The organism is Mesorhizobium sp. IMUNJ 23232 (genome assembly GCF_044326205.1).
Lineage (GTDB): Bacteria > Pseudomonadota > Alphaproteobacteria > Rhizobiales > Rhizobiaceae > Kumtagia.
Window position 1 is genome coordinate 1 of record NZ_JBIRCY010000020.1, and the last position, 56279, is coordinate 56279.

At 64.4% G+C, this 56279-nt stretch carries 56 protein-coding genes and 1 pseudogene (1 of these 57 running past the window's edge); 39 read left to right on the top strand and 18 right to left on the bottom strand.

Going from position 1 to position 56279, the window contains the following annotated elements:
* Positions 1–8 precede the first annotated feature (8 nt).
* The 5 genes from ACH196_RS16370 (at position 9) to ACH196_RS16390 (ending at position 6709) form a co-directional block, all read left to right on the top strand.
* Complete coding sequence (locus tag ACH196_RS16370; protein WP_396648091.1) at positions 9–1556, top strand: phytoene desaturase family protein; 1548 nt, start codon at positions 9–11, stop codon at positions 1554–1556.
* Positions 1556–2038 carry a MarR family winged helix-turn-helix transcriptional regulator gene (locus tag ACH196_RS16375; protein WP_396647978.1) on the top strand — a complete coding sequence of 161 codons (483 nt, stop codon included), beginning with the start codon at positions 1556–1558 and terminating at the stop codon, positions 2036–2038. The genes ACH196_RS16370 and ACH196_RS16375 overlap by 1 nt, the downstream gene beginning before the upstream one ends.
* Positions 2039–2302: 264 nt before the next feature.
* Positions 2303–4456, top strand: coding sequence for a thiamine pyrophosphate-dependent enzyme (locus ACH196_RS16380; protein WP_396647979.1), 2154 nt, complete (start codon positions 2303–2305; stop codon positions 4454–4456).
* Entirely contained in the window at positions 4449–6179 is a 1731-nt protein-coding gene (locus ACH196_RS16385; RefSeq protein WP_396647980.1) for an indolepyruvate oxidoreductase subunit beta family protein, read from the top strand. The genes ACH196_RS16380 and ACH196_RS16385 overlap by 8 nt, the downstream gene beginning before the upstream one ends.
* A gap of 182 nt (positions 6180–6361) precedes the next feature.
* Positions 6362–6709 carry an arsenate reductase gene (locus ACH196_RS16390; RefSeq protein ID WP_396647981.1) on the top strand — a complete coding sequence of 116 codons (348 nt, stop codon included), beginning with the start codon at positions 6362–6364 and terminating at the stop codon, positions 6707–6709.
* Between the two features lie 68 nt (positions 6710–6777).
* Here ACH196_RS16390 and ACH196_RS16395 read toward each other — a convergent pair whose 3' ends face one another.
* Positions 6778–7920 carry a pyridoxal-phosphate-dependent aminotransferase family protein gene (locus ACH196_RS16395; RefSeq protein WP_396647982.1) on the bottom strand — a complete coding sequence of 381 codons (1143 nt, stop codon included), beginning with the start codon at positions 7918–7920 and terminating at the stop codon, positions 6778–6780.
* Positions 7921–8247: 327 nt separating this feature from the next.
* Here ACH196_RS16395 and ACH196_RS16400 point away from each other — a divergent pair, with 327 nt between their 5' ends.
* Together ACH196_RS16400 and ACH196_RS16405 are read left to right on the top strand one after the other, a co-directional pair.
* Positions 8248–8862, top strand: coding sequence for an ankyrin repeat domain-containing protein (locus tag ACH196_RS16400; RefSeq protein WP_396647983.1), 615 nt, complete (start codon positions 8248–8250; stop codon positions 8860–8862).
* A gap of 25 nt (positions 8863–8887) precedes the next feature.
* Positions 8888–9328, top strand: coding sequence for a YHS domain-containing (seleno)protein (locus ACH196_RS16405; protein WP_396647984.1), 441 nt, complete (start codon positions 8888–8890; stop codon positions 9326–9328).
* Between the two features lie 6 nt (positions 9329–9334).
* Here the strand turns inward: ACH196_RS16405 and ACH196_RS16410 are convergent, their stop codons facing one another.
* The 3 genes from ACH196_RS16410 to ACH196_RS16420 form a co-directional block, all read right to left on the bottom strand.
* A complete protein-coding gene (locus ACH196_RS16410) occupies positions 9335–11566 on the bottom strand; it encodes an adenylate/guanylate cyclase domain-containing protein (RefSeq protein WP_396647985.1) in 2232 nt (743 codons plus the stop codon).
* 316 nt (positions 11567–11882) lie between these two features.
* Complete coding sequence (locus ACH196_RS16415) at positions 11883–13139, bottom strand: aminopeptidase (protein WP_396647986.1); 1257 nt, start codon at positions 13137–13139, stop codon at positions 11883–11885.
* A gap of 305 nt (positions 13140–13444) precedes the next feature.
* Entirely contained in the window at positions 13445–14356 is a 912-nt protein-coding gene (locus ACH196_RS16420) for a LysR substrate-binding domain-containing protein (protein WP_396647987.1), read from the bottom strand.
* Between the two features lie 99 nt (positions 14357–14455).
* Between ACH196_RS16420 and ACH196_RS16425 the strand changes: the two genes are divergently transcribed.
* From ACH196_RS16425 to sbmA, 3 genes are all read left to right on the top strand, one after another.
* Positions 14456–14662 carry a hypothetical protein gene (locus tag ACH196_RS16425; protein ID WP_396647988.1) on the top strand — a complete coding sequence of 69 codons (207 nt, stop codon included), beginning with the start codon at positions 14456–14458 and terminating at the stop codon, positions 14660–14662.
* A gap of 100 nt (positions 14663–14762) precedes the next feature.
* Positions 14763–15929 (top strand): YbfB/YjiJ family MFS transporter, encoded by a 1167-nt coding sequence (locus ACH196_RS16430; protein WP_396647989.1) that lies wholly within the window; start codon positions 14763–14765, stop codon positions 15927–15929.
* Positions 15930–16047: 118 nt separating this feature from the next.
* Positions 16048–17310 carry a peptide antibiotic transporter SbmA gene (gene sbmA, locus ACH196_RS16435; protein ID WP_396647990.1) on the top strand — a complete coding sequence of 421 codons (1263 nt, stop codon included), beginning with the start codon at positions 16048–16050 and terminating at the stop codon, positions 17308–17310.
* A gap of 8 nt (positions 17311–17318) precedes the next feature.
* On the opposite strand, the gene ACH196_RS16440 is transcribed toward sbmA, so the two are convergent.
* Complete coding sequence (locus ACH196_RS16440) at positions 17319–18329, bottom strand: polysaccharide deacetylase (protein ID WP_396647991.1); 1011 nt, start codon at positions 18327–18329, stop codon at positions 17319–17321.
* A 199-nt stretch (positions 18330–18528) separates the two neighbouring features.
* Here ACH196_RS16440 and ACH196_RS16445 point away from each other — a divergent pair, with 199 nt between their 5' ends.
* The 8 genes from ACH196_RS16445 to ACH196_RS16480 all read left to right on the top strand — a co-directional run bounded on the left by ACH196_RS16445 (position 18529) and on the right by ACH196_RS16480 (position 25144).
* Positions 18529–19194, top strand: a complete 666-nt coding sequence (locus ACH196_RS16445) for a tetratricopeptide repeat protein (RefSeq protein WP_396648092.1) — start codon at positions 18529–18531, stop codon at positions 19192–19194.
* Positions 19195–19200: 6 nt separating this feature from the next.
* Positions 19201–20634, top strand: coding sequence for a ribosome biogenesis GTPase Der (der, locus tag ACH196_RS16450; protein ID WP_396647992.1), 1434 nt, complete (start codon positions 19201–19203; stop codon positions 20632–20634).
* 414 nt (positions 20635–21048) lie between these two features.
* Entirely contained in the window at positions 21049–22242 is a 1194-nt protein-coding gene (locus ACH196_RS16455) for a cell wall hydrolase (protein ID WP_396648093.1), read from the top strand.
* Positions 22243–22474: 232 nt separating this feature from the next.
* Positions 22475–22882, top strand: coding sequence for an AtpZ/AtpI family protein (locus ACH196_RS16460; RefSeq protein ID WP_396647993.1), 408 nt, complete (start codon positions 22475–22477; stop codon positions 22880–22882).
* Between the two features lie 39 nt (positions 22883–22921).
* The gene (locus ACH196_RS16465; protein WP_396647994.1) at positions 22922–23671 is read left to right on the top strand and encodes a F0F1 ATP synthase subunit A; all 750 of its coding nucleotides are present in this window, start codon (positions 22922–22924) and stop codon (positions 23669–23671) included.
* A 73-nt stretch (positions 23672–23744) separates the two neighbouring features.
* A complete protein-coding gene (locus ACH196_RS16470; RefSeq protein ID WP_091918644.1) occupies positions 23745–23969 on the top strand; it encodes a F0F1 ATP synthase subunit C in 225 nt (74 codons plus the stop codon).
* A 60-nt stretch (positions 23970–24029) separates the two neighbouring features.
* Positions 24030–24653, top strand: coding sequence for a F0F1 ATP synthase subunit B (locus ACH196_RS16475; RefSeq protein ID WP_396647995.1), 624 nt, complete (start codon positions 24030–24032; stop codon positions 24651–24653).
* A gap of 11 nt (positions 24654–24664) precedes the next feature.
* The gene (locus tag ACH196_RS16480) at positions 24665–25144 is read left to right on the top strand and encodes a F0F1 ATP synthase subunit B (RefSeq protein WP_396647996.1); all 480 of its coding nucleotides are present in this window, start codon (positions 24665–24667) and stop codon (positions 25142–25144) included.
* A 156-nt stretch (positions 25145–25300) separates the two neighbouring features.
* Here ACH196_RS16480 and ACH196_RS16485 read toward each other — a convergent pair whose 3' ends face one another.
* From ACH196_RS16485 to ACH196_RS16495, 3 genes are all read right to left on the bottom strand, one after another.
* The gene (locus tag ACH196_RS16485) at positions 25301–25987 is read right to left on the bottom strand and encodes a ribonuclease HII (RefSeq protein WP_396647997.1); all 687 of its coding nucleotides are present in this window, start codon (positions 25985–25987) and stop codon (positions 25301–25303) included.
* A 215-nt stretch (positions 25988–26202) separates the two neighbouring features.
* Positions 26203–27357, bottom strand: coding sequence for a PA0069 family radical SAM protein (locus tag ACH196_RS16490; protein WP_396648094.1), 1155 nt, complete (start codon positions 27355–27357; stop codon positions 26203–26205).
* Positions 27358–27879: 522 nt separating this feature from the next.
* Positions 27880–28044: a hypothetical protein gene (locus tag ACH196_RS16495; RefSeq protein WP_396647998.1), complete on the bottom strand. Its 165-nt coding sequence runs from the start codon at positions 28042–28044 to the stop codon at positions 27880–27882.
* Between the two features lie 109 nt (positions 28045–28153).
* On the opposite strand from ACH196_RS16495, the gene ACH196_RS16500 reads away from it, so the two are divergent.
* Positions 28154–28666, top strand: coding sequence for a glycosyltransferase (locus ACH196_RS16500; RefSeq protein ID WP_396647999.1), 513 nt, complete (start codon positions 28154–28156; stop codon positions 28664–28666).
* Between the two features lie 13 nt (positions 28667–28679).
* On the opposite strand, the gene ACH196_RS16505 is transcribed toward ACH196_RS16500, so the two are convergent.
* Positions 28680–29471 (bottom strand): crotonase/enoyl-CoA hydratase family protein, encoded by a 792-nt coding sequence (locus ACH196_RS16505; RefSeq protein WP_396648000.1) that lies wholly within the window; start codon positions 29469–29471, stop codon positions 28680–28682.
* 85 nt (positions 29472–29556) lie between these two features.
* Here ACH196_RS16505 and ACH196_RS16510 point away from each other — a divergent pair, with 85 nt between their 5' ends.
* A complete protein-coding gene (locus ACH196_RS16510) occupies positions 29557–30138 on the top strand; it encodes a TetR/AcrR family transcriptional regulator (protein ID WP_396648001.1) in 582 nt (193 codons plus the stop codon).
* Here ACH196_RS16510 and moaB read toward each other — a convergent pair.
* The 6 genes from moaB to ACH196_RS16540 all read right to left on the bottom strand — a co-directional run bounded on the left by moaB (position 30135) and on the right by ACH196_RS16540 (position 33891).
* On the bottom strand, positions 30135–30686 hold the full coding sequence (moaB, locus tag ACH196_RS16515) for a molybdenum cofactor biosynthesis protein B (protein WP_396648002.1): 552 nt from the start codon (positions 30684–30686) through the stop codon (positions 30135–30137). The genes ACH196_RS16510 and moaB overlap by 4 nt on opposite strands.
* A 2-nt stretch (positions 30687–30688) precedes the next feature.
* Positions 30689–31588 carry a 4-(cytidine 5'-diphospho)-2-C-methyl-D-erythritol kinase gene (locus ACH196_RS16520; protein WP_396648003.1) on the bottom strand — a complete coding sequence of 300 codons (900 nt, stop codon included), beginning with the start codon at positions 31586–31588 and terminating at the stop codon, positions 30689–30691.
* Positions 31589–31597: 9 nt separating this feature from the next.
* Positions 31598–31783, bottom strand: coding sequence for a hypothetical protein (locus ACH196_RS16525; RefSeq protein ID WP_396648004.1), 186 nt, complete (start codon positions 31781–31783; stop codon positions 31598–31600).
* Positions 31784–31865: 82 nt separating this feature from the next.
* Entirely contained in the window at positions 31866–32735 is an 870-nt protein-coding gene (locus ACH196_RS16530) for a S49 family peptidase (RefSeq protein ID WP_396648005.1), read from the bottom strand.
* 75 nt (positions 32736–32810) lie between these two features.
* Positions 32811–33599 (bottom strand): methyltransferase, encoded by a 789-nt coding sequence (locus ACH196_RS16535; RefSeq protein WP_396648095.1) that lies wholly within the window; start codon positions 33597–33599, stop codon positions 32811–32813.
* Positions 33600–33666: 67 nt separating this feature from the next.
* On the bottom strand, positions 33667–33891 hold the full coding sequence (locus ACH196_RS16540; protein WP_396648006.1) for a DUF2007 domain-containing protein: 225 nt from the start codon (positions 33889–33891) through the stop codon (positions 33667–33669).
* 161 nt (positions 33892–34052) lie between these two features.
* Between ACH196_RS16540 and ACH196_RS16545 the strand changes: the two genes are divergently transcribed.
* From ACH196_RS16545 to glyS, 5 genes are all read left to right on the top strand, one after another.
* On the top strand, positions 34053–35066 hold the full coding sequence (locus tag ACH196_RS16545; RefSeq protein WP_396648007.1) for a polyprenyl synthetase family protein: 1014 nt from the start codon (positions 34053–34055) through the stop codon (positions 35064–35066).
* A 137-nt stretch (positions 35067–35203) separates the two neighbouring features.
* Entirely contained in the window at positions 35204–36982 is a 1779-nt protein-coding gene (locus ACH196_RS16550; protein WP_396648008.1) for a tetratricopeptide repeat protein, read from the top strand.
* A 170-nt stretch (positions 36983–37152) separates the two neighbouring features.
* Complete coding sequence (locus ACH196_RS16555; protein ID WP_396648009.1) at positions 37153–37587, top strand: plastocyanin/azurin family copper-binding protein; 435 nt, start codon at positions 37153–37155, stop codon at positions 37585–37587.
* Positions 37588–37680: 93 nt separating this feature from the next.
* Positions 37681–38631 (top strand): glycine--tRNA ligase subunit alpha, encoded by a 951-nt coding sequence (locus ACH196_RS16560; protein WP_396648010.1) that lies wholly within the window; start codon positions 37681–37683, stop codon positions 38629–38631.
* A gap of 40 nt (positions 38632–38671) precedes the next feature.
* Positions 38672–41224 carry a glycine--tRNA ligase subunit beta gene (glyS, locus tag ACH196_RS16565; RefSeq protein ID WP_396648011.1) on the top strand — a complete coding sequence of 851 codons (2553 nt, stop codon included), beginning with the start codon at positions 38672–38674 and terminating at the stop codon, positions 41222–41224.
* A 160-nt stretch (positions 41225–41384) separates the two neighbouring features.
* Here glyS and ACH196_RS16570 read toward each other — a convergent pair whose 3' ends face one another.
* The gene (locus ACH196_RS16570) at positions 41385–41951 is read right to left on the bottom strand and encodes a hypothetical protein (RefSeq protein WP_396648012.1); all 567 of its coding nucleotides are present in this window, start codon (positions 41949–41951) and stop codon (positions 41385–41387) included.
* Positions 41952–42103: 152 nt separating this feature from the next.
* Between ACH196_RS16570 and ACH196_RS16575 the strand changes: the two genes are divergently transcribed.
* On the top strand, positions 42104–43078 hold the full coding sequence (locus tag ACH196_RS16575; protein ID WP_396648013.1) for an L-threonylcarbamoyladenylate synthase: 975 nt from the start codon (positions 42104–42106) through the stop codon (positions 43076–43078).
* Between the two features lie 4 nt (positions 43079–43082).
* Positions 43083–44513 carry an FAD-binding oxidoreductase gene (locus ACH196_RS16580; protein ID WP_396648014.1) on the top strand — a complete coding sequence of 477 codons (1431 nt, stop codon included), beginning with the start codon at positions 43083–43085 and terminating at the stop codon, positions 44511–44513.
* A 303-nt stretch (positions 44514–44816) separates the two neighbouring features.
* Here ACH196_RS16580 and ACH196_RS16585 read toward each other — a convergent pair whose 3' ends face one another.
* Complete coding sequence (locus ACH196_RS16585) at positions 44817–45740, bottom strand: hypothetical protein (RefSeq protein ID WP_396648015.1); 924 nt, start codon at positions 45738–45740, stop codon at positions 44817–44819.
* Positions 45741–46068: 328 nt separating this feature from the next.
* Between ACH196_RS16585 and ACH196_RS16590 the strand changes: the two genes are divergently transcribed.
* The 8 genes and pseudogenes from ACH196_RS16590 to ACH196_RS16625 all read left to right on the top strand — a co-directional run bounded on the left by ACH196_RS16590 (position 46069) and on the right by ACH196_RS16625 (position 53901).
* Entirely contained in the window at positions 46069–48048 is a 1980-nt protein-coding gene (locus ACH196_RS16590; protein WP_396648016.1) for a hypothetical protein, read from the top strand.
* 229 nt (positions 48049–48277) lie between these two features.
* Positions 48278–48742, top strand: coding sequence for a MarR family winged helix-turn-helix transcriptional regulator (locus ACH196_RS16595; protein ID WP_396648017.1), 465 nt, complete (start codon positions 48278–48280; stop codon positions 48740–48742).
* Between the two features lie 90 nt (positions 48743–48832).
* The gene (locus ACH196_RS16600) at positions 48833–49285 is read left to right on the top strand and encodes a (2Fe-2S)-binding protein (protein WP_396648018.1); all 453 of its coding nucleotides are present in this window, start codon (positions 48833–48835) and stop codon (positions 49283–49285) included.
* Positions 49286–49494: 209 nt separating this feature from the next.
* Positions 49495–50886, top strand: a pseudogene (locus tag ACH196_RS16605) (molybdopterin cofactor-binding domain-containing protein); the annotation flags it as partial.
* Positions 50847–51470 (top strand): molybdopterin cofactor-binding domain-containing protein, encoded by a 624-nt coding sequence (locus ACH196_RS16610; RefSeq protein WP_396648096.1) that lies wholly within the window; start codon positions 50847–50849, stop codon positions 51468–51470. The pseudogene ACH196_RS16605 and the gene ACH196_RS16610, both read left to right, overlap by 40 nt.
* A gap of 47 nt (positions 51471–51517) precedes the next feature.
* Positions 51518–51763, top strand: coding sequence for a hypothetical protein (locus tag ACH196_RS16615; protein ID WP_396648019.1), 246 nt, complete (start codon positions 51518–51520; stop codon positions 51761–51763).
* 110 nt (positions 51764–51873) lie between these two features.
* Positions 51874–53100, top strand: a complete 1227-nt coding sequence (locus tag ACH196_RS16620) for a hypothetical protein (RefSeq protein WP_396648020.1) — start codon at positions 51874–51876, stop codon at positions 53098–53100.
* A gap of 234 nt (positions 53101–53334) precedes the next feature.
* On the top strand, positions 53335–53901 hold the full coding sequence (locus tag ACH196_RS16625; RefSeq protein WP_396648021.1) for a DUF6101 family protein: 567 nt from the start codon (positions 53335–53337) through the stop codon (positions 53899–53901).
* A gap of 9 nt (positions 53902–53910) precedes the next feature.
* Here the strand turns inward: ACH196_RS16625 and ubiA are convergent, their stop codons facing one another.
* Complete coding sequence (gene ubiA, locus ACH196_RS16630) at positions 53911–54900, bottom strand: 4-hydroxybenzoate octaprenyltransferase (RefSeq protein WP_396648022.1); 990 nt, start codon at positions 54898–54900, stop codon at positions 53911–53913.
* 153 nt (positions 54901–55053) lie between these two features.
* Between ubiA and ACH196_RS16635 the strand changes: the two genes are divergently transcribed.
* The 4 genes from ACH196_RS16635 to purD all read left to right on the top strand — a co-directional run.
* Positions 55054–55284 (top strand): hypothetical protein, encoded by a 231-nt coding sequence (locus ACH196_RS16635; RefSeq protein ID WP_396648023.1) that lies wholly within the window; start codon positions 55054–55056, stop codon positions 55282–55284.
* Positions 55285–55418: 134 nt separating this feature from the next.
* On the top strand, positions 55419–55673 hold the full coding sequence (locus ACH196_RS16640; RefSeq protein ID WP_396648024.1) for a type II toxin-antitoxin system Phd/YefM family antitoxin: 255 nt from the start codon (positions 55419–55421) through the stop codon (positions 55671–55673).
* A complete protein-coding gene (locus ACH196_RS16645) occupies positions 55670–55942 on the top strand; it encodes a Txe/YoeB family addiction module toxin (protein ID WP_396648025.1) in 273 nt (90 codons plus the stop codon). Before ACH196_RS16640 ends, ACH196_RS16645 begins: the two co-directional genes overlap by 4 nt.
* Positions 55943–56032: 90 nt before the next feature.
* Positions 56033–56279, top strand: partial view of a phosphoribosylamine--glycine ligase gene (gene purD / locus ACH196_RS16650; RefSeq protein ID WP_396648026.1) — the start only. It continues 1028 nt past the right edge of the window; 247 of the gene's 1275 nt are visible here — the first part of the coding sequence; it begins with the start codon at positions 56033–56035; its stop codon lies beyond the right edge, outside the window.

Here is a 56279-nt window from a genome sequence, read left to right on the forward strand (position 1 = left end):
ACGATGATGTGATCGGGAGCGGCATCAACGCCCTCGTCTGCGCCGCCATCCTTGGCGGCAAAGGCCGAAAAGTCTTGGTGCTGGAGCGCAACGACCGTATCGGCGGCTGCATCCGCACGGAAGAAATCACCGCGCCGGGTTTTGTCCACGACGTGATGGCGACGACCTTCGTGCTGTTCATCACCGGCCCGGCCTATGCGGCGCTTGGGCCCGACCTTGCCCGCCACGGCCTGAAATTCTGCCATACGGCGATGCCGACCGGCGTGCTGCGGCCGGATGGCAGCCACGCCGTCATCCGCACCGACCGCGCCGCCAACATCGCCGCCCTCAACGCCATCGCACCGGGCGACGGCGACCGGCACGCAAGCGATGTCGGCGGGATCGAGCGCAATGCCGGCCTGCTGTTTTCGCTGCTCGGCGGCAATCTCTGGAGCTATCCGACATTCAAGCTACTGGCGGCAGAGGCATGGCGGCGCGGCCCGCGTGGGCTGGCTGCTTTTCTGGGCGAGGCGCTGGTGCCGGCGCGCGGCTGGCTGGAAAGCGGCTACGAATCCGACCTCACCCGCGCCTTGTGGGCACCCTGGGTGCTGCATGCCGGCCTCGGCCCGGAAGACGCTTTTTCCGGCCAGATCGCCAAGGTGATCGCCTTCGCGCTGGAGGCGGCGGGAGCCTCGATCGTCAAGGGCGGCGGAAAGAACTTGCTGTCGGCCTTCGAAAAGCTCATCCGCGAGCGCGGCGGGGAAATCCGCACGGGCGCCGACGTCGATTCGATCATCCAGAGCAATGGACGCGCCAGCGGCGTGCGGCTGGCCTCGGGTCAGGAGATTTCCGCGACCAACGGCGTCATCTGCTCGGTCACGCCGACGCAGCTTTACGACCGCCTGCTCGGCGGCGCGAAACCCGCCGGCGAACCGGACGCGGTGAAGAATTTTCGCTACGGCAAGGGCAATTTCCAGATCCATTACGCGCTCAACCGCCCCCCAGCCTGGAAGGGCGAAGGGCTGGGACAGGTGGCGCTGCTGCATCTGACGCCCGGCCTCGACGGCGTGTCGAAAGCCTGCAACGAGGCGGCGCGGGGCATGCTCCCTGAAACGCCCACCATATGCGTCGGCCAGCCGCATGCGCTCGATCCGTCGCGCTGCCCGGCCGGCAAGGCGATCCTCTGGCTGCAGCTTCCCGAGGCGCCGCGCCACATCAAGGGCGATGCCGCCGGAAAGCTGGTCGTCGCCGACGGCGGCTGGACCGAACAACTGCGCGAAGCCTTCGCCGACCGCGCCGAGGCGATCCTTGCGAGCCACATCGACGGTTTCAGGGACACCATAATAGCTCGAAAGAGCTATTCTCCGGCCGATCTCGAGGCAATGAACATCAATCTGGTCGGCGGCGACCCCTATGGCGGCTCGTCGACCATCGACCAGGCGTTCCTGTGGCGGCCGTTCAAGGGCACGCGCAACCACGAGACCGACGTGAAGGGCCTCTATCACATCGGCGCCTCAACCCATCCCGGCGCGGGGCTCGGCGGCGGGTCCGGCTTCCTTCTCGGGAGCAAGCTCTGATGGAACAGAAGGTCGCAGAAAAACGCGCGCCTATCTCGACGCTCGGCCAGATCGGGCTGCAGCAGTTCGCACCCTATCTGATGAACCGCATCATGGGCCGCTACAACGCCACGCTGCGCGACGATTTCCGCCGCCAGCACCGCACCATCCCGCAGGTCCGCACGCTGGCCGTGCTGGCCGTGATGGACGGCGTCACGGTCGGCGACCTATCGGTCTATACCGTCATCGAGCAGTCGACGCTGTCGCGCACGCTGGATGCCCTGGAGGCGCACGGCCTAGTGCGGCGCGAGACCGGCGAGACGGACAGCCGCATCCGAAAAGTCTTTCTCACCGATGAAGGCCGCGCCGAGTTCGGCCGCGCTTGGCCGGCCATGTACGCCGCCTTCGAGGCGATGTTCGAGGACATCGGCGAGGACGAATATTCGGCCCTCATCGTGACGCTGCAGAAGATGCTGAAGAATATTCGGAAGCACGAGATTTGACGGTCATGAAAGCGTCTCGCTGGAACACCCCTCATCCGTCGCCTGGTCTCGTCCTTGCTTCGCAAGTCCGAGGGCGACACCTTCTCCCACAAGGGGAGAAGGTGGAGTTTCGCGCCCAGCTCACCGCCAATCGCCAACGCTTGAGATTTGCCGAGGCAAAATGCGCAGCGCTCCCCCTTCTCCCCTTGTGGGAGAAGGTGCCGAGCGCAGCGAGGCGAATGAGGGGTGTTCCAGCGGGACGCGCACATCGCGGAGTACATCCCCATGGCTGAACGGTCCTTCGCAGAGGAAGTCAAGAAACTCCGCCTCGGCGCTGGCGAGGAATTTTCCGGCGAAGGCATTTTGGCCATCACCAAGGCGCTGCTGCAATGCGGCGTGGGTTATGTCGGCGGCTACCAGGGCGCGCCGATCAGCCATCTGATGGACGTGCTGGCCGACGCCCAGGACATTCTGGGCGAACTCGGCGTGCATTTTGAAGCCTCGGCCTCGGAAGCAACCGCCACCGCCATGCTCGCCGCTTCCGTCCACTACCCGATCCGCGGCGCGGCGACCTTCAAGTCGACCGTCGGCACCAACGTCGCCTCCGACGCGCTGGCCAACCTCGCTTCCGGCGGCGTCACCGGCGGCGCGCTGATCATCTGCGGCGAGGATTATGGCGAAGGCTCTTCCATCATGCAGGAGCGCAGCCACGCCTTCGCCATGAAGAGCCAGGTCTGGCTGCTCGATCCCCGGCCCAATTTGCCGTCGATCGTCAAGGCGGTCGAGGACGGTTTCGAGCTCTCGGAAGCCTCCAATACGCCGGTGATGATGGAGGTGCGCATCCGCTGCTGCCACGTCCACGGCCAGTTCATCGCCAAGGACAACAAGCGCCCGGCCATGACCGTCACCGAGGCGCTGTCGTCGCCTCGCCGCGACACCGGCCGTATCGTGCTGCCGCCGGCCTCCTTCCTGCACGAGAAGGAGAAAGTGGAGAAGCGCTGGCCGGCCGCCGTCGATTTCATCCGACGCAACAAGATCAACGAGTTCTTCGGCGCCGAAATCGGCTCGGTCGGCATCGTCATGCAGGGCGGCATGTACAATGCCGTCATCCGCGCCCTGCAGCGCATCGGGCTCGCCGACAATTTCGGCGACACACAAATTCCGCTCTATGTGCTCAACGCGGTCTACCCGCTGGTCGACGACGAGTTCCTGGCCTTCTGTGAAGGCAAGGACGCCGTGCTCGTCGTCGAGGAGGGACAGCCCAACTATATCGAGCAAGCATTCGCCGCCATGCTGCACAAGGCGGGGCGCGACACCAAACTCGTCGGCAAGGAATATCTGCCGATGGCCGGCGAATATACCGGCCAGGTGATGCTCGACGGGCTCGGCGCCTTCCTGCGCGCCGAGGCGCCGCATATGCTGCCCGCCGCGGTGCGCGCGCCCAACAAGACCGGCAACGGCCACGAGATTCCCGACCTGTCGCGCGTCGTCCCGGGCCGCCCGCCGGGTTTTTGCACCGGCTGCCCGGAGCGCCCGATCTTCGCGGCGACCAAACTGGTCGAGAAGGAACTGGGAAAACACCACATCGCCTCCGACATCGGCTGCCATTTGTTCTCGATCATGCCGCCCTTCGAGCTTGGCGCCACCACCATGGGTTACGGCCTCGGCCCGGCTTCGGCGTCGGCCTTCAATTCGCCGGACGCGAAAAAGCGTTCCATCTCCTTCGTCGGCGACGGCGGTTTCTGGCACAACGGGCTTACGTCCTCGATCGGCAACGCGGTGTTCAACCGCAATGACGGCGTCATCGTCGTCGTCGACAATTTTTACTCGGCCGCCACGGGCGGCCAGGACATCCTGTCCTCGCGCGCCAGCAACCGGTCGAAGTCGACAAAACATCCGATCACACAAGCCGTGAAGGGCATGGGCGTGAAGTGGGTGCGCCACATCGATCGCACATACGACGTGTCGAAAATGCGCGCGACCCTGAAGGAGGCGCTGACCACCGAGGAGAAGGGCCCAAAAGTCATCGTCGCGTCGTCCGAATGCATGCTGAACCGCCAGCGCCGCGAGCGGCCGCTGCTCGACAAGGCGATCAAGGGCGGCGAGACGGTGGTGAAGCCGAAATTCGGCGTCGACGAGGACATCTGCACCGGCGACCATGCATGCATGCGGCTCTCCGGCTGCCCGTCGCTGTCGGTGAAATCGCTGGACGATCCGCTGCGCGACGATCCGGTCGCCCATATCGACCAGAGCTGTGTCGGCTGCGGAAATTGCGGCGAGGTGGCGGACGCCGCCGTGCTCTGCCCCTCCTTCTACCGCGCCGACACCGTCCACAATCCGGGCGGCTGGGAGCGTTTCCTTGACCGTTTCCGCCGCAAGGCGATCGGCGTGCTGCAGCGGTTCCGCGAGTCCCGGCGGCTGACCTTCGCCGATGCCTGAGCCAGCCATCATCCTTCCCGAAGGCGCGCATGTCCCGGCAGACGGCGAGATCATAAAACTCGCCATGCTGGCGGTCGGCGGCCAGGGCGGCGGCGTGCTCGCCGACTGGATCGTCGATGCCGCCGAACGCAGCGGCTATCTCGCCCAGTCGACCTCGGTCGCGGGTGTGGCCCAGCGCACCGGCGCGACGATCTATTACATCGAGATGTGCCGTGACACCGGCCGCCGCCCGGTCTTCGCGCTGTCGCCGGCGCAGGGCGACGTCGACATCCTGGTCGCCGCCGAACTGATGGAGGCGGGCCGCGCCATCATGCGCGGCTTCGTCACGCCCGACCGCACCACGCTGATCGCCTCCTCGCACCGCATCGCCGCCGTGTCGGAAAAGATCGAGCCCGGCGACGGCCGCGCCTCCTCTCCAAAAGTGCTGGCTGCCGCCGAGGCTGCATCCAAACGCTTCGTCACCTTCGACATGGAGAGGATCGCCGTCCAGGCCGGCTCGGTCATCTCCGCCAGCCTGCTCGGCGCGCTGGCCGGTTGCGGTGCCCTGCCGTTCCCGCGCGAAAGCTACGAGGCGGCGATCGGCGCCGGCGGGCGCGGCGTGAAGCAAAGCCTCGCCGCGTTTGCGGGTGCTTATGAGCGGGCAGGGGGGACGAATCGATCCGAGGCCGCATCTGCAGAAAAGTCGCCCCCACCCCTAACCCCTCCCCACAAGGGGGAGGGGGATTTGCCGGCCGCTCTGTCGAGCGAGGCCGTTGACGGTGGGAGCGCGGCATCGCCGCCGGATTCCCCTCCCCCTTGTGGGGAGGGGTCAGGGGTGGGGGTAACTGCCGGCTCTGCCGGCAGTCCGCAGAACGGCAGCGCCGAGGCCTCCCGACACACGGTCTCCGGCCCCGCCTCGCAGCTTGCCGGCTGGCAGTCGCTAACCGCACGCATCTCAGCCCTTCCCGAACCCGTCCGCGACATGGCCGCGCGCGGCCTGAAGAAGGTGGTCGACTACCAGGATCTCGCTTATGGCGGCGAATATCTCGACCGGCTCGCCCGCGCCGTCGCGCTGGACGCCCCCGCTCACAACTACACGCTGTCGGTCGCCGCGGCAAAGCACCTCGCCAATGCCATGTGCTACGACGACATGATCCGTGTCGCCGACCTGAAGACCCGCTCGACCCGCGCCGCGCGCGTGCGCCGCGAGGTCGGCGTCAGGGACGAAAACGTGCTGCGCGTCACCGAATATTTCCATCCGCGTATCGAGGAATTCTGCGGCACCATGCCGGCCGGGCTCGGCCGCTATATCGAGGCGCGGCCAAGACTCGCCGCCTGGCTGGACCGCCGCATCAACCGCGGCCGCCATGTGCGCACCGACGGCATGGCCGGCTTCGCCACGCTGTGGATCATCGGCGGCCTGCGCCGCTGGCGCCGAAAACTGCTCCGCCACGCCGTCGAAACTGAACACCTCGATCACTGGTACGCACTCGCCCTCGATCATGTCGCGACCGACTACGCGCTCGCGGTTGAAATCTTAGAATGCCGGCGGCTGATCAAGGGTTATTCCGACACCCACGCCCGCGCCCAGTCGAAGTTCGACCGCGTGCTGTCCGGGCTCGATCTTGTTAAAGGCCGCGCCGACGCCGCCGACTGGATCCGTCGCCTGCGCGAGGCGGCGTTGAAGGACGAGAAGGGCGATTTGCTCGACGGCGCGCTGAAGACGGTGGCGTCGTTGGACTGATTCTTCGCCCCCGCGGAGCGGGCGAGGGGTGGCGAGCCCCTGAGCATGCGAACGGGCGAGACCGAGAGGGGCTTTGCGCTCAGCGCCGCCGCACTTCTTCGGGACAATCGTCCTCCGTGCGCATTTGCGCTTGAAACCCCAGCAGGCGGCGGTAGACCGGGAGCCAACATGGAGGCTTGCCCTTGCCCATCACCATCTACGGCATCAAGACCTGCGACACAATGAAGAAGGCCTGGACCTGGCTTGACGGTCACGGCCAGAAATACCGCTTCCACGACTATCGGGCCGAGGGGCTTGACGAGAAGACCTTGCGCGGCTGGGTGAAAAAGCTCGACTGGGAAAAGCTGCTCAACAAGGCGAGCACCACGTTTCGCGAACTGCCGGACGCAGACAAGGCCGGCCTCGACGAGGCCAGGGCGGTCACCCTGATGCTGAGGCATCCGACCATGATCAAGCGGCCGGTGCTCGACATCGACGGGAAACTCACCGTCGGCTTCAAGCCGGACATCTATGAGCAGGCGGTCGAATAAGGAATCCCGGCGAAGGCCACGAAGCCTTCGCCTTCAAACGCCAGTGAATCCTACGGAAATCGCCGGCTTCAGCCCTTCACCGCCGCGATCGCCTCCGCCAGCCGTTCGACGTTGTCGGCCTGGCAGGTCTCGCCCATCAGGCCGATGCGCCAGATCTTTCCGGCCAGCGGCCCCAGCCCGCCGCCGATCTCTATGCCGAACTCGTCGAGCAGCAGCCGCCGCGCCGGCGCGTCGTCGATGCCTTGCGGTATCCACACCGTGTTGAGCTGCGGCAGCCTGTATGGCTTGTCGACGACGAAGGCAAAACCCAGTTCCTCCAGCCGTTCGGCCAGAAGCTCATGGTTGGCTTCGTGCCGCGCCCAGGCCGCCTCCAGTCCTTCCGACAAAAGCCGCCGCAGGCTCTCGTGCAGGCCGAACAGCGCGTTCACCGGGGCGGTGTGGTGGTAGGAGCGGGCGCCTTCTCCGTCCCAGTAGCCGAGGATCAGGCTGAGATCGAGGAACCAACTCTGCACCGACGTCTTGCGCGCTTTAACCGCTGACACGGCCCGGTCCGAGAAGGTGATGGGCGCCAGGCCAGGCGGCGCCGACAGGCATTTCTGCGTGCCGGAATAAACGACGTCGGCACCCCATTCGTCCACCGAAACCGGAATGCCGCCAAGCCCGGTCACCGTGTCGACCACGCTCATCATACCCGCTTCGCGCGCCAGCCGGCAGAGTGTCGCCGCATCCGAACGCGCGCCGGTCGAGGTTTCGGCATGCACGAACGCCAAAAGTTTCGCGTGCGGCGCCTCGGCCAGCGCCGAGCGTACGTCGTGCGGGTCGGCGGGTCGGCCCCATTCGCCGGCGACGAGCTTCACCTCGGCGCCGGCCCGCCGGGCGATCTCCGCCATGCGCCCGCCGAACACCCCGTTCTGAGCGATGATGGCCGTGTCGCCGGGCTCCAGCAGCGTCACCAGCGCCATCTCCATGGCGAGCGAGGCTGGCGCCGAAAGCGGGAATGTCACGCGGTTGTGGGTGCGGAACACTGCCTTCAGCTGATCCTTGATGCTTTCCATCAGTTCGCCGAAGGCCGGATCGAGATGGCCGATGGTGGCTTGAGCCTGCGCGGCCAGCACGTCGGCCGCGACATTGGACGGCCCCGGACCCATCAGCAGCCGGGCGGGAGGCGCGAACGCGACGGTCGAAAACGCATTTCTCGAAAACGCATTCATGGTTCTGTCCTCCCGCGAGCGCGCCGCCGACGCTGTTCGGTGAGGACATATGGGCCGAAGGATTCCGCTAAGTAAAATTTAAAGATTTTAGCAAGCTGCTAAATTGGATTTATCTGGACATCGCTGGCAGACGCAGAACGCAAGCGCTGTTCGCGTCCTGCATTGGTCGGAGCGCGGCAGGCTCGCCAAGGCCTAATGCGACGGAAGTGCTTGGTTATGACCCTTGCATCACGGGCGCAGCCGTAAACGGAATCCCAGCTCCCCAGGCGCCGGACTCGACCGGAAACGGCACGCATGCTAGCATTGTCCAGCCAAACGGGGAGCGACATGCTCGCTAGACCACTGTCTGCAGTGGCATTTTGGCTCGGATTGACGGCTGCAGCCGCGACTGCCGGGCCGCTTCACGACGCGGCGCGCATCGGAGATGTGGCTGCACTCGAGGCCCTGCTCGACAGCGGTGCTGCTATCGACGAAAAAAGCCCAGCCGGTGAGACGGCACTGGTCGCAGCCTGCTTGGCCAACCGGCCTGAAGCTGTTGCCTTGCTGATCAAACGCGGCGCCGATGTCGTGGCAAGGAACAGCCGCGGCATGACGGCGCTGCATGGCGCATCCTATGCGGGCTGCACGGACTGTGTGCGGCAGTTGCTGGTGGCCGGAGCTTCGCCCAACGACGCCGAGAACCGCTTCAAGGTGACGCCGTTCATCGTCGCCGCCGAAGAAAACCATCCGGACATTCTGGCGATGCTGCTGGCGGCCGGTGCGGATCCGGAAGCAACCGAACGCCACGGTTACACCGCCATGACCCGCGCCGGATTCAAGGCGCGCAAGGAGACGCTTGCCTTCCTGTTGAAACGGGGCGGCCAATGCCAGCCGGCGAAGCTGACGGGTCTCTGGGGCGGGGAGTGCCTGAAGCTGGCGGCCGAAACCGCACGCGTGCCTTAGATCTGCAAACGAAAGGATGAGCGACATGAAACATCTCGGATTGACTTGTCTCTGCATCGCTGCCGCCTGGACCGTGCCGGCTGCGGCCGGCGAGGTCAACACCGGCTACTTCGGCAGTGTCGCCATCGAGGGCTACGACCCTGTCGCCTATTTCACCGAAAAACGGGCGGTGAAGGGCTCGGAGAAGTTTCAATCGGAATGGCTCGGGGCCACCTGGCAATTTTCCAGCGACAAAAACCGCAAGCTGTTCGATGCCAGCCCGATAGACTACGCACCGCAGTATGGCGGCTTGTGCAGCGAGGGCGTCGCCTACAACGAGGTGACCGTCAACATCGAACCCGAGGTCTGGCAGATCATCGACGGCAAGCTCTATCTTTCCGCCGGTGCGGGCTTCGAGGACCTCGCCGCCAATCGGCCCAAAGCCGAGGCCAACTGGCCGACGGTGCATGCCGAGCTGGTGAAGTAGAAAGCGCTATTTGACCGAGAAAAAGCGGAGCGTGTCGGGCAGGACCAGAGCGTAGTCCAGGCCGCCGCTCTTGTCGGCATAGACCGCGCCGCATTGCCAGTGACCGCGGAAGCTCGCCTCGAATTGCAGGCAGAGCTGGTCGTTCTCGATTCGCGCCAGCCCTGTTAGAAACGTGTTGGCGCCGCGATAGGCGGCCCGGAAGTCCTTGGTGACCTGCAGAAAGAACGGCACGGCGTCGGCGCGTTTGAACGTGGTGATCCCCTGCCAGCCACGCCCAACGATGAGAGTGGCCAAGGCCTCGCCGCGAAGGCGAGCTTGCTCGTTCCCCCGATAGCCGAGCGGCCATTCGGGAATGCCGGCCTCAGCGAGCAAGGTGAGGTGGCGGGCGAGATCGGATGGATTGCGGAACAAGCCGGTATAGAGATTGCGATAGGCGGCGAGGTTGGCGAACGGAAAATCGGTCAGGAAGGCCGCGAGCTTTCGCGCCTCGTCGGTTCGGCCGAGTGCAGCATAGCAGGCGGCCAGATATTCCCGCGTGTTTTCCGCGGCCGGCCAGGCGGCCACCACGGTTTCGAGTTCGGTCCGCGCTTGCTCGTATTTCCCGGTTAGCGTGTGCACCATCCCCGTAAGCTGGAGAAAGCCGGGTGGCGGTTTCGGATTCAAGCGCATGGCCTGGGCAATGGCGGTCGCCGCTTCGTCCGGTTCGCCGGAATAGGCCAGCACCAGGGCGAGGTTTGCCTTGGCCTCGGCATCGCCAGGATTGAGTGCAGCCGCGCGTCGCACCGAAGCAATGGCGTCGTCGTGGCGGCCTTCGGCTAACTGAAAGACGGCGAGGGCCGCGAAGGCGCGGGCATTGTCGGGATCGAGTTCCAGCGCCCTGCCGGCGGCCTCGTAGGCGCGCTTCCTTGCCACCGTCGCGGTTAGAACCAGGTCCGCCACGTTCAGCCAGACCTGGGCCGAAGTCCGCGCATAGCCGGCATAGGCATCGGCGAAGGAGGGATCGAGCGCGATCGCCTTGTCATAGGCGGCAAGGGCCCGCGCTTGCGTTGTGGCATCGACGACATAGTAGCTTTGCGCTTCGGCGCGCAGGAACCAATCGTAGGCCTCCAGGTTGCTGGTCGGAATGCGCGTCAGCCCGGCCGCTTCCGCCGACGTGAGCTGCACCGCAAGCGCTCCCACGATCTCCTTGATCACCTCATCCTGCACGGCGAAGATGTCCTCGAGACGCCGATCGAACTGCTTGGCCCAGATTTGCCGGGCGGTGTCGGCTTCCACCAGGTTGGCGCTGATGCGCAAGCGGTCCTGGGACTTTCGCACGCTGCCTTCGAGAACGTAGCGGACGCCAAGCTCGCGGGCGACCGTCTGTGGGCTGACAGTCTTCCCTTTGTAGGGCAGGACCGAGCCGCGGGCGATGACGAACAAGCCCGACAGGCCGGTGAGCTGGGTGATGAGCCCGTCGCTCAAGCCGTCGGCGAAGTAGTCCTGCTCGGAATCGCCGCTGGCATTGGCAAAGGGCAGGACCGCGATCGAATGCTTGCCGGCGCCGGCCGGATCGGTGGTGGCATCCGGCCGCGGCGCGTCGGTCGGCCAGAAGGCTACAGCGGCCAACCCGACGACGGCGAGCAGTGCCGCGGCGATCGCCGCTAGGGCGAGCTTCGCTCTGCGGGCTGGGGCGGCCAGAGTTTCAGCAGTCTCACCATCGTGCGCCACCCGGAAGGCGCGCACCGGCCGCGCGATGTTCTTGACCTCGATTTCACCCATATCGACGAACTTGACGGGCAAGCGATCGCGCACCTCGTTGCGCACCGAGCGATGCACGCAGATGCCGCCGGGTTCCGCCAGCGTCTGCAGGCGCGCGGCCACGTTGACGCCATCGCCGAACACATCGCCACGATCGGCGATGACATCGCCCAGGTGCACGCCAATGCGGAAAGCGAGCTTGCGCGCGCCGGGGCTGGCGGCTGCGCGCGCCGCCATGTCGGCTTGAATGTCGAGCGCGCAGCGCATCGCCTCCACCACGCTGGGGAATTCGGCGAGGAAGCCATCGCCCATGCGCTTGAAGATGCGGCCCTGGTGCTGCGCCGTCTGGGGAGTCAGAACCTCCTCGTCCACGGCCCTGAGATCGCGCAGGGTTCCTTCCTCGTCCTCTCCCATCAGCCGCGAATAACCGGCGATGTCGGCGGCCAGGATCGCGGCGAGCCGCCGTTCCAGTTTGCCTTCGCCCGTTGCGATGGACATTCGAGAGTTTCCGCCGATTTCGCTACTCTTGCGGCGAGCGCTGCGTCATTCCGGCGAAAATTACCATGACAAGCCCATTCAAAGCCATCTCCATCCCAGCAGTCTCGAATGAGTTCCGTTGGTGGCGCGACCTCCAGAGAGGTCGACGGCAATGTCGGCTGTCAGGCAGTGGAACAGTTCATCTCCACGCGAACGTGGCACAAAGCGGACCAAAATGTGTAAAAAATACAGCACCTCGGCCAAGGCACAGCGACATGCCTTGGTCTGGTTATCCTGCGACGAAGTACTCTCTCTCTCTCTCTCTCTCTCTCTCTCTCTACGCCCATTCCCCTTTGCGCATTACCGGCACCCTCGACCCGTCGGCGCGCACACCGTCTATGTCGATCTCATCCGACCCGATCATCCAGTCGATATGGATAAAACTCTTGTTGCCGCCCTGCGCCGCGATCTGTTCCGGCGTGATTGTGTCGCCGCCCAGAAAACATTTCGAATAGCACTGGCCGAGCGCGATGTGGCTGGCGGCGTTTTCGTCGAACAGCGTGTTGTAGAACAGGAGCCCGCTTTTCGAGATCGGCGAGGAATGCGGCACCAGCGCCACTTCGCCCAGCCTGCGCGCTCCCTCGTCGGTGTCCAGCACCTTGTTCAGCACTTCCTCGCCGCGCGTCGCCCTGGCCTCGACGATTTTTCCCTTTTCGAACCGCACCTCGATGTTGTCGATCAGCGTGCCCTGATGCGACAGTGGTTTCGTGCTGCGCACATACCCTTCGACGCGCTGTGCATGCGGCGTGGTGAACACTTCTTCCGTCGGGATGTTCGGGTTGCAGGTGATGCCGTTCTTGGCGGTTGAGGCGCCACCGTGCCATTCGTGGCCGTCGGCCAGGCCCACCGTCAGGTCCGTGCCCGGGCCGGTATAGTGCAAGGCGCTGAAACGCTCGCCGTTCAGCCATTTGCTCCGCTTGGCGAGCGCGGCATTATGCTCGCGCCACGCCGCGACCGGATCGTCGCGGTCGACGCGTGAGGCGGCGAAGATCGCGTCGGCCAGTTTCGCTACCGCGATATCCTCGCTGTCGCCGGCAAACATCAGCTTCGCCCAGGAAGCGGTCGGATAGGAGATGATGTTCCAGTTGATGTCGAAGCCCGCGATCTTTTCCAGCGCCGGCTGGTAGGCGATCGAGTTGGCCTTGTTAGCACGCGCCACTTTGGCCGGGTCCTCGCCGGACAGCAGCATGGGATTGTCGCCGACGATGGCCAGCCGTGCGGCATTGCTGTCGAAGGCTTTTGCAATACCCTCGTAGAGCCAGCCCGGCGCTCGGTCGAAACTTTCGTCCGGCCCATTGCGGTAGCGGGCGAGCGTGATCTCCTCGTCCGAAAAGATCGGTGTTACCAGTCCCGCGCCCGCCTTGTAGGCATGCGCCACGATCTTTCGCACCAGCGGCAGCGCGGCGACGGGTGCCGTCATCACCAGGTCCTGCCCAGGCTGTAGCCTGAGCCCGACCTTCACCGCCACCTCGGCCAGCCGGTCGAGTTTTGTCGGATCGATCGAGGCGGAAAGTGTGCCGGGGTGGGAGGTCATGGACGATACCTTCTTTGAGATTTGACTGGTGGCATAGATAGGCCGGTCGACTCCATCGCGCCACTTCAAAGCGGCGATGTTGTGTCGCCGTCTTGGCGTCCGAGCGGAGCTTGACATCCGGTCCGGTCCGTGAGGCTTGCGCGGATGACTTCGTCAGGCTGTGGCGTCGAAAAGCGCCCAGATGTCCGGTCTGTCAGGAGTCCATGTCCGGCTTGTCACGCGAATTGGCGCCGTTCACGGCGCCAAGCCGTTGATAACGCTTATCATTCGAGACATGACATACGCCGCGACGTAGTGCGCTGCCATCACTGTGCGCAGACCAGCGGCCCGAACTGCTGGATGGTTTGACCGATCTCGCCGCGTATCCACGCCTTGAATTGATTGATTTTTTTCGGCTCACGCTCGGCAGCCGAAGTCACCATCCAGTAGCCAAGGCCGCTTGTCGCCCGGACCCCGAATGGCGCCACCAGCCTTCCATCGGCCATGGCGTCGGCGGCAAGCAACTGCCACGCCAGCGTCACGCCATGGCCGGCGATCGCCGAATCGAGGCAAAGCATCGGATCTGTGAAGCGAGCGCCCTGCTGCATCCGCACGGGTTCGATGCCAGCCGCGCTAAACCACTGATTCCATGAAAACATCGAACTCTCGTCGATGATCTCCCAGGTCTTCGCCAGGTCCGCCGGCGTCTTCAGTGTCTCGGCGATCGACGGCGCGCAGACCGGAAAAATCTCCTGTGCGATCAGCAATTCGGCGCGCACCTTCGGCCATGTCCCGTCGCCCATCCGGATCGCGATATCGATATCCGAATGGTCCAGATCGGCCAGTTTGGTCGAGGCGTCGATACGCAGGAAGACCTCGGGATAGAGCGTGAAGTGTTTGGAAAGTCTCGGCAAAAGCCATTTTGACGCAAACGCAGGCGCAACCGAGACGGCCAGCACGCAGACTTTCGCACGCTCGGCCATGGCGACCGCGCCCTCGAGTTCACGGAACCCTGAAGATAGTCGCGCGGTGAAATCCCGGCCGAATCCGGTTGCCTGGAGACCCGAAGACGTCCGGTCGAAGACCACCTGACCGATCTGCGCCTCGGTCCGCCCGACCTGCTGACTGACGGCGCTCGGCGACACGCCGAGTTCTTCCGCCGCCTTCTGCAGCGAGCCGAGGCGCGCCACCGCCTCCACCGCGCGCAAGCCGTTGAGATGCACCGAATTGAGTTTCATCGGTTTAGGTTTTCTAATCTTGGGCCAATGGCTTTCTTGATTGAAAGGACCATGGATCGGCTCAAAATACCAGCCTGCAACACGCATTGGAGAACAAAGATGAAGTTTATCTCAATCCTTAAAACCCTCGGGCGGGAAGTGTTCGAGCCGGCCGACGCCCCTTCCGAAAACCAGACCTGGTGGCGCGATCCGCTTTCGCACCCGGCGCTCGCGGCCATGTCGCCGCGCGAACTCGCCGACCTGCCGTTCAACCGATGCTACCGGCTGCCGACGGAGCCGTTCAAGGGGCTCGCCCGCCTGCATTGACGTGCCCGCGAGCCAGCGGCCTGAAACCCACTGAAAGTTCGAAGGGCTGGACCAATCGAAGCGGATTGTGTTGCAATGCAACAAATCTAAGGTTGGGGCGATGCTCGCCTCTTCCGCTTCTCCACTCCGTTACGCTCTTGGCGGCATGGCCGCCTTGGCGGTCGCCATGGGCATCGGCCGCTTTGTCTACACGCCGATTCTGCCAGGGATGATGGAGCAACTCGGCCTGTCCGCCACTCAGTCCGGGCTGGTCGCCTCGGCCAATTATCTCGGTTATCTCGTTGGCGCCATCGCCACAGCCGGAGCCTGGGCGCAAGGCCGCGAGCGGCTGCTCGCCTTGTGCTGGCTTGCGGCCAGCGCGGCGCTCTGCGCCCTCATGGCGGCAACCGACAGCTTTCCGCTGTTCCTTGCCATCCGGTTCCTTGGCGGCGTGGCCAGTGCATTCGTCCTGGTTTTCGCGTCGAGCATCGTCTTCAGCCAGCTATCCGCGACCGGCCGCGGCGATCTCCAGGCGGTGCATTTCGGCGGCGTCGGCATGGGCATCGCCGCATCGTCGGCGATGATGGCCGTGCTGATCTCGACGGATGCCGGCTGGCGCGCCGGCTGGATCGGGGCGGCGATACTCTCGGTCCTCGGTTTCGCGATTGCAATGCGCCTGATCGATCGCGGCCCGATCGTGACGGGCGCGTCGGCTGCCGAGCCATCCCTGCCACGCGACAGGCCGTTGGTCCTGATGATCCTCGCCTACGGCCTGTTCGGCTTCGGCTACATCATCACCGCAACCTTCCTGATCGCCATAGTCCGCGCCGGCGGATCGAGCCGGCTGTTCGAGACCATGGTGTGGCTGGCAACCGGTCTTGCCGCCCTGCCGTCCGTATTCCTGTGGAACGTAGTGGCGCGGCGCGGCGGCGTGGTCGTGGCGTTCGGAATCGGCTGTGCGGTCGAGGCGGTGGGCGTAGCGGCGAGCGTTTCGCTCGGCGGACAATTCGGTCCGCTGCTTGGCGGCGTTCTGCTCGGCGGAACTTTTGTCGGCCTGACGGCGCTCGGCCTCCAGGCCGGTCGGCAGCTTGCGCCGCACTCGCCGCGCCTGGTCATGGCGCTGATGACCGCGGCCTTCGGTACCGGCCAGATTCTTGGGCCTATCGCCGCTGGCTTTGCCGCGGAATGGACGGGCGACTTCGTTGTCGCGTCCGTCGGCGCTGCGCTCGTGCTGATCGTGGCCGGCGCGGTGGCGCTGATCTCCCGCGCCGCGCCAAAATCGCCATGATTTGACGGTTCCTGCCCGGCGACGGCAGGCAGCGCGCATTTCCTTTAGCGGCGAAGTGTGACTTCATGCCGGTGTGATCCAACCGCGCATTCGCGCCTCCGGCAAGGAAATTGCTGACGTGTTCGTATCCTTCTTCCCTAAGCCGAAGCTCTTCTTCATCTCGGCCGCCGTATGGAGCCTGGTTGGGATTCTGTTCTGGTTCTTTGGAGGGGCGCAGCTCGGCGCTGCCTTCGGTCTGCCTCCGGCGCCCGCCGATGCGCCTCCAATTTTGGGCGTCCCGGTGTTTTGGTCAGGCCCCTTCATCTGGTTCTACATCTATTTCGCGGTATTCCTGGCAGCTTTTTATCTGTTCTGGCGGCTCTTTGCACCGCACCCATGGCAGAACTGGTCGATTCTTGGGTCAGCGATGATCCTTTTCTCGACTTATATTTCAGTTGAACTCTACGTCGCGCTGAACAACTGGCGCAGGCCGTTCTTTGACCTATTCCAGAAAGCGCTGACGCCGCCCGCCTCGGTGTCGGCGGACGAACTCTATAGCCTGTTTTGGATTTATGCCTGGATTGGAATGGCGAACATCATGTTGTTCGTGCTGACGCGCTTTTATGTGAGCCATTACATTTTCCGTTGGCGCACCGCCATGAACGACTACTACATGGCGAACTGGTCGCGGCTTCGCCATATCGAAGGCGCGTCGCAGCGCGTTCAGGAAGACACCATGCGCTTCTCCACGACCATGGAAGGCCTAGGCGTGGCGTTCGCTGATTCCATCCTGACCCTGATCGCGTTCTTGCCCCTGCTGGCGCAATTGTCGACCTACATCACCGAACTTCCGTTCTTCGGGCCGGTTCCTTACTCCCTCGTGGTTGCCGCGGTTGTCTGGTCGCTGTTTGGCACGGTGCTATTGGCTGTGGTCGGCATCAAGCTACCGGGTCTGGAATTCAGGAACCAGCGTGTCGAGGCCGCCTACCGAAAGGAGCTTGTCTACGGCGAGGATCACGAAGATCGTGCCCAGCCGCCGACAGTCACCGAGCTTTTCGCTAATGTGCGCAAGAACTACTTCAGGCTGTATTTTCACTACGCCTATTTCAACGTGTTCCGTTCAGGTTTCGGTCAGGCGGACGCGATCTTCGCAAGTCTTATCCTGATCCCGACCATTGCCGCGGGAAAAATAACGCTTGGCATCTGGCAGCAAATCGCTACCGCCTTCAGTCAGGTCAGTTCTTCGTTCCAGTATCTGGTCAACTCATGGCCGACGATTGTCGAGTTGCTGTCGATCTACAAGCGCCTTCGCGCTTTCGAGGCGACACTGGATGGGCAGCCGCTGCCAGACATCGACCGGCGCTATGTCGAACGCCAGGAGCTTGCCTCGGACCACGCCTGAGCTGGGGCCTACCCGCCAACGTCGCCGACGACCGTCCGGTCTGGCTGCTCGCGCCGCGCAACATAATCGGCATAGCTGATGCAATCAACGTCGGCACGCGTGCAGACGTCGCGAGCAAAGCGCTCCAGCGCGCGCCAGTAGGCGCCGTCATTCATGAGCGTGAAATGGAAACCGAACTGCAGCGGCGTGCGGCCGCCGGAATATTGGCTGTCAAAGGCTGCGTGAAAGGCCGAGAGCGCGCGCTCCTCGAAGGCGCCATCCCTGTCGGCACGCTCAAAACCGCCGGAGTGGCGGACGAACAGATTGTAGTCCATCGCGATGACTTTTCGCCCAGCCGGCCCCTCCGGAATCTGCGGCAGGGCAAACTGCATCAGCCCGTGGCGCTCTAGGGGCTCGGCCGGGCCGCGCGAGACGCCGCTGGCACCGTAGCGGTAGCCCGCTTGGGCGAGCGCCTCATCAAGGTGCTTGCCGGTGGACAGATACGGTGCGCGAAAACCCGAAATCTCGTGCTCGGCAAAATGCCGCCAGCCGCGCGGCTCGCCGTCCAGGCCGTTGATGCGCCAGGCGTCGCGGAGGATGGTCGAGGCCGACAGAAGCTCGCGGCGCCAGTCGGCCTCGGTCCATTTTCCGCCATCGAAATGGCCGCAGGCATGGCTCGCTATCTCATGGCCCTCCGAGCGCGCCAGCCATATCTGCTGGAGCCGCGCCTTCACGTCTTCCTTAGAGGGTGCGAAGCCGACATTCGAGCGTCCGGCCTTCTCGCCCGGCGCCTGATAGATTCCCTTGGTCTCCGGCGACAGCAGGAAGACGCAGGAGAGGAAATAGGTGAAGCGCGCACCGGTCGTTGCCGCGAGCGCGCGGCTCCTCTGCCACAATTCGACGGGATTGGAGTTGTCGAAGGAGATGATCACCACCTGGTGCGGCTTCGCCGGGATCTTTTCGGCCGACGCCTCGCCGGCTACAGGCAGGAACGCCAGGCAGGCCAGGGCGGAAACGGCGCGACGCATCAACGCGGACATGGGCACTCTTGGGCTGCGGAATGGAGGTCGGGGCAGCGCTATGACATGATTGTGGCGCGGATTGGAACACGAAGGCGTCATTGCGCCGGCTACCGATGGTCGCGAACGGCCGATTCTAGGCGGTGCCCCTTCCATGCCGGCGAATTTCCGCTACAAGGCGGGCTCAACGGCCCCGCGGGGCGAAAACGGCTTTCAGGCGATGTCGGACGACAGCTTTATCCGCGAAGTGAACCAGGAATACCGCCAGGCGCAGGCGCGCGCCTTGTGGGACCGCTATGGCCCGATCGGGCTGGCGATCGCTGTGGCGGTCGTGCTCGGTACGGCTGCCTGGGTCGGCTATGACTACTGGCAGACCTCGAAGGCGAACACTTCGGGCGATGCCTTCTCGCAGGCGCTTGCGCTGGCCAATGGCGGCAAGCAGGACGAAGCGCTGGCCGCTCTCGATAGACTGGAGGCCGACGGCTACGGCGCCTACCCGCTGCTCGCACGTTTGCGCGCAGCGACTGTGCTCGCCGACAAGGGCGACTTCTCCGGCGCTGTCACGGAATTCGACGCGGTCGCGGCCGACACCTCGATCCCGCAGGCCATCCGCGACATGGCGCGGCTGCGCGCCGGCTATGTCCTCGTCGACAACGGCAGCTACCAGGATGTCTCGTCGCGTGTCGAAGTGCTGGCCGATGAAACCAACCCGCTGCGCCATTCCGCCCGCGAGGCGCTGGGCCTTTCGGCGTGGAAGGAAGGCAAGGCCAAGGATGCGCTCGCCTTCTTCGACCAGATCAACGGCGACGAGACTGCGCCGCGCAACACCCGCGACCGCGCTTCGCTGATGGCGGAACTGATCCGCGGCTCCGGCGCGGCCTCCTGATTTGCGATGAGGCTCAAGGTTGCCATCATCGGCCGGCCGAATGTCGGCAAGTCGACGCTGTTCAACCGCCTTGCCGGCAAGAAACTGGCGCTGGTTGACGACACGCCAGGCGTAACCCGCGACAGGCGCATCCATCCGGCGAAGCTCTACGATCTGTCCTTCGAGGTGATTGACACCGCCGGCTTCGAGACAGCCGCGCCGGAAACCCTGCAGGGCCGTATGCGCCTGCAGACGGAGATAGCCATCCGCGAGGCCGATCTCGTCATTTTCATGATCGATGCGCGTGCCGGCCTGCTGCCGGACGACAAGGCTTTTGCCGATATCGTGCGCCGCGCCGGCAAGCCGGTGGTGCTGGCCGCCAACAAGTCGGAATCGCGCGCTTCGGAGGGCGGCCTGCTGGAGGCATGGGAAGCGGGACTTGGCGAGCCGATCGCGATTTCGGCCGAACACGGCCAAGGCATGCCCGACCTGCGCGACGCCATCGTCGAGGCTTTGGGCGAGGAGCGCTGCTTCCCGGAGGACCCGGAGGAGGAAGATCTCCCCGCCGACAGCGACGTGCTGATCGGCGAGGACATTTCCGAGGCGGATGCCGAGAGCGAACCCGCCTACGACGACACGAAGCCGCTCAGGATCGCCGTGGTCGGCCGCCCCAATGCGGGAAAATCCACGCTGATCAACGCGCTCATCGGCGAGGAGCGGCTGCTGACCGGCCCGGAGGCCGGCATCACCCGCGATTCGATCTCGGTCGACTGGGACTGGCGCGGCCGGCTGGTAAAGCTGTTCGACACTGCCGGCATGCGCCGCAAGGCGAAGGTGCAGGAGAAGCTGGAAAAGCTCTCGGTTTCGGATGGCTTGCGCGCCCTGAAATTCGCCGAAGTCGTGATCGTCGTCTTCGACGCGACGATTCCCTTCGAGAAGCAGGATCTGCAGATCGCCGACCTGATCGTCCGCGAGGGCAGGGCGCTGGTCATCGCCTTCAACAAATGGGACCTGATCGACACGCCGCAGGCCACACTGGCCGAATTGCGCGAGAAGACCGAGCGGCTGCTGCCGCAGGTGCGCGGCCTTCGCGCCGTGCCTATCTCGGCGGAGACCGGCCGTGGCCTCGACAAGCTGATGGACGAGGTGGTCGAGACCCACCGCATCTGGAACCGCCGCGTCTCGACCGGCCGGCTGAACCGATGGCTTGAAGGAATCCTGGCGCATCATCCGCCGCCCGCCGTCGCCGGCCGCCGGCTGAAGCTCAAATACATCACCCAGGTGAAGGCGCGCCCGCCGGGTTTTGTGATCTCCTGCTCGCGGCCGGATGCCGTGCCGCAATCCTACATCCGCTATCTGTCGAACGGGCTTCGCGAATCCTTCGACATGCCGGGCGTGCCGATCCGCATCGCTCTGCGGGCGTCCGACAATCCGTATGCGGGCAAGGCGAAGAAGCGCTGACGACCCTTGCCAGTCTGACCGTAATTTCGGCCCGACCAATGGGCACTACGGCCGGCGATCGATCTTGGTGCGCACAGATGGCGCTCATTTATTCACACAACTAACGCCGTGGATTGACGACTGTTTTAGGCCCCCGCGGTCGTTCTGAACGGCTGCTCGGTGGGCCTCACTCTAGGGATTCATGGTTAGCCTCATTCCCGCTGCACCCCCTCCCGTTAACCCTCCATCAAGGTTAATGCTTCACTCTCGCTCTCCAGTGGGTTGCTGTTGCGTCCTGGGGAGTCAGCCTTGTTTCGACGTCTTGTGTCGCAACGGTTTGCCGTTGCCCGCGCTCTTGAAGTGTCTTCCCTTCCAAAGCTGCTCCGCCGCGCCGCGCGCCTGGCTTTCGTCTGCGCGATCGTCAGCCGTAACCTGATGGCTTTGCTGCTGCACCTCGTCTGGCGGTTGACGATTGTCGCCCTGAGGCCAAAAGCTGCCTTGCTTCCTTCTGCGCTGGTCGGCCTCGGCATCTGGGTCGGCTTCCCGACGGTCGCCGCCTATCAGGATATGGCGAGCATGGTTTCCGGCATCGAGGCGCCTGCGGTCCGTTGGAACGGTTATGTCGAGAAATCGGTGGCGGGCTCGGTGCATGCGGCCGAAATGCCCTTTGTCGATGCGGGCAGCACCGGCTCGATCTCGGGCTCCGGCGTCTCGGCGCCCGGCATCGGCGAGGTCGCGTTCCGCGGCAAGGGCGGCTCCGATGCGACGACGCCCGACGAGCAGCGCGTCAATCGCGGCGACAAGAAGGGCCGTATCGTCAATGTCATGCCGGTGGCACCGCCGAAATTCTTCAACGCCGGATCGATCATCGAGCGTACCTCGATGATTCTACGGCCAGCGATCGGCCCGGAACTGAAGATGGCCTTCGCAACGCCGGACATCAAAGGCAAGGAGATAGAGATCGCCACCGCCTTCTACGTGAAGGAGGAGAAGAAGCCGGATCCGACCGTGCCTGCTTATCTCGCTGCCCTTGTCACAAACGACAAGGCCGATGTTCTGGCCACTGCCTATGCCCCGCCGAAGCCGGACTATGCCAATGCCTCGCCCTTCGAGGCGCTGTTGCAGGACGAACTCGACAAGGACAAGGGCCGCTTCATCCCGCCGGTCGCCGCAGGCGATCACGCCTGGATGAGCGAGCCGCTGCCCGCATCTGTGTTCTCGGCGCCGGAACAGAAGTGCCTCGCCAACGCCGTGTATTTCGAAGCGCGAGGCGAATCGTCGCGCGGCCAGGCTGCCGTCGCGCAAGTGGTGCTCAACCGCGTGCGCAACCCGGCCTATCCGAAAACCATCTGCGGCGTCGTCTATCAGAACGACAACTGGAAGAACCGCTGCCAGTTCTCCTTCGCCTGCGACAGCATACCCGACCGCGTGCTGAGCCCAGGGCACTACAAGCGCGCCCAGGACATCGCCATGGCGGTCACCGCCGGCAAGATATTCATCCCCGAAGTGGGCTCCTCCACCCATTACTACGCGCAGTATGTCAGCCCCGGCTGGGCGCGCGCCATGAAACGGATGACACAGATCGGCCTGCATATTTTCTACCGCACCTATGGCGGCGGCTGGAGCTGATCGGCCGGTCACTTGAACACTCCGACCCGCAGCGGTGTCGCGGCGCGGCCCGAGTCGGGCCGCGTAAACTGCGGGTCAGTATGTCGCACTTCCATAAGATATTGATTTATAAATAGAAAATACATCTTATGCCGAGCCGCTACGTGGCTTGACGGGGGCATGGCCTCTAACTATGTTGCCGGCGACTTTGAAGCGGACGGACGAATGGTCGCGTCCGGGCGAGGGGGTTGCGGTGGCTGGCCGAAAATTGCCAGGCGAAACCGGAAAAACCGGACCCGGAAACGGTGATCGGCAAAGTGCCGCGGACGAGGATCTGGAGCATCGCAGGCGCAAGCTCGAAGCATCGCTGGCGGCGAAAGGTCACGGCGAGAATGGCGGGCAAGGCGAAGCCAGACAGACGAGCGTGACCGGCTACGGCCAGGCGCTGAAACTGTCGAGCGAATTCATCGCCGGAGTGGCGGTCGGAGCCGGCTTGGGCTGGCTGGTCGACAAGTTGGCGGGAACGTCGCCCTGGGGGCTGATCGTCCTGCTGCTGCTCGGGTTCGGAGCCGGCGTGCTGAATGTGATGCGGTCGGCCGGGGTGGTTGCCGAAGCTGGTATCAAGGGGCCGAAAGGTCCCGACAACGGCCGCAAGAACTGAAATTGACAGGCGCGAGGCGCCGTAGCCGAGGGGGGCCGAATGGCCAACGATCCGATCCACCAGTTCCACTTCTGGGACGTGATTCCGATCGAAATCGGCGGGCTTGATTTCTCCTTCACCAACTCGTCGCTGTTCATGGTGGTGACCGTCGCCGCCAGCAGCGCTTTCCTCTACCTCACCACCTCGAGCCGCGGCCTCATCCCGACACGCCTGCAGTCGCTGTCGGAAATGTCCTACGAATTCGTCGCCAACATGCTGCGTGATGCCGCCGGCACGCAAGGCATGAAGTTTTTCCCGATGGTGTTCTCGCTGTTCATGTTCGTGCTGGTCGCGAACCTGCTCGGCCTGTTTCCGTATTTCTTCACCGTCACCAGCCAGATCATCGTCACCTTCATGCTGGCTTTGCTGGTGATCGGCACGGTCGTCGTCTACGGCTTCATGAAGCATGGCTTCGGTTTCCTGAAGCTATTCGTGCCGCAGGGCGTGCCCGGCATCCTCGTCCCGCTGGTGGTGCTGATCGAGGTCATCTCGTTCCTGTCGCGGCCGATCAGCCTCTCCGTCCGTCTCTTCGCCAACATGCTCGCCGGCCACATCACGCTGAAGGTGTTCGCGGGTTTCGTGACTTCGCTGAGCGCGTTCGGCGCGGTCGGTATCGCCGGTGCGATCCTGCCGCTGGCCATGACGGTCGCGATCACGGCGCTGGAATTTCTGGTGGCTTTCCTGCAGGCTTACGTCTTTGCCGTTCTGACCTGCATGTATCTGAACGACGCCCTGCACCCCAGTCACTAGCAATGGTTCGGCGGCGCGGTGCCGTCACCCAAATGAATTTCAACCGGATTTCGATCCACTTAAGGAGCTTGATATGGAAGTAGATGCAGCAAAGGCGATTGGCGCGGGCATTGCCTGCCTCGGCATGGGCGGCGCCGGTATCGGCCTCGGCACCATTTTCGGCAACTATCTGGCGGGCGCGCTGCGCAATCCGTCGGCTGCCGACGGCCAGTTCGGCCGCCTGATTTTCGGCTTCGCCGTCACGGAAGCGCTGGGCATCTTCTCGCTGCTCGTCGCCCTTCTCCTGCTGTTCACCTGATACTTTTCGGGCAGATGTTGCCGGCCGCATGTCGCGGCCGGTTCCTGACAGGGGACGAAGATGTTTGTGACACCTGGCTATGCTCAGGAAGCCGCTCCGGCGGAATCTGGCGCTCACCCGATCGGTGAGGCGCATCCGGAGGGCGAAGCTCATCCGGGCCTGGAAGGCCACACCGAGGTCGGCGCCGAAGGGCACGAGTCCGCATCCTTTCCGCCTTTCGATCCGTCGCATTTCCCGTCTCAGATCCTCTGGCTGGCGATCACCTTCGGGTTGTTCTACCTGTTCCTGAAGAAGGTCGTGCTGCCGCGCATCGGCGGCATCCTCGAAGTCCGCAGCGATCGCATCGCCCAGGATCTCGAACAGGCGGCGCGCATGAAGGGCGAGGCCGATGCGGCTGTTGCTGCCTACGAGCAGGAACTGGCGGAAGCCAAGGCCAATGCCAATGCGATCGGTCAGAAGGCCCGCGACGGTGCCCGAGCCGATGCGGATACCGAACGCAAGCGTGTCGAGGCCGAACTGGAAGAGAAGCTTGTGGCAGCGGAAGCAAACATAGCCTCGATCAAGGCCAAGGCCATGAAAGAGGTCGGAACCATCGCCGAGGACACGGCCTCGGAGATCGTGCGTTCGCTTGTCGGCAGCGCCGACAAGGCCGACGTCGCGGCCGCGGTCAAGGCTGCGAGCTGAGGGAGGCGATCATGGATGCCACATTCTGGGCCTTCATCGCCCTCGTCATTTTCCTGGGTATCGTCTTCTACATGAAGGTGCCGGGTACAATCGGCAAGTCGCTCGACGCGCGTGCCGACAAGATCAAGGCCGAGCTGGAAGAGGCCCGCCGCCTGCGCGAGGAAGCGCAGCAACTGCTTGCCGAATACCAGCGCAAGCGCAAGGAAGCCGAGAAGGACGCGGCCGACATCGTCGAGCATGCCAAGCGCGAGGCTGAACTGCTGGTGGCGGACGCCAAGCAGAAGACCGAGGATTATGTGGCGCGCCGCGCTGCATTGGCCGAGCAGAAGATTGGCCAGGCCGAGCGCGACGCCGTCAACGAGGTCCGTGCAAAGGCTGTGGACATCGCGGTCGAGGCCTCCCGCGCGGTGCTCGCTGCCAAGGTCGACGCAAAGGTCGGCGGCGAGTTGTTCAAGTCGTCGCTGGATGCCTTGAAGAGCCGACTGAACTGATCTTTCTTATAGCTTGAACATCGAAAGCCGCTGGCATTGCCGGCGGCTTTTTTGTTTCCGAGGCGGTTGTTTGAAGCTTCGCTTCCCGCAGTTGCCTGAGCTTTCTTGGGTGTTACAGCTTGGCCGAAGTCAGGCGAAGTCGGACAAACCCGACGATTACGCCTCGATCAGCATCTCGGCCGTCGTCTCCACCTCGATCCGGAACGGCGCGAAGGTGGTGCGATGGATGCGGGGCAGGGCGCCATGCGTGCCGATGGCGGTACGGTGGCGCTGGGTGGCGTAGCCCATATGGCTTTCGAAGCCGTAGTGGGCGTGCACGCGTCCGCAATTCTCCATCATCCGGTCGCGCATGACCTTTGCGACGATCGAGGCGGCGGCGATCGACTGCGAGCGCTGGTCGCCCTTGACCAGAGCCTCGGCGCCGCAGGTCAATCCCGGCGGTACGTCGCGGCCGTCGACCAGCGCGTGCAGCGGCTTCACATGCAATCCGCCCGCCGCCCGCCGCATTGCCTCCAGGCTGGCGCGCAGAATGTTGATGCGGTCGATGCCGGTGGCGCTGACCGACGCGACCGAGACGCCGACGGCCGAACCGAGGATCAGCCCGAACAACTCCTCGCGCGTCTGCGCCGTCAGCCGCTTCGAATCGTCGAGCCCTTCCGGAATGCGCTTCGGGTCGAGGATCACGGCGGCGGCCACGACCGGCCCGGCGAGCGGCCCGCGGCCGGCCTCGTCGAGCCCGGCCAGCGGCCACAGGCCACGCTTCATCGCCTTCCGCTCGAATGAAAAATCCGGCTTGAACGCCAGATCGAAGAGGGGCGGAGAATCGGAAGACGGGCGAGCCATTGTGCGGCAAGACTCGCATCCGTTCCGATTCTCCGCAAGGCCTTCCCAGCCTGGGGCGGGGGCGGGGAAGGCGCCGCCGGGCTGGGGCGGCCCGGGGGACTCGAATAGGGCAGTAGGCAGTAGGCAGTAGGCAGTAGGCAGTAGGCAGTAGGGGCTGCCTTCGTCGCTTTTGGCCGGCTGGTACGCCCGGGCTTACTTTCCCGACTGCCGACTGCCTACAAAAGCATCAACTGCTCCACCTTCTTTCCTGTGCCTTTGAACAGGTCCGTCCGCAGCCTTCGGCGCTCCTCGTTGAGGCCGAGTTTCTTGGCGGCGATCTCGAAGCGGCGGCCGATCTGCCAGGCGTAGGGGCCGGAGCCTTTCATGCGTTTTCCCCATTCCGAATCATAATCCTTGCCGTCGCGCATCGAGCGGATCAGCGACATCACGTGGCGGTAGCGGTCGGGATAATGGCGCAGCAGCCAGTCCTTGAAGATCGGGCTGACCTCCAGCGGCAGGCGCAGGATGACATAGCCCGCCTCCCGCGCGCCGACATTCGCCGCCGAATCGAGAATGCGCTCGATCTCGTGGTCGTTGAGGCCGGGAACGATCGGCGCCACCATCACCGAGACGGGAATGCCGGCATCGCTCAGCATCCGCAGCGCTTCCAGCCTTTTGGTCGGCGTCGAGGCGCGGGGCTCCATGGTGCGGGCCAGCATGCGGTCGAGGCTGGTCACCGACAGCGCCACCTTGGCGAGACCCCTCTCCGCCATGCGCGCAAGAATGTCGATGTCGCGCGTCACCAGCGCCGACTTGGTCACTATGCCGACCGGATGACCGTATGCCTCCAGCACTTCGAGGACTTCCCGCATGATGCGGTATTTCTTCTCGATCGGCTGGTAGGGATCTGTGTTGGTGCCGATGGCTATGGTGCGCGGCTCGTAGCCTTCCTTGGAAAGCTCTTTTTCCAGCAGTTTTGCCGCATCCGGCTTGGCGAACAGTTTCGATTCGAAATCCAGACCGGGCGACAGGCCCATATAGCTGTGCGTCGGCCGCGCAAAGCAGTAGACGCAGCCATGCTCGCAGCCGCGATAGGGGTTGATCGACCGGTCGAACGAGATGTCCGGCGAATTGTTGCGGGTGATGATGGTACGCGGCCTCTCGACCTGCACCTCGGTCTTGAAGGGCGGAAGCTCTTCCAGCGATTCCCAGCCGTCGTCGAAGACGTGACGGCTCACCGGCTCGAACCGGCCGGACGGATTAACCCCGGCGCCACGTCCGCGCCGGCGATCCTCGCCGATCCGCACGCCGCTTTCCTCGATCATCGCGTTGGCCATCTCGGATCTGCCGCTTCCGAAAGCGGCAATGTCGGCGCGCACGATCTGTTCCATCTTGGCGCGTTCCCAAGGGGCTTCGGGGTTATGTCGAATCGGAGCGTTCATGAAACTATTCCTATGTGCTTAATGAGAACAAATCAAGAACTTTTTGATCGCCGTCCATTCCCCGATGCGGGCACTCCCTGAATGCAGCCTCCCTCACCGCCACGCTGCGGGATTCCGCCCTGGCCATTGGCTGGAAAACTCCCTTGCGGGAGATGGGAAGCGGGGCGCGAGGCCGAGCCTCTCAAGTAACAATACGTGGCGCAGCTTTCGCGCCCCGCCGGCGTGCTTGCCCGATCGCTGATACCGCCCCGGCTCAATCCGAGGCTTGTCGTCGCGATCTGGGGCCCGGGTCTGAAGGCTCTTGCCAAGCCGCGCACCGTTACGCGGCCACCCCGGCGCCGTCCCCTCCACGCTCATCCGGTTCATGACCCGTGTTCCCGCGAGGGCGATGGCCGAATTATAAGGCAGGCCGAAGAGGCGGGGATGAAAAATGGGTTTAAATCGCCCTGGCTAAAATAAAGGCTCGTTGTTTCAATGGGTTGAAAAATTTTTTGCCTCCAGGAAGTAAAAACGCTTCCCCTTTTTTGAGATATCTTCCCGGAGGTGGTGTAGCTGGCGGCGTTGGTCGCCGGGTCTTGCCGGCTGGGCCGGACTGATCGCCACGGCTGACAAGCAGATGAGCGGATCATCGCTCATCAGAGAGATGGGTTCCAGTACCATGTATCGGGCGCGCCGGACGCTTGCGGCAGGGCTTGCCGCACCGCGTGCTGGCCTTTCGTTGCGCGACCCGCTATTCGGCTAAGCAATGCTCACCGTGCTGATCGAAACCAGGAACGACGAGGAGGCCTTAGCGCGCACGCTGGCCTCGCTGGTCGGCGCGGCGGTGGAAGGCGTGGTGCGCGACGTCATCGTTTGCGACTGTGGCTCGACCGACCAGACGCACTATGTCGCCGAGCATGCTGGCTGCCACTATGTGGCGGAAGGCGGCGTTGCGGCCGGCATCAGGCAGGCCAAGGGCGAATGGCTGCTGATGCTCGAACCCGGCGCGCGCCTCGTCGACGGCTGGACCGAGGCGGTTATCGGCCATGTCGCCAAAATGTCGATGCCGGCCCGTTTCTCGCGCAGCCGCGACGACCGCAAACCGCTGTTCTCACGCCTGTTTTCGGCGCCGACCGCGCTGGCCGAGGGGCTGGTCATTCGCAAGGGCCAGGCGATGGCGCTTGCCAAGTCCGCCCAGAGCGCGGAGGCGATCGCACGCGGGTTGGCGTCGCGGCGGCTCGACGCTGAAATCAGGGTCGCCGAGCCGCGCCGCGGATGATTGCCGGCGAACCCTAGCAGCCCCTGTATGCGGGTTGGCGGCGCTCGATCCACGCGTCGATGCCCTCGCGGAGGTCATGGGTCGGTACGACACGGGCGAATTGTTCGCTCTCGACCTGCAGGCCCTCGCCGATGGTCATGTTAAGTCCCCGCGTCACCGCCGCGATGATCCCCGCCGCCGCGACCGGCGAATGGCGCAGGATGCGCTCGGCCATGGCGAATGCCGACGGCAGCAGCGCCTCGTGCGGGACGACGGCGTTCACGAGACCGAGTTCCAGAGCCTTCGACGCCGTAAATGCGTCACCGGTCAGCAAGAGTTCAAGCGCACGCTTACGGCCCGCCAGCCGCGGCAAACGCTGTGTGCCGCCAAAGGTCGGCGGCATGCCGAGATTGATCTCCGGCTTGGCGAAAGTGGCGCGCTCGCTGGCAATCGCGAGGTGCACTGCCTCGGTGATCTCGCAGCCACCGCCAAAGGCGATGCCGTTGACGGCGGCGATGACCGGCTTGGGAAAGGCCTCGAGGCGCGCCGTCAATCCTTGCCCTCGGCGCACGAATTCGCGCACTGCCGTGTCGGCCCCACCGCGCACGCTGTGCGAGAATTCATGAATGTCGCCGCCCGCCGAAAATGCACGATCGCCGGCGCCGGTGAGCACGATCGCCCGCACTGCGGCGTCGGCTTCCAGCGCGTCGAGCAGCGCCGTCAGGCGGTCGATCGTCTCATAGTTCAAGGCGTTAAGTTTTGCCGGACGGTTGAGCGTCAGCAGGGCGATCCTGCCGCGCGTTTCGCAAAGGACGGTGTCGGTCATGGCTGCCTCTTCAAGCCGGTATCGATATCGCCACACTACCGGCTTCATCGATTGTATATACACACTAGTCGGTATACATTGAGTCATGCCACGACAGCCCACCGACACGCGCGAGCGCATCCTTTCGGCCGCCAGCAGGCTCTTCTACGCAGACGGCATCCGGGCGGTGGGGGTCGATGCCGTTGCCGAAAAAGCGGGCATTACCAAGCGCACGCTCTATTACCATTTCCGCAGCAAGGACGATCTGATCGCCGCCTGTCTTGAGGCGCGCGACCAGCCCAATCTGGCGCTTTTCGCGCGCTGGTTTGACGAAGCAGAGGGGCCGCTTGCAGCCAGGGTGGAGAACATGTTCCGCCGCCTGGCGCGCGCGGCGCGGCATCCGAAATGGCGTGGCTGCGGCTTCCTGCGCACCGCCGCCGAACTCGCCAGCATGCCCGGCCATCCGGCCGTCAGGATCGGTTCGGCGCACAAGAAGCGGCTCGAAGCCTGGCTCGAAGGCAAGGTGGCCGCCGAAGGCATCGGCAACGCTTCACTGTTGGCGCGCCAGATCGTGCTGCTGCTGGACGGCGCCTTCTCGGTCATGCTGGTGCACCGCGATGCCGCCTACGTCGAAGCGGCGGGCAGCGCCGCTGCCACGCTCGTCGGTGCCGCCTTGGCGCGTTCCTAGGTGTGTTTCCCGCCGCCGCGCCGCAGATGCTCGTCCAGCCGCGGCATGATCTCCACGAAGTTGCACGGCATGTGGCGGTAGTCGAGCTGCGGCTTGATGATCCCGTCCCAGGCGTCGCGACAGGCGCCGGGCGAACCCGGCAGCACGAACACAAAGGTGGCGTTGACCACGCCGCCCGTGGCGCGCGACTGGATCGTCGAGGTGCCGATCTTGTCGTAGGAGATGCGGTGAAAGACTTCGGAAAAGCCGTCCATGCGCTTTTCGAAGATCGGCTCCAGCGCCTCCGGCGTCACGTCGCGGCCTGTGAAGCCGGTGCCGCCGGTGGTGATCACCACGTCGATTTTCTCGTCACGCGACCAGGCGAGGACTTTTTCCCGGATATTTTCCCTGTCGTCGGTGACGATGGCGCGGTCGGCCAGCATATGGCCGGCCTCGGCGATGCGGTCGACGAGCGTCTGGCCGGATTTGTCGTCGGCCGGCGTGCGTGTGTCGGAGACGGTCAGCACCGCGATGCCGACGGGGATGAAGGGGCGGTCGCTGGGCGCCATGCCTAATGCTCCTTCTGGGGCGGAGCCGAGGCCGTTGTCTCCGTCGCCACGACGAACCAGTCCGGCCGCGCCGTCGAGATCGCGTTGGCTGCGCGCTGGGCTGCGGTGTTGTCGTCAAAAATACCGAAGCAGGTAGCACCGGACCCCGACATCCGCGCAAAGGCGGCGCCCGCGCCGCTCAGGGCGGTCAATGCATCGTCGATCGTTGGCGCGAGGCTCATGGCCGGCGCCATCAAATCGTTTCGGGTCGTGGCCAGCCAGCCGAGGAGGCTGGCTGTATCCCTGCGCGACGGCAAGGGAGGAAGCGGCGGGTTTTCGCGGCGGGCAAGCGCCGCGAAGACTTGCGGCGTGCCGACCGCGACGCGCGGATTGACCAGCACGAGCGCCAGCGACGGGAATTTGTCCACCGGCTCGATCACCTCGCCGATGCCGCGCGCCACCAGCGGCGTTGAATGCAGGCACATCGGCACATCAGCGCCGAGCGCCAGTCCGATGCGTGCTAGCGCGTCCACGCCGATATCTAGTTTCCAGAAGCGCGCGAGCGCTCTCAGCGCCGCCGCCGCGTCACTCGACCCGCCGCCGACGCCCGATGATGCGGGTATGTTCTTTTCCAGGAAGATCAGGGCAGGAGAGGCGGCTGCCGATCCGGCGGCCTTGCGCAGAGCGTCGCGGGCCTGGACGGCGAGGTTGTCCGCGCCGTCTGGGATTTCCTGCGCAAAAGGTCCCGAAACCGTGAACAAATCCCGAGGCGCAGGGCCGATGGCGATTTCGTCGCCGAAAGCCGTGAACACCGAAAGGCTTTCGATCAGATGATAGCCGTCCGGCCGCCTGCCGGCGACATGCAGGGCGAGGTTTATCTTGGCGGGTGCCGCCTCGGCGACCGCAGCGGCGGTTTTCGACACGATGGAGGATCAGTCCTTGGCGGGGCGGTATTCGCCGGTCTTGGGGTCGAAGACCAGCGTGCCGTCGGCATGGGTCTTCGCCTGCTGCTCGTGGCGCCTGATCTTGGCGGTCACGCGCTCGGCCTCGCGCACGAAATGGCGGTAGCCGAAATAGGCGACCACGCCGACGACGGCGAAGAAGATGAGCTGCGGCATGACATTTCCCTCCCTGCATCGAACGGCCGCATGGGCCGTTCAGGTCGGCAAGCGACCATCATAGCGGCAAACCGCCCGTCATTCAAAGCCCGTATCGGCCCCACAATGCGCGTTGCTCGGCCGCGTCGAAAATTCCCTCGACCGCGGCGCCGGCCACCTCTACCACCGGAATTCCGGCGCTCGACCCGAACAGGCCGAGCCGGCGGCCGAAAAGCCCGCGCGGCTGGGTGATCAGCTTCATCTGCGTCCTGTCGCCGAAACGGTCCTTCAGCGTACCGCGCATGTCGCCGATCGCGTCGACGAGCCCGAGCGACAGGCCTTTCCTGCCGGTCCAGAACAGGCCGGTGAACAGATCGGGATCCTGCGACAGCCGGTCGCCGCGCCGGTCCTTCACCAGGTCGATGAAGGTCTCGTGGATTTCGATCTGCAAGGCCTTCAATCGCTCGACGTCCTCTTCCTTCTCCGGCTGGAAGGGGTCGAGCACCGCCTTGTTGCGCCCCGCGGTGTAGACACGGCGCTCGACACCGATCTTCTGCATGAGCTCGGGAAAGCCGAAGGAGGCAGACACCACGCCTATAGAGCCGACGATCGACGACGGATCGGCGATGATCTCGTCGCCGGCCACCGCGATCATGTAGCCGCCGGAGGCGGCCACGTCCTCGACGAAGACCAGCACTTTCTTGTTCTTCTCGGCCGCAAGGTCACGGATGCGCTGGTAGATGAGCCGGGACTGGACGGGGGAGCCGCCGGGCGAATTGATCGAGATCGCTATCGCCGGCGCATCCTTGAAGGCGAACGCTTTTTCCAGAACCCCGGCCGTGGAGGCCAGCGACAGGTTCTGGCGGAACTGGCCGCCGCCGGCCATAATCGTGCCGCTGAGCCGCACCACCGGGATGGTGACGCCGTCCGACCGCATCGATTTGGGCAGCAGGCGGCGCAGCAATGACTTCACGGTGAAAAGGCTCCGTCTCACAGGTCTTTTCAACGCATGTAGGCATTGCCGCGCGCCGCGCAAGCGCAACCGGCATCAGTCGGCGAAAAGCGAGGCTTCGCCGGCATTGATGGCCTCGGCACGCGGCGTGAAGTGGTTGTCGGCCTGCTCGTGCAGGATCAGCGGCGGCATCAGCGACGGCACGCCGCGCGCGCCTCGTGCCGCGCGGACGACGATGCGGATTGCCGGCCTGTCGGCGGTGGCATGGATCGGCACGATCTCGGCGCCGCCGAACCGTCCCGCCAATGCCGACAGGATCGGGCCGATCGACGCCGGCCGGGCGATCATCGCCACTTTTCCGCGCGGCTTGAGCACGGCGGCGGCGCTGCGCAGCCATGCCTCGAAGATCTGCTCGTCGGCGACATGTGCCGCGTGGCGCAGCGTGTCCGGCGTGGCGCGGTCGCGGCCGTCGTTGAAGGGCGGGTTCATCAGCACGAAGTCGGCGGAACGGTCCTTCAGCCCGGCCTCGGTGCGGGCCCTGCCGGTCAGCGTCACGTCGGCTGAAAGGATCGACACGCGCGGCGCAAGGTGGCGGTTGTCCGGATGCGCCAGCGATAGCTCGGCGTAGCGCACCATTTCCGGCGACCGCTCGACCAGCAGCACGGATGCCCTTTGGCAGCGCGCCGCGACGGCGAAACCCACGGCCCCGGCGCCGGCGCCGAAGTCAACCGCGAGGCCGGCAAAATCCGCTGGCGCCGCCGCCGCCAGCACCAGCGCATCCATCCCGGCCCGATGCGCACCTTTTCTTGGTTGCACGAGCGTGAAGCACCCGCGATGGAAGGCGTCGGCTGTGCAGTCCGCATCGTCGGGAGAGGGGGCCGGAATGGTCGGGTTGCCCGTGGCTTTGCCGCTCAACGCAGCCTCCTCCGCAACGCCATGGCGGGCGGGCCGATCAGCGCTCGCGCATCTCGTTGCCGATGCCGGCGTCGGAAAAGATCCGCCGCGCCTGCTCGGCGTCGTCCTCGGAAACCAGGATGCGCCTTGGCAAAATGCCGATGGAGCCGTCGAGCACGCTCATGTTCTGGTCGGCCACGAGGCATTCTATGCCGGCGTCGCGCAGCAGCGATTGCGCAAAGGAGAGGACCACGGCGTCGTTGGTGCGGATGAGCTCGATCATACCGCAAAAATCGCAGTTTGCGCGGCGGAAGTAAACGCCGGCTGCGCTTCGCCGGTAGCCCGCGCCAATTCGCCACTTGAGTTCACCCCATATGCCGCACTAAATCGTTCGCGGGACTAAAGGCTGTTGGGCGCGGCCGGCCGGTGACGGGAGTGCTTGTATTGGGTGTCGTACTCAACCTGGAAGACGGAAAGCGCGAAGTCTCGATCAAGGGACTGATCGATCTGACGGCCTCCGACATGGCCGAAGTCAACAAGCTGATCCTGTCCAAGGCCGGATCGGACGTCGAGATGATCCCCGAGATCGCCAACCACCTGATCTCGTCCGGCGGCAAGCGGCTGCGGCCGATGGTGACGCTGGCCGCCGCCCAGATGTTCGGCTACGCCGGCGACGCCCACGTAAAACTCGCCACCAGCGTTGAGTTCATGCACACGGCGACGCTGCTGCATGACGATGTGGTCGACGAAAGCGATCTGCGGCGTGGCAAGAAGACGGCGCGCATGATCTGGGGCAACCAGGCCAGCGTGCTGGTCGGCGACTTCCTGCTCGGCCAGGCTTTTCGCATGATGGTCGATGTCGGTTCCCTCGACGCTCTCGACATTCTTTCCACCGCCGCCTCGATCATCGCAGAGGGCGAGGTGATGCAGCTTTCGGCGGCCAAGAATCTTGAGACCACCGAGGACGAATATTTCTCGGTGATCAAGGCCAAGACGGCAGCACTTTTCTCGGCTGCCGCCGAAGTCGGACCTGTAGTGGCTGGCGCCACCCGCACCGATCGCGCGGCGCTGCGCTCCTACGGCATGAATCTCGGCCTCGCTTTCCAGTTGATCGACGACGCGCTCGACTATGGTGGCGATTCCAAGAAACTCGGCAAGAATGTCGGCGACGATTTTCGCGAGGGCAAGGTGACGCTGCCGGTGATCCTCTGCTATCGCCGGGGGACCGCGGCCGAGCGCGCCTTCTGGAAGCAGGCGATCGAGGACAACGTTGCCGACGACGAGGCGCTGCAAAAGGCGCTGGCGCTGATGACGCGCCATGGCGCGATCACCGACACGATCGGCCGCGCCCGGCATTTCGGCGGCATCGCGCGTGATGCGCTGGCGCCGCTCGACGCCACCCCGCAGAAGGCCGCGCTGCTGGACGTTATCGATTTCTGCATAAGTCGTGTGGTCTGATCGCGGCCGTTCACGCTATCGCGAGAATCATTGACACTCCCTGCGGATTGAACCCGGACCGCAAAAAGGCCATGCTTCTCGGCTTAAGCCGTCGATGATTCATCCCGAGCGGCGCTGCTGTGCCTGAAAGGACTGTAATGCGGAAACGTCTCGTCTGGCTGGCAAGCGTGTCGGCGCTCACCGCTGCGATCCTTGTCGGCCCGCCCGCGCTGGCCAATAAACCGTCGGAGCCGGTAGCCATCGGTTCGTTCACCGGGGCCTACCTCGCGGCGCGTGTCGCCGAGGTCGACAACGACATGGACAGCGCCATCGACTATTACCGGCGCGCCCTGGATTTCGACCCGGACAACCAGCAGCTCCAGCAGAGCCTGTTGCTGGTGCTGGTCTCTACCGGCCGTTTCGACGAGGCGCTGCCGCTTGCCGAAAAACTCAAGACCGTGCCCGACGTCGAGCGTTTCTCGCGCGTCACGCTGGCGGTCGATGCCATCCGCAAGAAGCAATACCGCGAGGCCGGCATCTGGCTGAAGCTGGTGCAGGAATCCGACCTTGACCGCCTGATCACCGGCCTGATGTCGGCCTGGACGAAGGCCGGCCAGAAGGACGGCGCCGAAGCGATCGCCGACTTGCAGGCGCTGAACGGCCCGGACTGGTTCGAGCTTTTCGCCTCCTACCACCGCGCGCTGATCGCCGAAAACGCCGGCCTGAACGATGAGGCGACCACCGCCTATCAGGCGACGATCGACAATGTCGCGGCTGGAAGTGCCGCTCCCGAGACGTGGCTGCGCGCCGCGGAAGCCTATGCCGGCTTCCTGGCGCGCCACGGTGACAAGGAGAAGGCGCTGGGCGTTCTGGACAAGGCTGCCGAGTTCGCCGCCGGCCGCCTGCCGCTGATGTCGCTGCGCGACAAGATCGAGAAGGGCGAGAAAATCCCGCAAATGGTCGCCACGCCCGCCGATGGCGCGAGCGAAGTGCTGCTCGATCTCGGCGGCGCGCTCAACCGTGGCGGCGGCGAGCCCTTCGTAAAACTCTATCTGCAGCTCGCCCTTGTGCTGCGGCCGGACAGCGATGCGGTGCTGCTGCAGCTTGCCTCAGTGGCCGAGCAGCAGGAGGATTCCGAGGAAGCGATCTCGCTCTACGAAAAAATTCCGGCGTCCTCGCCACTTAAGCGCGCGGCCGAATTGCAGCTCGGCCTCAACCTCGCCGATCTCAAGAAGCATGACGAGGCCATCGCCCATCTGAAGAAGCTGGTCGACGCCGATCCGGACGACATGCGCGCTTACCTGGCTTTGGGCGGCGTCTATGCCTCCAAGGAGGACTACAAATCTGCCGCTGAAAACTACGACCGCGCGGTGGCGCGGCTGAAGGAGCCGACCAGCGCCAGCTGGAACATCTTTTACCAGCGCGGCATCGCCTATGAGCGGCTGAAGCAGTGGCCGAAGGCCGAGCCGAACTTCCGCAAGGCGCTGGAACTCTTCCCCGACCAGCCGCAGGTGATGAACTATCTCGGCTATTCCTGGGTCGACATGAACATAAACCTCAACGAGGGGCTCGACCTGATCCGCAAGGCGGTCGATCTGAAACCCAGCGACGGCTACATCGTCGATTCGCTCGGCTGGGCTTATTTCCGGCTGAACCGCTTCGACGAGGCGGTGGTCGAGCTGGAGCGCGCGGTTTCCCTCAAGCCCGACGATCCGGTGCTCAACGACCATCTGGGCGACGCCTACTGGCGCGTCGGCCGCAAGCTGGAAGCGACCTTCCAGTGGAGCCATGCGCGCGACCTCAAGCCCGAGCCGGACATTCTCCTGGGTGTCCAGAAGAAGTTGAAGGAAGGTTTGCCGCCGCTTGAAGGCAAAACCGCGCTCGAAGCGCCGGCCACGCCCGCGCCGAAGGCAGCGGATCCTGACAAGAAAGGCTGATCCGCGGCCGAGACAGGTCGAACTGACCGGTTCCAGACGGACGTTCCCGTGCCCTAGGTCCGCGCACTATCGCGCCTTCAGCTTGCTGTCAGCCGGCCATGCGAGTTGAGCGGCGGGAGGCCGGTTTTTGGCCGGCTTCCCATGTCGAAACCGCTGGAAAGGTCGATCATATGAAAAGACTTGCGCGTGTCGGTGCTGTGGCATCGATCCTGGCCATGAGCGCCGCCGTGAACCCGCTATGGGCGGCCACGATGGTCAAAGTCACCGAATCGGGCGAGGGCGGCGGCGCCATGAGCCTGAAACTGGAGCCGGCGACCGTCAAAGCCGGACCGGTGACCTTCGAAGTAAAGAACGATGCGGTCGCGGAAGAGCACGAGATGCTGGTCGTGCGGCTCAAGTCGCCGGATCAGAAGGTGCTGGTCAACGCCGCGAAGCACCGCGTCGACGAAGCCAAGCTGAAGAGCCTCGGCGAGGTTTCCGACCTGAAACCCGGCGAATCCGGCGAGTTGAAGGTGACCCTGAAACCCGGCACCTATCTCGTCTTCTGCAACCTCAAGAGCCATTACGAGGCCGGCATGGCCTCGACCCTTACCGTCACCAAGTGAAGGCGCTTTGGCGGGCGGCTTCGCTTGACGCCCGGACGCTGGTTGGATAGCGGAAGTCCGTGCTCGCGCACGGACTTCTTACTTGGAGCACCCATGTCCGCCACTCCGCCCGCCCACCTCGACCCCCGCCGCTCCTTCCAGGGCCTGATCCTGACGCTGCACAACTACTGGGCGGCCTATGGCTGCGTCGTGCTGCAGCCCTACGACATGGAGGTCGGCGCCGGCACGTTCCACCCGGCCACGACGCTTCGGGCGCTCGGCCCCAACCGCTGGAACGCCGCCTATGTGCAGCCCTCGCGCCGGCCGAAGGACGGTCGCTACGGCGAGAACCCGAACCGGCTCCAGCACTATTACCAGTACCAGGTGATCCTGAAGCCCAATCCGCCGAACTTGCAGGAACTCTATCTCGGTTCGCTGGAGGCGATCGGCGTCGACCCACTGCTGCACGACATCCGCTTCGTCGAGGACGACTGGGAGAGCCCAACGCTCGGTGCCTGGGGGCTCGGCTGGGAGTGCTGGTGCGACGGCATGGAAGTCTCGCAATTCACCTATTTCCAGCAGGTCTGCGGCATCGAATGTGCTCCGGTCTCGGGCGAACTCACCTACGGGCTGGAGCGGCTGGCTATGTATGTGCAGGGCGTGGACAACGTCTACGACCTGAACTTCAACGGACGCGAGGGCGACGGGAAGGTCACCTATGGCGAGGTTTTCCTGCAAGCCGAGCAGGAATATTCGCGCCACAATTTCGAGCATGCCAACACGGCGATGCTGTTCGAGCAGTTCAAATTCGCCGAGGCCGAGTGCCAGGCGCTGCTCGCCGCCGGCGCCCCGCGCACCGGCGACAACAGCGCGCTGCAGAAGATGGTTCTGCCGGCCTACGACCAGGCGATCAAGGCCAGCCACGTCTTCAACCTGCTCGACGCCCGCGGCGTCATCTCCGTCACCGAGCGCCAGAGCTATATCCTGCGCGTGCGCAACCTGGCGAAAGCCTGCGGCGAGGCGTTTTTGCTGACCGAGGCGGGCGGTTTCGCCGCCGCTGCCTGACCCTTCCGCGCCGCCTGCACCCGTACCGTTCGAGACTCCCATGCCCGACCTTCTGCTTGAACTCCGTTCCGAAGAAATCCCCGCCCGCATGCAGCGCAAGGCGGCGGGCGATCTGCGCAAGATGGTCACCGACGGTCTGGTCGAGGCGGGTCTGACCTATGAGGGTTGCCAGGAATACTGGACGCCGCGCCGGCTGACGCTGGATGTGCGCGGCCTGACGGCTCGTTCCAAGGACGTGCGCGAGGAGCGCAAGGGGCCGAGCACCAAGGCGCCTGAGCAGGCGGTGCAGGGTTTTCTGCGCTCGGCTGGCTTGAGCGACATTTCGCAGGCCGAGATCCAGACCGACCCGAAGAAGGGCGATTTTTACGTCGCGCGCATCGTCAAGCCGGGCAGGGCGGCGGAGGAGATCATCGCCGCGCTTGTGCCGGAAGTGATCAGGACGTTTCCGTGGCCGAAATCGATGCGCTGGGGGCCTGCCTCCGGCCCCAAGGGCAAGCGCTACGGCAAGATCGAAGGCCGCGGCGGCGAGGCGCTGCGTTGGGTGCGGCCGCTGCAATCCATCCTCTGCACCTTCGGGCCGGAGACCGAGGAGCCGGTCGTGGTCGATTTCGAGATCGACGGCATCCGCTCCGGCAACACCACCTACGGCCACCGTTTCCATTCGCCGGGCGCCATCACCGTGCGCCGCTTCGACGATTACGCCGCCAAGCTGGAAGCGGCCAGGGTGATCATCGACGCCGGGCGCCGCAAGGAGATCATCCTCGCCGACGCGAAAAACCTCGCCTTCGCCAACGGGCTCGATCTGGTCGAGGACGAGGGCTTGCTGGAGGAGGTTTCCGGGCTGGTCGAGTGGCCGGTTGTGCTGATGGGTGAGTTCGAGGAGGCGTTTCTCGACATTCCGGCCGAGGTCATCCGGCTGACGATCCGGGCCAACCAGAAGTGTTTTGTCACCCGGCCTCCAGCAGACGTGGAAAAACTCTCCAACCATTTCATCCTCACCGCCAACATCGAAGCGAAGGACGGCGGGCGCGAGATAGCCCACGGCAACGGCAAGGTTGTCCGCGCACGGCTTTCGGATGCGCTGTATTTCTGGAAGACCGACCAGGCCGACCTGCCCGACCTCGACCGGCTGGAAGCCTCCGCCGAAAAATTCGGGTTGAAGCGCGATGCAAGCGGCAAACTCCTGCCGCTCGACCAGCGCATGGCGAGGCTTGACCATCTCGGGGTGACATTCCACGCGAAACTCGGCACGCAGGGCGAGCGCGTCGAGCGCATCGCAAGACTGGCGGAGGAACTTGCGCCGATTGTTATGCAATCGTGGAAATCGATCGATCAGGCGGGGCGAGAACGAAATGTTGATCTGCTAGCCTCCGAACATGTTGGTCTCGATTTGGTCGAGCAATATGTCCGCCGCGCCGCGATGCTCGCCAAGGCCGACCTCCAGACCGAAGTCGTCGGCGAGTTCCCGGAACTGCAGGGTGCGATGGGTCGCAAATACGCGCTGCTGCAAGGCGAGCACCCGTCCGTTGCTGCCGCGATCGAAGAGCACTACAAGCCACAGGGCCCTTCCGACAGCGTGCCCACCGACCCGGTGTCGATCGCCGTCGCGCTTGCCGACAAGCTCGACACGTTGGTTGGCTTCTGGGCGATTGACGAGAAGCCAACGGGGAGCAAGGACCCGTATGCACTGCGTAGAGCGGCGTTGGGGGTGGTCAGGATTGTGGTCGAGAATGGGGTGGGGCTGTCGTTGAAAGACGTCATAGCCGAGGCGGCAGAGCGGCTTGTTTGGGATGTTAGAGATCCCAGGTTGGAAGATGAACTGGCAAATGCCGACGCCCTGGAAGCTCGGCTCGGGGGAGACTCGATTCGCGATCGGTTGCTCGAACGCATCAACGTCGAACGGGGCAATGTTTTCGGGAATACCGGCAGGCCATTTAATATTGTCATTGCCGACCTCCTCTCCTTCTTCCACGACCGCCTGAAAGTCTATCTCCGCGACAAGGGTGCGCGGCACGACCTGATCGACGCGGTGCTGGCGAGCGGCAGCACCTCCCCCTTGTGGGGAGGTCGGACCGGAGGTCCGGGTGGGGGTGATCAAGCGCCTTCCTCTCAGACCCCCACCCCGGCGCTACGCGCCGACCCTCCCCACAAGGGGGAGGGTGGGAGCCAGAGCGACGACCTGCTCACTATTGTCCGCCGCGTCGAGGCTCTCGGCACCTTCCTCGACACCGAGGACGGAAAAAATCTGCTGGCCGGCACGAAGCGCGCCGCCAACATCCTGGCTGCCGAAGAGAAGAAGGGCACGGCGATCGCCGCAACCGTGGAGCCTGCCCTGTTCCGCGAAGACGCCGAGAAAACGCTGTTTTCCGCGATGAATCAGGCTGAGAAGGAAGCCGGCGAAGCGATTCAGAACGAAGACTTTTCCGCCGCCATGCGCGCGCTTAGCGCGTTGCGTGAACCTGTTGATTCATTCTTCGAACGCGTTCTCGTAAACGACGAGGATGTGGCCGTACGCGCCAATCGGCTGGCGCTTCTCGCCCGCATCCGCGCCGCGACGGGGCAGGTGGCGGATTTCTCGAAGATTGCGGGTTAGGGGAGTAGGGGAATAAGGCAGTAGGGCAGTAGGAAAGCTGACGATCTGCTTGCCGCGCGACACCTGCGGAATACCTTTCCCTACTGCCCTACTGCCCTACTGCCCTACTGCCCTACTGCCCTACTGCCCTACTGCCCTACTGCCCTACTGCCCTACTGCCCTATCCCGGCACCGCGAACTGCCGGGCCGACATCGCCGGAGCCGGTGCTGGCGGGGCGGGCTGCTGCGGCGCTTCCCGTTCCCTGCGGTTCTCGCGTTTTCTCTGGCGGGCGGAGCCGGGCTTGCCGTCGTTCGATGTGGCTTGCGGCAGCATGATAGGTTCGGCGCGCTCAGTGAAGGCGTCGCCGACGATACCGCCGCGGATCACCAGCGGTTTTGGCTGCGGCGCAGGATGCGGCCGGTCGATCGCCGCCACCTTCTCGAAGGTCACCGGCGGCACGATGGCCTCGAAGGCCACTACCGAGGGGCTGACGACGAAGTATTTGGCTTGCGCGGCCTGCGCGTCCGGAAGCGGATAGGCGAGCGGCACCAGCACGTCGCCCCTGGGGTCGGGCTGTGCAGGCACGACGTCCGGCTGTGTCGCCACGGAGGCCAACTTCGGCAGGCCGATCTCGATGACCGATGGAGACTTGCCGGCGGGCGGCGGCGCGACATAGGCGAAGGACGAGGCGTGCGCCCCGCCGGTCATCGCCGTCAGAAATGCAAGAATTGCAATTTTCAGCCGCAAGGCCGGTCCCCGGAAAACCTTCGATTGACTTTGCGCCGGTCGAAGTCGATGCCTGAATGCTCGGATAATGACATCGACCGGTTGAACAAAAGCTCACGAAGCGGGCAAAGCCATGAACGCAAAGGCCAATTTGGCGAAAGGGTTAACATTTGGTGGCTGAGGTCAAACAGGCAGCGCAAGCGCTGGACGCCGCGCTGGCGCTGCTTGCTGCGGGCGAGGTGGTGGCGATCCCCACCGAGACCGTCTACGGGCTTGCCGGCGACGCCACCAGCGGTCAGGCGGTGGCGCGCATCTTCGAGGCAAAAGGCCGGCCGCGCTTCAACCCGCTGATCGCCCACGTTGCGTCAATGGCGATGGCCGAGAAGATCGCCGTCTTCGATCCGCTGTCGGCGCGGCTGGCGGAAAACTTCTGGCCGGGGCCGCTGACGCTGGTTCTGCCGCTGCGCGAAGCGTTTGGCATCCATCCCCTGGTCACGGCCGGGCTGGACACCATCGCGCTGCGCATGCCGCGCGGTTTTGCGTCCGGGCTAATCGACAGGCTCGGCCGGCCGCTCGCCGCCCCCAGCGCCAACCGCTCCGGCCGCATCAGCGCCACCACGGCGGCGGCGGTGGCCGAGGATCTGGGCGACCGCATCCGCCTCGTGGTCGATGGCGGCCCAACGCCGGTCGGTGTTGAATCGACCATCCTCAAGGTCGAAAAAGGAAAGCTGCGCCTGCTGCGGCCGGGCGGCGTGACGGCGGACGAGATCGAAAAGGCCGTCGGCATGGGGGTGGAGCGTTATGGCGACGCAGCGATCGAGGCGCCGGGCATGATGGCGTCGCATTATGCGCCGGGCGCTTCGGTCCGGCTCGATGTGGCGGAGGTTCATCCGGGAGAGGCGTTGCTCGCCTTCGGCCCACGGCGCGCGGCAGGATCGAATGATGCGGCGGCTGTCAAAAACCTCTCCGAACGAGGCGATCTACGCGAGGCGGCGGCCAACCTTTTCTCCTATCTGAAGGAACTCGACCGCTCGGGCGCCGCCACCATCGCCGTCGAGCCCATCCCTTTCGACGGGCTCGGCGAGGCGATCAACGACCGGCTGAGGCGTGCCGCGGCACCGCGACGCCACGACATGAACAGGGACTGACACTATGCCTGCTGCAGACGATGCTGCCTTCGTCGCCGTGCTCGACCGGTTCGTGGAAATCGTCGGCGAGCATCACGTGCTGCGCGCCGAGGCGGATATCGAGCCCTATGTCACCGAGCGACGTGGGCTTTATCCCGGCCTCTCGCCGCTGGTGCTCAGGCCCGGCAGCGTCGAGGAGGTCAGCCGCATCTTGAAACTCGCGACCGAAACAGGGACCGCGATCGTCCCGCAGGGCGGCAATACCGGCCTCGTCGGCGGCGGCGTGCCGGACCGCAGCGGCCGGCAGCTCATGCTGTCGCTGTCGCGGCTCAATCGCATCCGCGAGATCGACGTGCTGTCCAACACCATCACCGCCGAGGCCGGTGTCATCCTGCAGTCGCTGCACGACGCGGCGGAGAAGGCCGAGCGGATGTTCCCGCTGTCGCTCGCCTCGCAGGGCTCCTGCGAGATCGGCGGCAACCTCTCCACCAACGCCGGCGGCACCGCGGTGCTGGCCTATGGCAATGCCCGCGAGCTTTGCCTGGGCGTCGAGGTCGTGCTGCCCACCGGCGAGGTTTTCGACGATTTGCGCAAGCTGAAGAAGGATAACACCGGCTACGACTTGAAAAACCTGTTCGTCGGAGCCGAAGGCACGCTGGGCGTCATCACCGCCGCCGTGCTGAAGCTGTTTCCAAAACCCCGCGGCCGCGAGGTGGCGATTGCCGGGCTGACCTCGCCGCAGGCCGCGCTCGACCTGTTCGGCCGGGCGCTGGACCGCGCCGGCGCCGGGCTCACCGCCTTCGAACTGATCGGCAAGCGGCCGATCGAGTTCGTGCTCAAACACCTGCCGGGCTCGCAAGCGCCGCTTACCGACGACTGGCCGTGGCTGGTGCTGATGGAGATCTCGTCGGGCCGCTCGGCCGAGGATGCCCGCGCCACCATTGAGGAAGTGCTGGGCGAGGGGCTGGAGGCCGGACTGGTCGGCGACGCGGTGATCGCCGAAAGCCTTGCCCAGCAGAATGCGTTCTGGAAGCTGCGGGAGGACATTTCGGATTCGCAGAAATCCGAGGGCGGCTCGATCAAGCACGACATCTCTATTCCCGTTGCGTCCGTGCCGGTCTTTATCGAGCGCGCAGCGGTGGCAGTGGAGCAGGTGAGCGCGGGAGCCCGCGTCGTCTGCTTCGGCCACATGGGCGACGGCAATTTGCACTACAACGTCTCGCAGCCAGTCGGCGCCGACACGGCGGCGTACCTCACGCTCTACCGGCCGATGAACAAGGCGGTGCACGACATCGTCCGCGACCTCGGCGGTTCGATCTCGGCCGAGCACGGCATCGGCCAGTTGAAGCGCGACGAACTTGCCGCGACGGCCCCGCCGGTCGGCCTCGACCTGATGAGGCGGATCAAGACGGCCTTTGATCCTGCGGGAATCATGAATCCCGGCAAGGTGATTTGAGCGGGCGGCGAACGAACGATCGAGATTCTGCTGCGGCAGCTTCACCTCACCGGCGGCACGGGAATAGGCCCGGTTGGCGGAACGGGCGCCGGCATCGGATCGGGAGCCGGGTCGGGATCGGGAAACGGCCGGGGCGGCATGGAGCGCATGGCGAAAACTCCTTTGCGCCACAACGCCGGGCCATGCGACCGGTTCCTGTATGCACACAACGAAACGGCCATGCACGGGATTGCATGGCCGTCCGCTTCGTCGGAAAGGCGGCGCGGTACGGGAAACCGCGCCGCCCTTTCGAGCGATATCCGCTCAGATGATGAAGAAATCCTGGTAGGTCAGGATCGGCACGTCGCCGGAGAAATTGTCGGCGATCGCAAACAACTGGGCGGACTGGCCGCCGGAACCGTCGGCGTCGTAGTAGATGGCGCCGGTGTTCTGGTTGTAGAGGATATGGTCGTCGGCATCGACGGTCTGGCCGCTGCCGATCACCTTGAACTCGCTCTGCTTCAGCGCGCCGAGCGTCTGGCCCGTCCACTGGAAGACGGAATCGTCGAGGCGGATCGAGTCGTCCTGCGGCCGGAAGTCGCCGAGATGGTCGACATTGGTGGCTGCCACGGGCGTGTCGAACACGTAGGCGTCCTTGCCGTCGTCGCCGTAGAGCGTGTCGCGGCCGAGTCCACCCTTGACGAGGTCATTGCCGTCGCCGGCATGGATGATGTCATTGCCCTTGCCGCCGTTCAGCCAGTCGTTGAAGTCCGAGCCGATCATCTCGTTCTTGCCGTCGTTGCCGGTGATCACGACACGCGAAGTCACGTTGTTCGCTTCGATGTTCAACTGCTGCGGATCGGTGAAGCTCTTCGAGAAGTCCAGCGTTCCGCCAGCGCCCTGCAGAAAGAAATAGAAGCTGTCGCCCTGGTTGTTCACGCCGAAATGGGTGACGTCCTTGAGTTGTGCGATGCTGGCCGTAAGGTTGGTCGAGTCGACGATCATTTCGTCGACGCCGACAAGGGTCAGCCCATCGTCGAGCACGTTGTAGCCGGCTCCCTGCAGGTGGACCCGGTCATAGCCCGAGCCGCCGTCGATCAGGCCGGTCTGGCCGGTCTCGATCATGAACAGGTCGCTGCCACCATTGCCGCGCAGGCTGTCATTGCCGCCAGCGGTGCCGAAGAAGATATCGGTGCCGTTGCCGGCACTGATGGTGTTTTGATTTGCATCGAGAGTGTACGTTGTCATGGTGGTGTCCTGATATTGCTTGTGTTGGAGGTTGCAGATAGAAGCCGGCAATCACCCTCGGGTTCTGTGTCGGCCAACTGCGAGGATCGAAGCTGCTTGTGCGCGTGTGCTGCCTTCCACTTTTTCGGGGCATGACCTCGCGACGAAGCTATGCGACTCCTCTTACGGGGCCGCGCGTGGGAGACGCGCAGCTTCTCCAGATGTTATGGTTCCGCCTTCGCGTTCCGAGGCGGGTTGCGGGTTTGGCGCAAAGGTGCGCCGTTCCTTGGGTTTGATGCCTTAAAACCGTGCCGTGGAAGACAGCGTGGGAGAGAGCGTGGAAAAGGCCATGGAATCAACAGGACGAACCCTTGCCCAGGCGGGGTCGTCGCTGGAGATTCGCCTTTTCGGACAACTCGCGGTTCGCCGGCAGGGCGCTGCGCTGGCGCTGCCGGCATCGCGCAAGGTGCGCGCGCTGCTGGCCTATCTCGCCCTGTCGCCGCATCCCGCGACGCGCAGCCAACTCTGCGATCTTTTGTGGGACCTTCCAAACGATCCGCGCGGCGAGCTGCGCTGGTGCCTGAGCAAGATCCGGAGCCTTGTCGACGAGCCCGGCCTCCGCAGGGTGCAGGCGCAGGGCGATACGCTCGCGCTCGATGTCAGCGGCTGTTTCGTGGACGCGCTCGCCATTGCCCAGGCGGCGCAGCAAGGTTTCGACACGATTGCCCCGGAGCGGCTGAAGGCGCTGGCCGACCTCATCGCCGGCGATTTTCTGGCAGGCCTGGAGATCGACCGCAGCCCGGCCTTCGAGAGCTGGCTGGTCGCCCAGCGCCGCCGTTTTCGCGACCTTCACGCCGGCCTGCTGGAGCATCTGGCCGGACGTTTGCCCGACGACGAGGCCGGCATCTATCTCGACCGATGGCTTCAGCTCGCCCCTTTCGATCTCCTTCCCCACGAGGCCCTGCTGAAGGCGCTAGCCGCGGAGAACCGCATCCGGGAAGCCGAAGAACACCTGTCGGCGACCGCAAAACTGTTCGAGGCTGATGGCCTCGACGTCGCGCCGCTGCGCGCGGCATGGCAAGCCGCCCGGTTGCGGCCGGCCGCCGTACCGGCATCGCGCGCAATCGGGGTGAGGGACCCGTCGGCGCCCGCGATGTCGCTGTCGCTGCCGGTCAAGCCGTCGATTGCCGTTCTGCCTTTCACCAATATGAGCAACGACCCGGAAGACGAATCCTTTGCCGACGGCCTGACCGAGGATCTGATCACGGACCTGTCCCGCAACGCCGGGCTGTTCGTTATCGCCCGCAACTCCGTCTTCGTCTACAAGGGCAAGTCCGTGGACGTGCGCGAGGTGTCGCGTGAGCTTGGCGTCCGTTATGTCCTGGAGGGCAGCGCACGGCGCGCCGTGGGGCGGATGCGTATCAACGCCCAGTTGATCGACGCGGTGGCCGGCGAACATATCTGGGCAGAACGCTTCGACCGCACCCTGGAGGACATTTTTGCCGTTCAGGACGAGGTGAACGGCAGGATCGTCGAGGCTCTCGCTGGCCGGCTGACCGCGCAGGCGCCGCGCAAGCGGCCCGCAAGCCTCGAGGCACACGACCTTTGCGTGCGCGCCCGCGTGCTCACCGAGGAATCGCCGCAGACGGCGCGCGAGGCCTATCTGCTGCTCAAGCGGGCGGTCGAACTCGATCCGTCCTATGCCGAGGCGCACGCCCTGCTTGCCTACAACCGCTGGCTCGCCTGGACGCATTTCGGCGAGCCGGAGGATTCTAACCGGGCGCTTGCCGTGGAGCTTGCCGAAAAGGCCGTCGCGCTCGACCCGAACGACGCCGGCAGCTTCTATTTCCTTGGCACCATCCTGGCCTATGACAGGCGCTGGCCGGAATCGGACGCGGCGTTCGCGAGAGCCCTAGAGATCGATCCGAACCACGCCGACACCTGGGCGGCCCTTTCGGACATGTCCGTCCTCAGCGGCCGGATTTCGGAGAGTTTAGAGCAGATCGACAAGGCGCTGCGGCTGAACCCGTATCCCGCATGCTGGTATCTCTGCCACCTCGGCCAGGCGCAATACGCCGCCCGCGACTACCAAGCTGCGGTCGAGACATTGCGCCGCGAAGAGACCTACCGCACCAACTCGCGAAAATTCCTGGCGGCCAGCCTGGCGCAGCTCGGCCAACTGGACGAGGCCGGGCGGGAGGCGGAAATGTTTTTGGTGTCCCACCCGCATTTCACGATCGGCCATTGGAAAAATTCACAGCCCCTGCGCGACGCGGCCGTGGGCGCGCATTTTGTAGACGGATTCCGTAAGGCGGGGCTGCCGGAGTAATGGCTTGAGGGAAGATCGCTGTCGGGGCGGCAATGCTTCGGAAGTGGCCTTCGTGGTGCAGTTTTGTGGGAGGACGGGCTGCATCGACGATCGGCCAGGACGGCTTCACTTTGACGGTGGCACAGGGATAGGCCCGGCTGGCGAGACGGGTTCGCCGACTCCACCTTGACAGAAGTGTCTGCATTTCGGCAATATGTGTATATACGCGCAATGCTGGAGCATGAGCGTCATGAATAGTCCTGGCGAACCGGAAGTGAAGCTGTGCAATTGCCTGGCGCTGCGCCAGGCAACCCGCTACGTCACGCAGTTCTACGACCAATATCTGATGCCCACGGGCGTGCGCGCGACGCAGTTCTCGATCCTCGCCAAGCTGAAGCGTTTGGGATCGGCCACCATCAATGTTTTGGCCGAGGAGATGGTGATGGATCGCACCACGCTTGGCCGCAACATTCAGCCGCTGCAGCGCGAGGGGCTCATTGCCGTCACGCAGGGGCGCACCGACCGCCGCAGCAAGGAACTGCAATTGACCGACGCCGGCGCGGCGCGGCTGAGCGCTGCGACCGCAGCCTGGGCCGAGGCGCAGGCACAGTTCGAGACGGTATTCGGAGACAAGCGCGCGTCCGACTTGCGGGCGATGCTGCGGGCAGTGACCGCCAGCGAACTCGGGCCGGCCGAGGCCGGTACAGCCATTTAGAGTGAATTTTCGCCGACGGGCCACCCGCCAGGGTTAGCCCCGCCGGCTCAATCCTTCTTCAGAGCAGCCCTAGCCACCTGAGAGGAAGCCATGGCCTTCACCATCAAAGTCAACGGTACACCGCACAGCGTCGACGTCGACGGCGACATTCCCTTGCTGTGGGTGCTGCGCGACGTGCTTGGCATGACCGGCACGAAATTCGGCTGCGGCCAGGCGCTGTGCGGCGCCTGCACCGTGCATATCGACGGTGTTGCGACGCGATCCTGCATCACCACCATCGACGGCATCGGCGACAGCGAGATCACCACGATCGAGGCGATCGGCGAGACGCCGCAGGGCAAGGCGCTGCAGCAGGCCTGGCTCGACATCGACGTGCCCCAATGCGGCTATTGCCAGTCCGGCCAGATCATGTCGGCGGCAGCGCTGCTCGCCGAGACGCCGAAGCCGAGCGACGCCGACATCGACGCCGCCATGTCCGGCAATGTCTGCCGCTGCGGCACCTATCAACGCATCCGCGCCGCGATCCACCGCGCGGCCGTCTGAGGGGAGGAACGTCCATGCTCGACCATGTCTCGAAGATCCGGACCGACCGCCGCAGTTTCCTCAAGACCGGCATAGCCGCCGGCAGCGGCCTCGTCCTCACAATAGCCCTGCCGCCCGCGCTGCGCCCCGCCTGGGCGGCGGGCGAGCCGGCACCCTTCGCGCCCAACGCTTTTATCCGCATCGACCGCCAGGGCGTCGTCACCATGGTGATGCCGATGGCCGAAATGGGCCAGGGCACCTACACGTCGCTGCCCATGCTGCTGGCGGAAGAGCTGGAAGTCGGCCTCGACCAGGTCCGGCTGGAGCATGCGCCGCCCGATGACGCACTCTATGCCAACGCACTGCTCGGCAGCCAGACGACAGGGCTCTCGGCTTCGATCCGCGCCTTCTGGACGCCGCTCCGCCAGGCCGGCGCCGTCGGCCGCACGCTGCTGATTGCCGCCGCGGCCAAGCGATGGGGCGTCGACCCAGCGACCTGCAGGGCCGAGAAAGGCAAGGTGTTCGACGGTGCCGGCTCGCGCAGCCTGGGCTACGGCGAACTGGTCGAGGAAGCCGCCGCCCTGCCGGTGCCGGCGCCCGACAGCGTGACGCTGAAGGACCCAAAAGATTTCACCCTCATCGGCACGCCGGCCAAGCGGCTGGACACGCCGGACAAGGTCAACGGCAAGGCCGAGTTCGGCATCGACATGAAGCTGCCCGGCATGGGGATCGCGGCGGTCGCCATCTCGCCCGTGCTCGGCGGCAAGCCGAAAACGGTGGACGAGGCGGCGGCCCGCGCCGTCAAGGGCGTGCGCCAGGTTGTGCAGATCGAAAACGCCGTGGCCGTGGTCGCCGACCATCTGGGCGCGGCCAAGAAGGGGCTGGAGGCGGCGTCGATCCAATGGGATGACGGTCCCAACGCGGCAGTCAGTACTGCCGACATCATCCGCCAGCTCGACGAAGCATCGCAAAAACCCGGCGCGGTGGCTCGCCAGGAAGGCGACGTCGACAAGGCGTTTGCAGGGGCGGCGCAACGGATCGACGCCGTCTATCAGATGCCGTTGCTCGCCCACGCGACGATGGAGCCGATGAACTGCACCGTGCATGCGCGCGGCGACGGCTGCGACATCTGGGTCGGCACCCAGGCGCCGACGCTAACCCAGAGCACGGTGGCGGAAGTCACCGGCCTGCCGAAGGAAGCGGTCAAGGTTCACAACCATCTGATTGGTGGGGGTTTCGGCCGGCGGCTCGATGTCGACGGTTCGGCGCTCGCTGCCAGGATCGGCCGGCATGTGGAGGGACCGGTCAAGGTTGTCTGGAGCCGTGAGGAGGATATCCAGCACGACATGTTCCGGCCCTATTATTATGACCGGCTGTCGGCGGGGCTGGACGCCGAGGGCAAACCGATAGCCTGGACGCACCGGGTTTCCGGCTCCTCGGTCGCTGCGCGCTATGCGCCGCCCTTCTTCCAGAACGGCGTCGACTTCGACGCGGTGGAGGGGTCGGCAGAACCGCCCTATCACTTGCCCAACATTCATGTCGAATACGTCCGGGTCGAACCGCCCGGCGTGCAGACCGCCTTCTGGCGCGGCGTCGGCGTGACGCACAGCGTCTTCGTCGTGGAGAGTTTTATCGACGAACTGGCGGCCGCGGCGAAGCAGGACCCGGTCGCCTACCGCAAGGCGCTGCTGGCGCACAATCCGCGTGCGCTCGCCGTGCTGAGCTGGCAGCGGAAAAAGCCGGCTGGGGCACGCCGCTGCCGGCCGGAAGGGGACGGGGCGTTTCCGTCGAGGTCGGCTTCGGCAGCTATCTCGCCCAGGTGGCGGAGGTCGAGGTCAAGGACGGGGCGGTGAAAGTCCACCGGATCGTCTGCGCCGTCGATTGCGGCATTGTGATCAATCCGGACACGATCGCCGCCCAAATCGAGGGCGGCACGATCTTCGGCCTTACAGCCGCGCTGCACGGCCAGATCACGCTGAAGGACGGAAGGGTGGAGCAGAGCAATTTCGACACCTACCTGCCGATGCGCATCGACGAGGTTCCGGTGGTCGAGACCCATCTGGTCTCAAGCACAGAGGCTCCCGGCGGCATCGGCGAGCCGCCCACCGCGGTGGTCGCGCCGGCTGTGACCAATGCCATCTTCGCCGCCACCGGCAAGCGCATCCGCACCCTGCCGATCGACAGCAATTTTTCCGATGCGGGCTGAGCACGGAGGAAGCTCTTAAGGCCGCTTGTCGGCGCCTCTGCCGATCAGTGCTCATCAAGCCGCCCGCCGAGCCGTTCGTCGGCATGGGCGGCGTATTCTTCCGCCGCACCCGCCGGCCGCCGGCCGAGGTCATCAACGATGGCAACGGCGAGGTGTCGAACCTCTCCCGCATCCTGCAGCGTCACTACCCGCAGTCCATGGACACGCTGCGCTTCCAGATCACCTCACGCCGTGAGTTCAAGGAAACCAAACGGATACCTAAATCCGTGCAGAATGATTTTAAGAGCTTTTAGGCGTAAGCGGAGAAGAGCCGGCTAGTTGCAGTATTGCACCCGAGAGCTCAAAGCGGACCGGATGCCTTCCTGCAAACAGGATGCTCCGTGTTCAATTCGTGAGACTCGTCATGTTGGGATATCGGAAGCGATCGTTCGATCGCGCTCATGGGCTGTTAGAGGCACTGCGAGCCGATCTGGACGACTTTCAATCTCTAAAAGCGCTTCAACACCTACTTCTCAGTGAGATTGCGCGCTCAGAGCAGCGTATTCGCAGATTGAAGGATATGAAAGCCAGTGACGCTGCCGGCGCGAAAAGCATTTCCTATCTGGATAGTCGCATCGACGGTTTCAGACGGTGCAACTTCATTTGGCGAGGTTTCGGGGACGCGATCGCTTTCCTCTACATGGACAAATACGCGCTCAAACATACGTACTTCAGCACTAAGAATGCAAATCCAAAGCAGGATGCGGGCTTCATCATCGACAAAGCTGGCTTGGCGTTCGAACTAGGCGTTCTAGACTCCGCAATCCAGCACGGTGTGCCGGCGCTGCTCACTGACATAACAAACACCATCCGCCATGGGGATATATGCCTCATGGGCAATTCCGCTCCATACTTGATCGAGGTGAAAGCCGCGAAGAGCAAAAATCCAAGGGCGAAGAAGCAATTTCGAAGCATCGAAAAGCTTCACTCTTTTTTTGAAACTGACCAGAGTGTCGGATTGCGCGGAATACCATTTCTGACCCGGCATGCGTCAGCCTTACCTGAAATCTCTTATGAGGCAGACCTCAATGAATGCATTGCAGAAGCGAGGGCGCTCGGCCATGCAGTGCGTCGGCCCGAGAGCGGGCTGACGTACATCGTGTTTGAGGAATGCCAAGTTCCTGTCGCGGACGTACTCGCTTCTTCAGGGGCTAAGCGGCCCTGGGCCTTCATGTTGAACCAGTTGAAGTCAACAAGGTCGTGGGCGCCCTTCCAACCTTTCGTTCTTTCGATCAAGAACAAGCAGGACCTTTGGGATTTTATAAGCGGCAAGCTCGTGATCATGGTCATGGTTGAGCCAGATGCGCTGATCGAGTTTGCGGCGATGCATGGCAAGAAAGCGTGGGTGGATGGCACCGATCCGGCATTCCATCTGCATTTCGATGGAAGCCCCGATGAAGGTGGATTGGCCGTCATTTCCGAGAACCTAATCGCAAGGATAGGTCTTGAGTTCATTTCTCCTAGATGGATTGTATCGTCGGCACTGGATCGGTGGAAGGACGGTGCGGCAGCCGTAAGCGCGCATTGGGATGATCTATCCCCAGATCATCGCGTCGAATGGCTAAATTTCGCTCAGATCAGTGACAAGTGAAATGTCGCGTCGTGCCATCCGAAATGTCGCGCTACAAAATTTACCCCTTCTTGATCCCTCTTTCCAAATTCTTCCATCCGGTTGCATTCCGCTAACCATCGGACGGATCAGCAAAATTTAACCGACTTTCTTAAGCGGGCCGATAAGGCTGGCGCGTATTGTCGCTCCCATAAGAAGCCCGGGGAAAACCGGGGCAGGGAGCCACCGGCTCTCGGGAGTAACAGGAGACGGCAAATGAGCACCGGGCTGAAGCCAGTCTGGGCGGGGCGCAACATGCGCCTCGACCCTTCCCGCCTGCCGCAGGTGGTGAGCTATGCGACACGCGACGACTTCGGCGATGTCACTTTCACGATCGACCATCGCGGCGCGGTGCTGCGCCGCGTCCTCGACAGGTGCGGCCTTCCGGTGACGGTCGCCCTGCCGGCGCGCGCTTTCCGCGGGGTGGCGGCGCGCGCCATCGAGGACGATCGTGGCCATGTCACGGTGACGCTGGAACTGATGCACCGCGACCCCATGCTGTCGGTGCCGCTGCTGGTGGCCGAGGATCTCGACGACGTTGCCGCCGACTGGCGCGCCTGGTCGGAAGCCTACGGCCTGCCGATGCTGCTGGTCGAGGCCGACGGCGTCGCCCGCGAACTCGAAGAATCGCTCGGCAAGGCGATCCGCCCGATGCCGCCGCAGATGCGCCGCCAGGGCAAGTCGACCAACCAGCGCCGGCCGCGCTTCCTCATGCGCCGCCGCACCGGCGACCTCGGATTGCGGCTGGTCGTTCAGGGCGAAGAGATCGTCGCGCCGAACTGAGGGCCGCGCTCAGGGGCCGACCACCGGCTTCAGCGCGATCCACAGCGCGCCGCCGATCAGGCCGAGGAAAATCAGCAAACCGACGATCTTGTTCGAGTGGAACAGCGCCAGGCACTGTTTCGGATCGTCGATGTCCAGCACCCACACCTGCCGCGCCATATGCGCGCCGGCCGCGACCAGCCCAGCCAATGCCGGCAGCGGGGCTTCCGCGGCGGCGAAGGCAAGCGCGAAACAAGCCAGCGCCCCGGCATAGAGGCCGGTCAGCCAAGCCTTTGTATTGTCGCCGAAAAGCCGCGCCGTCGAGCGCACGCCGACCAGCGCGTCGTCCTCCTTGTCCTGGTGCGCGTAGATCGTGTCGTAGCCGATCACCCACATGATCGAGCCGGCGTAAAGCATGATCGCCGGACCGTCCAAATCGCCGAACTCGGCGGCCCAGCCCATCAGCGCGCCCCAGGAAAACGCAAGCCCCAGAACCAGTTGCGGCCAGTCGGTGATTCTCTTCATGAACGGATAGGCGGCGACGACCACCAGCGAACAGAGGCCGACCAGGATGGCAAAACTGTTGAACTGCAGCAGCACGACAAGTCCAACAAGCGCCTGGATGACAAGGAAAACCCACGCCTGTTTCCGGCTCACCTGGCCCGACGGCAAGGGCCGTGATCGGGTGCGCTCTACGCCGGCATCGATGTCCTCGTCGACGATGTCGTTGTAGGTGCAGCCCGCCCCACGCATGGCAATCGCGCCCGCCAGAAACAGGAACAATACCCAGGGGGACGGCAGCAGACTCATGAGTGTGTCGCCCGGCCGCGCATAGGCGACTGCGGCCAGTGCCGCCGACCACCAGCACGGCAACAGCAGCAACTGCCAGCCGATCGGCCGGTCCCACCGCGCCAGTTGCGCATAAGGCCATAGCCCGCGCGGCAGGAGACGGTAGACCCAGTGGCGGCTCGGCGCGTCGGCGACTCGGCCCTGGCCGGAACGGGACTGGATGGTTTCCATGGCCGATTGAGTGGCAGCAGGCGACGGTTCCGTCAAGCAACGCGTTGCCGCACACTTTCGGTAATGTTGCGACGCAATATTTCATTTTGCATTGCAGCAAATTTCATGCAGTCTGCGTGTGGGAGGCAGATTCACTGGCTTGGGGTGAAGTGCATGCTCCGCATTCTGATACTCATCTGCTCCACCGAGGTGTCGCCGCAGGACTGCCAGCGCGAGACCGCGCTCGACATGATCAGCGGCCCGCAAGTGACAAGCGTCATGACCTGCGCCCTGCAGGGGCAGGCGCTGGTTGCCAGCACGGCGACGATCGGCCGGCGGCCGGACGAGTACATGAAGATCCGCTGCGAGCACCTGCCGGACGAACAGACCGCGCAAAAGTTCTGATCAGTTGGTTGCCGTAGCCGGTGAAGCGGCGACCTGGGCGTTGGCCGCAGCGTTGAGGTCTGAAAGGGGCAATTGAACCTTGCCGGTCGAAATCTGTACGAATATATGTACAGAAACGAGCGGAGGGATGTTCCATGCCCTATGTCACCTTTACCGACCTGCGCAACAACCTCGCCACGCATCTCGACAAGGTTGAGAATGACCGGGCCGAACTGATCGTGACCCGCCAGGGCCACGAGCCTGTCGTTATCGTTTCCCTGGCGGACTGGGAGGGGATGAAGGAGACGACTTACCTTCTCAGCAGCCCGGCAAATGCCGAGCGGCTTTTGGAATCGATTGCAGAACTTGATGCCGGCAAAGGAACCGAACGCGATCTGATCGACCCGTGAGGATCATCTTCGCCCGATCGTCCTGGTCGGACTATCTGCAATGGCAGGAACAGGATCGTGTCATTGTCCAGCGGATAAACGAACTGATTTCGGACGCGATGCGTCATCCGTTCGTTGGTCTGGGCAAGCCCGAGCCGCTTCGCAATGAAATGTCGGGCTGGTGGTCACGTCGCATCAATCACGAACATCGCTTGGTTTATCGTGTCGCCAGCACCGGTGAGACCCAGTCCGTCGAGATCGCTTCGTGCCGCTTCCACTACAAGCGGTGATGTGCATCGGTCTTTCGCTGCATCAGGCTTGACCCTGCGCCGCATCGCCAATAGCGGGTGGGCGGCGATCGGCTGCGAGGTGGTTTCGGCATGAATGTTCTTTTGATCGGCTCCGGCGGACGCGAGCATGCGCTGGCGTGGAAACTTTCGGCGTCGCCGCTGCTGACAAAACTCTATGCAGCGCCGGGCAATCCGGGCATCGCGAAGGAAGCCGAAATCGTTACGCTCGACATCGGCGACCATGCGGCGGTCGCCGCATGGTGCAAGGATAAGCGAATAGACCTCGTCATTGTCGGGCCGGAAGCGCCGCTTGTCGCCGGCTTAGCCGACGATTTGC

Bases quoted from the DNA above. Each gene is read 5' to 3' on its own strand.
- ACH196_RS16505 (WP_396648000.1), bottom strand. From the start codon at position 29,471: ATGACCGACACCGTCCTTTGCGAAACGCGCGGCAGGATCGCCCTGCTG.
- ACH196_RS16590 (WP_396648016.1), top strand. From the start codon at position 46,069: ATGGAATCAACAGGACGAACCCTTGCCCAGGCGGGGTCGTCGCTGGAG.
- ACH196_RS16385 (WP_396647980.1), top strand. From the start codon at position 4,449: ATGCCTGAGCCAGCCATCATCCTTCCCGAAGGCGCGCATGTCCCGGCA.
- der (WP_396647992.1), top strand. From the start codon at position 19,201: ATGAGGCTCAAGGTTGCCATCATCGGCCGGCCGAATGTCGGCAAGTCG.
- ACH196_RS16540 (WP_396648006.1), bottom strand. From the start codon at position 33,891: ATGATCGAGCTCATCCGCACCAACGACGCCGTGGTCCTCTCCTTTGCG.
- ACH196_RS16560 (WP_396648010.1), top strand. From the start codon at position 37,681: ATGTCCGCCACTCCGCCCGCCCACCTCGACCCCCGCCGCTCCTTCCAG.
- ACH196_RS16600 (WP_396648018.1), top strand. From the start codon at position 48,833: ATGGCCTTCACCATCAAAGTCAACGGTACACCGCACAGCGTCGACGTC.
- ACH196_RS16405 (WP_396647984.1), top strand. From the start codon at position 8,888: ATGAAACATCTCGGATTGACTTGTCTCTGCATCGCTGCCGCCTGGACC.
- glyS (WP_396648011.1), top strand. From the start codon at position 38,672: ATGCCCGACCTTCTGCTTGAACTCCGTTCCGAAGAAATCCCCGCCCGC.
- ACH196_RS16525 (WP_396648004.1), bottom strand. From the start codon at position 31,783: ATGCCGCAGCTCATCTTCTTCGCCGTCGTCGGCGTGGTCGCCTATTTC.
- ACH196_RS16425 (WP_396647988.1), top strand. From the start codon at position 14,456: ATGAAGTTTATCTCAATCCTTAAAACCCTCGGGCGGGAAGTGTTCGAG.
- ACH196_RS16635 (WP_396648023.1), top strand. From the start codon at position 55,054: ATGCTCCGCATTCTGATACTCATCTGCTCCACCGAGGTGTCGCCGCAG.
- ACH196_RS16640 (WP_396648024.1), top strand. From the start codon at position 55,419: ATGCCCTATGTCACCTTTACCGACCTGCGCAACAACCTCGCCACGCAT.
- ubiA (WP_396648022.1), bottom strand. From the start codon at position 54,900: ATGGAAACCATCCAGTCCCGTTCCGGCCAGGGCCGAGTCGCCGACGCG.
- ACH196_RS16490 (WP_396648094.1), bottom strand. From the start codon at position 27,357: ATGGAACAGATCGTGCGCGCCGACATTGCCGCTTTCGGAAGCGGCAGA.
- ACH196_RS16380 (WP_396647979.1), top strand. From the start codon at position 2,303: ATGGCTGAACGGTCCTTCGCAGAGGAAGTCAAGAAACTCCGCCTCGGC.
- ACH196_RS16550 (WP_396648008.1), top strand. From the start codon at position 35,204: ATGCGGAAACGTCTCGTCTGGCTGGCAAGCGTGTCGGCGCTCACCGCT.
- ACH196_RS16510 (WP_396648001.1), top strand. From the start codon at position 29,557: ATGCCACGACAGCCCACCGACACGCGCGAGCGCATCCTTTCGGCCGCC.
- ACH196_RS16455 (WP_396648093.1), top strand. From the start codon at position 21,049: ATGGCTTTGCTGCTGCACCTCGTCTGGCGGTTGACGATTGTCGCCCTG.
- ACH196_RS16595 (WP_396648017.1), top strand. From the start codon at position 48,278: ATGAATAGTCCTGGCGAACCGGAAGTGAAGCTGTGCAATTGCCTGGCG.
- ACH196_RS16415 (WP_396647986.1), bottom strand. From the start codon at position 13,139: ATGACCTCCCACCCCGGCACACTTTCCGCCTCGATCGATCCGACAAAA.
- ACH196_RS16395 (WP_396647982.1), bottom strand. From the start codon at position 7,920: ATGAATGCGTTTTCGAGAAATGCGTTTTCGACCGTCGCGTTCGCGCCT.
- ACH196_RS16555 (WP_396648009.1), top strand. From the start codon at position 37,153: ATGAAAAGACTTGCGCGTGTCGGTGCTGTGGCATCGATCCTGGCCATG.
- ACH196_RS16400 (WP_396647983.1), top strand. From the start codon at position 8,248: ATGCTCGCTAGACCACTGTCTGCAGTGGCATTTTGGCTCGGATTGACG.
- ACH196_RS16580 (WP_396648014.1), top strand. From the start codon at position 43,083: ATGCCTGCTGCAGACGATGCTGCCTTCGTCGCCGTGCTCGACCGGTTC.
- ACH196_RS16440 (WP_396647991.1), bottom strand. From the start codon at position 18,329: ATGTCCGCGTTGATGCGTCGCGCCGTTTCCGCCCTGGCCTGCCTGGCG.
- ACH196_RS16375 (WP_396647978.1), top strand. From the start codon at position 1,556: ATGGAACAGAAGGTCGCAGAAAAACGCGCGCCTATCTCGACGCTCGGC.
- ACH196_RS16480 (WP_396647996.1), top strand. From the start codon at position 24,665: ATGGATGCCACATTCTGGGCCTTCATCGCCCTCGTCATTTTCCTGGGT.
- ACH196_RS16500 (WP_396647999.1), top strand. From the start codon at position 28,154: ATGCTCACCGTGCTGATCGAAACCAGGAACGACGAGGAGGCCTTAGCG.
- ACH196_RS16495 (WP_396647998.1), bottom strand. From the start codon at position 28,044: ATGAGCGATGATCCGCTCATCTGCTTGTCAGCCGTGGCGATCAGTCCG.
- ACH196_RS16475 (WP_396647995.1), top strand. From the start codon at position 24,030: ATGTTTGTGACACCTGGCTATGCTCAGGAAGCCGCTCCGGCGGAATCT.
- ACH196_RS16585 (WP_396648015.1), bottom strand. From the start codon at position 45,740: ATGACAACGTACACTCTCGATGCAAATCAAAACACCATCAGTGCCGGC.
- ACH196_RS16470 (WP_091918644.1), top strand. From the start codon at position 23,745: ATGGAAGTAGATGCAGCAAAGGCGATTGGCGCGGGCATTGCCTGCCTC.
- ACH196_RS16420 (WP_396647987.1), bottom strand. From the start codon at position 14,356: ATGAAACTCAATTCGGTGCATCTCAACGGCTTGCGCGCGGTGGAGGCG.
- ACH196_RS16620 (WP_396648020.1), top strand. From the start codon at position 51,874: ATGTTGGGATATCGGAAGCGATCGTTCGATCGCGCTCATGGGCTGTTA.
- ACH196_RS16625 (WP_396648021.1), top strand. From the start codon at position 53,335: ATGAGCACCGGGCTGAAGCCAGTCTGGGCGGGGCGCAACATGCGCCTC.
- ACH196_RS16410 (WP_396647985.1), bottom strand. From the start codon at position 11,566: ATGTCCATCGCAACGGGCGAAGGCAAACTGGAACGGCGGCTCGCCGCG.
- ACH196_RS16465 (WP_396647994.1), top strand. From the start codon at position 22,922: ATGGCCAACGATCCGATCCACCAGTTCCACTTCTGGGACGTGATTCCG.
- ACH196_RS16485 (WP_396647997.1), bottom strand. From the start codon at position 25,987: ATGGCTCGCCCGTCTTCCGATTCTCCGCCCCTCTTCGATCTGGCGTTC.
- ACH196_RS16445 (WP_396648092.1), top strand. From the start codon at position 18,529: ATGTCGGACGACAGCTTTATCCGCGAAGTGAACCAGGAATACCGCCAG.
- ACH196_RS16430 (WP_396647989.1), top strand. From the start codon at position 14,763: ATGCTCGCCTCTTCCGCTTCTCCACTCCGTTACGCTCTTGGCGGCATG.
- moaB (WP_396648002.1), bottom strand. From the start codon at position 30,686: ATGGCGCCCAGCGACCGCCCCTTCATCCCCGTCGGCATCGCGGTGCTG.